The sequence below is a fragment of the Grimontia sp. AD028 genome, from assembly GCF_000973155.1.
Lineage (GTDB): Bacteria > Pseudomonadota > Gammaproteobacteria > Enterobacterales > Vibrionaceae > Enterovibrio > Enterovibrio indicus.
The window spans coordinates 1-57,671 of the sequence record NZ_LASY01000089.1 but is presented as its reverse complement, the minus strand read 5'-3'; the positions used below and the strand labels follow the sequence as shown (position 1 = coordinate 57,671).

Sequence of the window (57,671 nt, the reverse complement as noted above, 5' to 3'; positions counted from 1 at the left end):
AACGTCACCTCGGTCATACCGCCATCGAACGCCAGCTTTGATGGGAAGCTCCAGGTGTGGAATTCACCGCCTGATGGCATCGAGAAGTCATCACCCATCACGAACACTTTCGCCGTTGGATCGGTTTCAATGGTTTCCGTTGCGACATTCCCGCCGTAGATGATGTCATCACCTGAACCACCATGGATCTCATCATCACCCCACTGACCATAAATAGTGTCGTTACCTGCACCGCCATCAATGTAGTCGTTGTCGTTAGACTTCATTGTCTTCTCAATGGCGATATCATCGTAGTTGAGAGAGTTAACATTTTGGTATGAATTGGAAACCAGTGATAAATCGGTCGCATCCGTAATTTCAGGGCCGTCGATTTGCAACAGCAGGTTACCGTTCTCGTTCAGGTTGTAGTAGTGATGGCCATTACCATCCAGATCCACATCAATAATCGCAAAGGTATATACGTTGCCGTCTGAATCGCAGTACTTCAGTGAGTAGTCAAGGTTAACCGGATAAGTCTGACCGTCGATGGTCACGGTCTGCGATTTGTCGTCTGAATACTCATTGCAGTAGTTATCACCATTAAGCACGCCATCATCGTCTTGGAAGGTCACTTTCGTGGTGGTGCCATCAAACGCCAGTTTTGGCGGGAAAGACCAAGTGTGAAAGTTACCACTGTCCATGGTGAAATCTTTACCCATTTGGAACACGGTAACGGTTGGTTCGTCACTGAAGTTTGGAGTCGAAGTGTTACCAAAGATGATGTCGTCACCGTCACCGCCAAACAGTTTGTCGTTACCGTTTTCACCGGAAATGTGGTCGTTACCTTTGAGGCCATAAACGGTGTCATCCCCACCGCCCGCTGTGATGGTGTCATCCAGATCAGCTGGGTTGACAGTTTGCGGCTCAGTGATGTCGTCGTAGTTCAGGCTGCTAACGTTCTGGTAGGAATTAGGTACCAAAGTCAGGTCAGTCGCGCTGGTGATTTCAGGACCGTCGATTTGGATCAGGATTTTGCCGTTTTCACCAATATTGCAGTAGTGATGGCCATTACCATCTGAGTCTACATCAACGATCGCAAAGGTATATATATTGCCGTCGCTGTCGCAGTATTTAAGACTGTAATCAACGTTCGCTGAATATTCCTGACCATCAATAGAAACCGTCTGGGATTTGTCGTCAGAAACTTCGTTACAGTAGTCATCACCATTTAGCTGACCATCGTCATCATTGTAAGTCACGGTTGACGTAGAGCCTGTGAAGCTGAGCGTTGGCGGGAAAGACCAAGTGTGGAAGTTGCCACTGTCCATGTTGAAATCAGCGCCCATCACAAATACTGCACCGGTTTTCTGATCGCTGCTGCCGCTACCAATATCGCCGTAAAGAGTGTCTGCGCCTGAAGTTCCGTTAATGTCTGCCATCACCGATGTCCTCGTCATCCATTTAAGGTTACGCTGACAAATGAAGGTATGAATATTATTGAGCATCCATTTGCTTTTTAGAAGATGCTCATATTCGAGAAAACTAACATAAGTCAGCGACTGCTGTGACAAAAGTTTTATTGATAAGACAGGTTCAAACAATAGATATATTGCAGATTCAGAATATAGTCAGCGAGTGGAATTAGTACGGTTGAAAAGCATAATGAATGAAGTGCCATTGGAAAGATTACAAAAGAATTAGTTTAATACAGCTCCTCGGCATCGTGTCCAGATAGTTAACACAGCCGGTTTAGGATATTGGAAGAACAACAGAGCCTTTCCTAAGATTACTTGCCTGAGAGCAATCGTGACGTGCTTTCGGAATAAGAAAAGCCCGGCAAATGCCGGGCTCAAACACAGAGATGAGTGCTTGTTAAAAGATATTGCCACCATCAAAAAGTGCGTTACCGTCTTGTGTGACCTGCTCGGCGTCAGTCCAAATGGTGATGGTTTCACCAGAGCTGTGCTCAAACACGTACGCATCCAGTTCGCCCACTTGGGTATTCGTCAAACCCATAAAGGCTATCATGTCTGCTGACAGTTCAGCTGTTGGTACTGCATCTGCATCGTAAGTCCAGCCAACTGCTTCCAAGTTAAAGGTGTCATCACCCGCGCCAAGGTAAGCCACGAAACCATCCCAATCACCCGGGTCAGTCAACGACTCAGCCTGGAATGGGTCGGACTGCGCATTGATTGCGAAAGCATTTGCCGTCACAGTCTGGTTGCCTTCATCACCAATAACGGCTTCTACCTGTGCAATTGGCTTAGGACCTGAAGTCAAACCATAAGATTTTCCGGTTAGGTCTACGTTTACATCACCGTCAGCAATCAGCTTATCGAAGCCACGGTCACCAATGTAGATAGTGCCTTTTTCTTTCAGGAAGTTCAGGTCAGAGAAGTCTTCCTGATCGAAGTACATGGTGTCGTTACCTTCACTACCTACGTAGAGGTCAAGACCCGCGCCGCCATCCAGGATGTAATCATCATCATAGCCTGCTTCAAGGTAATCGTTACCTGCACCACCGTACAGCTTGTCGCTACCGCTTGCGCCGCGCAGGATATCATCGCCGTTACCACCATAGATGGTGTCATTACCCTGACCACCCAAAATGGTGTCGTTACCGTCTCCGCCGTAAAGGATGTCATCACCCTTGCCGCCGTTAATGTTGTCGTCGCCTGCATCGCCGTAGACCACGTCGTCGCCACCACCCGAATGGATAAAGTCGTTACCGTTACCGCCGTAAATGGTGTCGTTGTCTGAGTACAGTTTTTGTTGCTCGACAGTGATAGTGAAGGTGGTGTCATTAAAGTCGTTATCACCCAGATTCCAGAGGTCTTCCCACTTGGAAGTATCACCGTCTACTTTTTCATGGTCTTTGCCATCGCCGTTTTCTGCCGCGTTGGAAACATAAACCACTGAGCTTGCTGTACCTTGAGTGATGCTTGAAGCTGTGCCGGACAGATTCAGGTTAACCGAGCCCACATCGAAACCTTTACGGTCGCCATCTGGAATCAGGAACATACCGAAAGAAACACCGCCAGATACGTCGATATCAACGCTCAGGTCTGACACGTTTTTCACGTTGTCCGCAATCACTGCCGCACGAACGATGTTGCCATTTTCGTCGATCACGTAGTAACCGATGCTATTATTGTACGCTGCGCTGTGGGTGAAGTTGCTGACTGAAATAGTCACAGTGTCTTCGCCCTGCAGGTTGTAAACCGTCGCACCGTCAATGTGCTCGAGATCGAAGGTCTTGCTCGCTTCGTTACCGCCGTAGATAGTGTCATCACCATCACCGCCGTGAATCTCGTCGTCACCGTGCTCACCATAAATGGTGTCGTTACCCGCGCCGCCGTAAATGGTGTCGTTGTCGTCTTCCACGTTCACTTTTTGCTTCAGGGAAACATTGTCGATCAACGCGCCATAGCTATCTGAACGGCCTTCTGCTTCGAAGCGGATAGTAACGTAATCAACACCTTGTGGCAGGACAACTTCTGTAGAGAATTGCTCGTAGTGGTCATTCGCCTGAGTGTTATCGAAGTACTTGGAGTACAGCACCTTGCCTGCACTATCAAACACTTTCACTTCAAACTGGCTGGTTGCTGTATCTGTGCCACGGTAGCGGTTCGCGTAATCGAATGACAAATCCAGAACCACATCGCCATCAGCAGACAGACCTGAAACATTCACATCTTGCTGAACCCAGGTGTTGGTGTGGCTGTCGAGCTCCAGCACGGTGTTAGTCACGTCGTTTTGTGGTGTACCGCCAAACGTACCCTGTTGCAGTTCGATTTTATTCGTGCCCGGCGTGTACCAGCCTGTGACTTGATGGTCGTGGAAAAGGCCCCACTGGTTAGAAACGTTGTCGCCGTAAGTCAACTCGAAACCGCCGTTGACCATCAGCTCACGCTCGCCAACACCAAAACCTTTGTTGCCGTAGATGGTGTCGTCACCTTCACCACCTTTGATGGTGTCGTTACCTTCGCCACCGTACAGCGTATCGTTGCCTTGGCCGCCATCAATGTAATCATTGCCTTCAAAGCCGTTGATCTTATCGTTCAGGCTGCCATTGGCATTATTAGTCAAAGATACGTTATCAATCAGCGCGCCGTAGCTATCAGACTGACCTTTACCTTCGAAACGCAGCGTCACACCTGTGGTGCCCGCAGGTACAGAGAAGTCGACTTCAAAGTTGTGGTAGCTTTCGTTTGACTGGGTGTTGTCGAAGTATTTGCTGTAAAGGACATTGCCATCGCTGTCCATAACCTTCACTTCGAACTGGCTGGTCGAGTGATTGTCGCCTTTATAGCGGTTTGCGTAATCGAAAGAGAGTGACAATGACGCATCACCTGAAGAAGTCAGGCTGCTGACGTCTACGTCTTGCTGGACCCAGGTGTTACCCGTTGAATCCAGTTCAAGCACGGTGTTAGATGAGGAATTGGTTGGCGTGCCACCAAAGTCGCCTTGTTGCAGTTCGATTTTCATACTGCCCGGCGTGTACCAGCCTGCAACTTGATGATCTTGGAACAAACCCCACTGATCAGACGAATCGTTACCCCAATCTTCGAAGTCACCATTCATCAACAGATTTTGATTGTTGTCATCACCATACAAAAAATCTGCGTTAGTCGTTCCATTGATCTCTGCCATACCTATGTCCTCATAATCTTGATCTTGGTTTTATATGGCGCGAATGAAACTGCTGGAATATATCTACCGCTTTCCTATAGCAGACCCTCATTTACAAGTGCTTGCTTATATATGAGATTACTAACATTCATTCCGCGCTTGATGTGACAAGAGTTTTAATGACAAGACACTCAAGAACAATAGAGTTGAAGCAAGATCACGCTAATCTCAGTAGCACTTTCTAGCCCTTATTTAAATAGTAATGAGTTAAGTATGAGTTTTAACCTAATAGAGGAACTAGAGCGGGGTTCAGCAGCAGCATCATTGGAACTTTTCTGACGCGTTTTAAACAAAAAGAGAGCAATTGACTCAGGAATTATTCACTCTCCCAGCCAATCACATACGCGACGATGGAAATGGCCGTCAAAAATTGAAAAAGCCCGGCACAACCAAGTACCGGGCTCACATTACTAGGGCTCTGAATTAGATGTTACTACCGTTAGATTTAACGATCTCAGCATCCGTCCAGATAGTGATTTTTTCGTCCGCATAGGTGAAAACGTAAGCGCGGAGCTCTGTCACCTGCGCGAAGCTCAAACCCATGAACTCAATCATCTCATTGGAAATGGCAACAGACGCAGATGCATTTGCATCGTAACTCCAGATACCGGCATCGACATTCAGTGTGTCGTTACCAGCGCCAAGATGGGCAACAAAGCCGTCCCAATCACCTGGATCAACCAGAGAAGCGGACTGGAAACCATCAGACTGAGCATGAATCGCAAAAGCGTTCACTGTCACCGCTTGGTTTCCTTCAGCGCCAATCACCGCTTCAACCTGAGCAATAGGTTTAGGACCAGAAGTGACACCATATGAAACACCAGTAAGGTCGACGTTAGCATCACCAGTAACAATCAGTTGGTCAAAGCCACGATCACCGTTGTAGATGTTTCCGTTCTCAGTAAGGAAGTTCACATCAGAAAAATCTTCCTGATCAAAGAACATGGTGTCGTTACCTTCACTACCGATGTAGATATCAAGGCCCGTTCCGCCATTCATGACGATGTCATCGTCATAGCCCGCGTGCAGGACGTCGTTTCCTTCGTCGCCAAACAATGAATCATTGCCACCCGCACCGTAAAGGGTGTCATTACCCGAGCCGCCGTAAAGTACATCATCGCCAGCACTGCCATTGATAGTGTCGTTACCTGCACCACCGTAAATGGTGTCGTTGCCTTTGAAGCCAGTAATGGTGTCATTGCCTGAACAGCCATGAAGAACATCGTCACCCGACGTACCATTAATTATTTGGTCAGACGCTGTGGTACCTTCCAAAACACGCATTGAACGTGGTGCTGAGAAATCCAGGTTCTGACCGTTTCGCGCACGCACATTTTCCAGTTGGCTGTTCGGCGTCACACAGTTAAAAACGCCTAAACGGTTGTAAGAAAGGTTGTCCCAATCTGACAGCATGACTGCTGTACCTTCTGATGGCTCAACACGCACTTCATGCGCGCGAATCCAGTTTGGCAGTGAGTAGCCTGAACGCTGCCCTACTGGCAGACAGTACCTCTCACCGGTTTCTAGGCTCACGATACAGCCCAGTTTCTCGTTGCTAGCCACAACACGCATCGAGCGTGGTGCTGAGAAATCTAAGTTCTGGCCGTTGTAAGCACGGACATTGGTCAGTTTCTGGTTTTCAACGGTACCTGGGAATACCGCTAAACGGTTATAGGAAAGGTTATCCCAGTCTGACAACATGACAGCCGCCCCTTCAGACGCCTGAACATAAACCTCGTGAGATTTGATCCAGCTCGGGAGTGAGTAGCCAGACCGTTTACCCACAGGCAGACAGTAACGCTCGCCAGTTTGGAGGCTAACAATACAACCCAGTTTGTCATTGCTGGCCACAACGCGCATAGAACGTGGTGCTGAGAAGTCTAGATTCTGGCCATTGTACGCACGAACATTAGTCAGTTCGCTGTTGGTGACAGTACCCGAAAATACCGCCAGACGGTTGTACGAAAGATTATCCCAATCAGACAGCATCACTGCTGCACCTTCTTCCGCCTGAACACGAACCTCATGGGACTTGATCCAGCTTGGCAGGGAGTAGCCTGAACGCTGTCCCACCGGGAGACAATATTCAGCACCTGTTTCCAAGCTGACAATACAACCTTTTGGCGTGTCATCCGAAGACTCGTTTGCGTTTACTGCACTGCTAATAGATACCGCAATAGATAGTCCTACTACCCACGTCAGCATGCTAAATAACTTATTCATAACCTATTGCCTTAATTTGAAAGATGTTATTTGTTTTTCTTTGTGGGGCATGGTTGCTGCTATTTGGCATAAGAACATGGTCAGGAAAGGCCTTTCTCCAACCGAAAAGATGTGCCTCTCAACAATACAAATTTGAGGGAAACATCCTTGTGCGTTGCAAATACAAAATGCAGTTGTTCCAGTCACACACCGTGGGAAGCAATCATCGTTGCCGCTATCAACATCGCCATGCTGCTCTATCAAACAGCCAAGTGTTTCAACTCACTTTAGAGACATCTAAATTACAAGTTAGCCACGGTGTAAATGTTTTATACGCATTCAAATAAGTGAGCAAACAAGGGCTTAAAGGTTAATAAAAATATCAAACCTAAGCATGAGAAATAAATTAGAACAGAATGATTTAAGAAGGATAGTTTGGAGTGAAAAAATACCAAATATTAGTGAATTAGAATAAATCTCGGTAAGGATTTATTTAAAATTCATTATTCATGACATAAATATAAAACACATTATCAATACTTAGAATTATAGAATTCATATTTAAACAATTAAAAAGTACGATCATTTAGATCGTACTTTATTAATAGATATGCCGCTGTTTTTATACGGTTTTTTCAATTGTCAGGTTGTTTACCCATTTGTTTCCAAACACACGCCTGATGGTGGGATACAACTTCACGATTTCTTCAGATGTCATCATCAAAAATACATAAGGTAGCGGTAGTTCCAGCCACATCGCTGCGATGGCGGTCATTGGTACTGCCCACACCCACTGGCAAACCGCATCCATGTTCATGCAGAATTTGGCATCACCACCTGCCCTGAGTACGCCCACAATCAAAGTAATATTGATGTTTCTGACTAAGGCACTGATGGCGAGAACAGGGAAGCAAAGTGACACCAATGCCAGAACATCGTCATTCACCTGGGTATATAGAGACAAAATATAACTTTGCGCCATCAGGATAAGAGCCGATGCTGTCAGCCCAGTTAACACAGCCGTTTTGAGTGCATACCTTGCGTATTTCTCGCTGGTTTCAAGCTTATTTGCACCAAGCGCATTACCCACAATAATCGCCGTTGCGCCCGACAAACCCGAAGCAACACATAAAGTAATGGCTTCAAGGGGAGAAATGATTGCCATTGCTGCCAGTTCATTTTCACCGATACGACCCATGATCAATTGATACGTAAAGATGCCACCACTCCAGATAAGGCTGCCAACAATCACAGGTGCAGTCACATTCACATATTTCTGGAAAGTGGATTTTCTGAATCTGAAATCAGCGGGGCCGAGAATCAACACCTTGTTGTAGAGAATAATGACCAGGAGAGACATGACAACACGGAACAAACGGGCGATCACGGTTCCCCATCCCGCTCCTGCTAACCCCATCGCGGGTAAACCAAAGTAACCGAAGATTAAGATGAAACTCAATACAATGTTGAGCGCGATTTCAATGAAGGACATGTAGAAGGTAGTTTGAGTTTTCCCCAGAGCGCGCAACGCGGCATCCATCGCAATGGAAGGACCTGCGACCAGAAGTGCAATACTGATGATTTGAAGGTATTCGGTTGCGAGCGCGGCTGTTTCACCTTCTACCTTGAACATAGCTGGTACCACTTCCGGTGATGTCCAACAGAACAGGAAAATCAAAAACGAAGCCAAAGACGCCACTAATGCGCCTAGTGCAAAGTTGCGTCTCAATCCTTCTGCATCATTGGCCCCCCAGTATTGGGCAAGTAGCACTCCCATGCCGGTGCCTGTTCCCCAAATAAAGATACCGGTAAACCAAAATACACGAGCGCCAATACCTGACGCTGCAACTTCTTCGGTACCCAACTGGCTGACCATTAGGTTGTCGATGAAACCGCCACTGCTGAATAACAAACTTTGTAGAGCAAGTGGCAACCCCAGAACCAAAGCCCGTTTTAAGAAATAGGTGAAATTATCTTCTGACATCGCATCTCCTTTTGCCGACTGACATGGCCGGAACTTCCCCGGCTTTTTTGCTTCATTTTTTAATAAAGTTTTTTCTTTACTGTACAGAAGTTCGACAGTGGAAGGCGATGTAATCATCATGTAATTTGTGCTGATTAGTTTCGACGAATATCATCAATATCGCGCGCATTAAGCATCAATCAACGCCGAAATTCCGGGATACTCACGATTTCTTCGATTGACGCCCTCTCATTCATCTCCACTCATCAGCGCACCAAAAGTGTCAGACACTATGGAAGGCAGCTCACTATTGAACTATCTGTTTAATAACTGACAAATAACTCAATGCCTTTCATTGACTAGCAAAAAAAGCAGTTTGTCAGTACGTGCCTTTCAAGGAGAGAAAACCGTATCTGTGCGCTTGAGGTTTGTTAGCCTTAGTCGGTAGCGACTGGAGTGATACGCACGTTCAAGCATGCGTCGCTTTGTGCGACTTGTATTAATGCCATTTAGCGGGAGGCTAAGATGTTAGGCAAACTTAAGCTTGCACAGCAACTTACCGTATCTTTTGCAGCTGTCATCGCACTGCTGCTTGTTGTATCTGTCGTGGGTTATGGTGGTCTGTCTGAAGGCTTCAAGAATTTCACCGATTACCGCGGCTTAGCGAGAAGTTCCAATGAAGCAAGCGAGGCACAGTCGGCACTACTCAGCGCCCGACTTGCAGCGTTAAAGTTCCTGAAGACCCAAGACCCAGCCCAAATTGACAAGGTCGAGAATGAGCTTACTCGCATTGACGAAGTCATCGAAAAGATCCTTGTTAATGAAACTGACCAGAACCGCATCAATGAGCTCAGCGAGTCCAAAAAACTGATGGCCACATACGGTGAAACTTTTGCTTTGGTGGTTAAAGACTTTGCAGACCGAAACGCGGTAGTCAGCCAGGAGTTAGATCCTAACGGCCTTAAGATGCGCCAGACGATGACAAAAATCATTGAGGACTCATCATCGGACGGTGAAGTTGATTCACTGTTCTATGCAGCCCAAGCTCAAGAGAAGCTCCTACTGGGAAGACTTTTTGCCGCCAAGTTCCTGATCAGTAACTCTGATGACGATTTGAACCGTTCATTGACTGAACTTAACAATGTCGTCGCTCCCCTCAACAACCTCAAACGCCTGTTGGTTTCTTCCGCAGAGCGGCAAATGGTGAACGAATTTTCTGATGCGCATCTTGGATACATTTCAGCACTTCAGAAAACCGCAGAAATTATCAATGCGAGAAACGAGCGTATCTCGAATACTCTTGATGTGATTGGTCCGCAGGTGACGACCAACTTTAACGACTTTAAATCATCCATTCGCGCCGCTCAGGATACCCTGGGGCCGGAGGCTCAGTCTGACAGCCAGTCTTCAGTTCAAACGGTGATTATCGTTTCTGCCGTTGCCGTCTTGGTGGGGGTTTTCCTGAGCATTATGGTCACGCGTGCAATCCGGAGACCTATTGGCGGTGAGCCAAGACAGATTGAACAGCTTGCCCGTAACATTGCAACCGGCGATCTGACCCAGTCTTTCGATAGCAAAGGTCAGCCGACAGGCATCTTTGCCGCCATGGGCGATATGAACAGCAACCTCAAAGAGATTGTCGGCCAGTTGTCCAGCTCAGTGAATACTCTGAACAATGCCTCCGGCACCTTGGTCAACGTCACTGAGGAAACAGCCAGAAATTCTGAGCTTCAGGCAGACCAACTCGGTCAAACCGCAACCGCGATGCATCAGTTAACCTCTACGGTGGATGACATCGCCCAAAATGCGCAGCGTGCGTCTGATGTGGCCAATGAAGCTGATCGTTACTCACAGGAAGGCCAGAGTGTGTTGGATGATACCCGCCAGAGTATCGAAAACCTTGTGGGTAACATTGGTGAAGTTAGTCAGATTATTGAGAACCTGGAAAACGAAACCAAAAACGTTGGCAGTATTCTGGATACTATCCGTGACATTGCAGAGCAGACTAACCTGCTGGCACTGAATGCCGCGATTGAGGCTGCCCGAGCCGGTGAACAAGGACGGGGCTTTGCGGTGGTTGCTGATGAGGTAAGAAGCCTCGCCAGCCGTACCCAACAGAGCACAGAAGAGATCCAGACGCTGATCACCCGTTTGCAGAGCGAATCCAAACGTTCGGTAGAATCCATGCGTAAAAGCGCATCTGAAGCGGAAGAGACATCGACAAAAGCAAACAAAACCCGCGATGCACTGGTTTCTATCACAGAGTCGGTATCGAACATCCGTGACATGAACCATCAAATCGCGGTCGCAGCAGAAGAGCAGAACACTGTGGTGACCAGCATTAACCAAGCGGTCGAACAGTTGAATGAGCTGGGTAAGAGCACGGCGTCCGGTGCAGACAAACTCTCGAAAGAAGCCCACGGACTTACTTCGATTACCAGCGGCGTAAACCAGATCGTGGGTAAATTCTCGATTGGTTAACCCATCGCACTTCTTCTCCATGTAATGAATTAGCCCCCTCCTCCGGGGGCTAATTCGTTGAGCAATGCAAGCCTCTTCCGGTTATAAACTTCGGAATGTACTCCTCCACATCTCACCGTGACTCCCATAACTGTAAAAAAACCATAACCACGCGACTCGCATGTGAATCACTTATTGATTGATTGTTTCACTTTTGTTGGATTGAAGATTCGCTGCGCGTTATTGGTATTACGACCGAGTGTTAAGTCAGTAAGCCTTTTTTGCATAACCCGGAATCAAGACCTTCTCACAAAAGCGGAAGCTCGCAATTCTTGCAGAGGTGCCAGCCAATTTAGGAGAGACCCATGCTAGGCAAAATTACACTTGCGAAGCAATTGACCCTGTCTTTCTCAGCCGTCCTTGCTTTGCTACTCGTAGTATCAGTCGTTGGCTACAATGGCTTGTCAAATAGTTACACGAATACCCGCCAGTATCATGCATTAGCGATAAACTCTAACCATGCAGCGGAAGCTCAGTCTGCCCTACTCTATGCCCGTGTTGTCGCTCAAAGATTTTTTAAAACGCAAAACCCGGAAGATGCTACCTTGGTCGGGGAAAAGCTGACTAAGGTGGAAAAAAAGATAGCCTTCATCCTAGCAAATGAGACCGATTCAGAGCGCAAGGCTTGGCTAGAAGAGTCACAGACCTTGCTGGAAGAATACGCACAAACTTTTGCGTTAGTGGTACAAGATTTTCAGGACATGAATAATGTCGTCAAGCAACGCCTAGACCCCAATGGCCTGAGTATGTATCAGACCACCAAACAGATCATGACAAATGCCAAAGCCATCGGCGATGTAGAGGTCATTTTCTTCGCTTCTGAAGTTCAGGAAAAACTGCTCTTGGGACGACTTTTCACCGCAAAATACCTCATTAGCTACTCCCCTCAAGACTTGAATACTGCACTGCTCGAGCTCAATGCGGCGCTCCAACCTTTTATTTCGCTAGAAGGCATTTTGGCGGGTCAGGAGGACGAACTTTTAAACGCTTTTGCTGATGCCCATATGGACTATATTGTTGCACTACAAGACATCGCAAAAATCGTAAAAGAAGGCACGAACCGCGTCTTTAAAGTCATCGATGTTGTAGGGCCACAAGTCACAGGAAATCTGACTAACTACAAAATGTCGTCGCTCGAGTCTCAGAATGTTTTAGGCGAACAAACAATAGAAAAAAGTGGTAATGCTTTAACAGCAGTGCTTGTTGTTTCTGGTATCGCCATCTTTGTTGGCATATTACTCAGCGTTTTTGTGACTAAAACCATCCGTAGACCTATTGGTGGCGAGCCCAGAAAAATAGAGGCCATGGCACGGGAAATTGCTGAGGGTATACTCAAGAAAGAGCTCTCACCAGAGAAAAAGGTGACGGGTATTTACGCAGCAATGCGGGAAATGACAGTAAACCTCAGGGATATCATTAAGCAACTCTCTCAATCAATGAAATCCCTGAATGTCGCGTCAACCACACTGGTAGAGGTAACCGATGAAACGGCTCGAAACTCAGAGTCACAGGCTGAACAACTCAATCAGACCGCAACTGCGATAAATGAACTTTCCAGTACGGTGAAGGATATCGCGCAGAATGCGCAGTATGCTTCTGATCTTTCCAATCAAGCTGACAATGCTGCCCATGAAGGCCAATCCACGTTGGAGGCAACGCAAAACAGCATTGAAAATCTCGTGGGTAACATTGGCGAAGTGAGCCAGGTGATCGCCAACCTTGAAGTTGAAACGAATAATGTGGGCTGCATTTTAGATACCATCCGGGGAATCGCAGAGCAAACCAACCTACTCGCTCTTAATGCTGCTATTGAGGCAGCCCGGGCTGGTGAGCAAGGTCGTGGTTTTGCCGTCGTTGCTGACGAAGTGCGAAGCCTTGCCAGTCGCACTCAGCAAAGCACAGAAGAAATTCAGGAGCTGATTTCACGACTACAAAGCGAGTCGAAGCGTTCTGTTGAATCTATGCAAGTGAGTGCTAATGAAGCTAACGCGACGTATGAAAAAGCGAATAAGGCCCGTGACGCCCTCACTACCATCTCCAGCACCGTTACCAGTATCAGAGACATGAACCACCAGATTGCGGTCGCTGCCGAAGAGCAAAATACTGTCGTAACAAACATTAATCTGTCCGTAGAACATTTAAATAACTTGGGTAAGAGCACGGCTTCCGGCGCTGAGAAACTATCAAAAGAAGCGCATGGCCTCACCGCAATCACCGATAACGTCAATCAAATCGTTGGGCGGTTTTCTATCCAATAATTCCATAGATGGCAAAAACGCGCTATTTCAGCGCGTTTTTCTGGCTTTCCATGTGAATCAGATACAAGCGCGCATCAAATTCCAACTGGTGATAATCCGGCTCCATATGGCAACAAAGCTGATAGAAGGCTTTATTGTGGTCTTTCTCTTTCAAGTGAGCCAGTTCGTGAACCACCAGCATTCGAAGGAAAGGCTCTGGCGCGTCCTTGAACATCGACGCTATGCGGATTTCATTCTTGGCTTTTAGCTTTCCGCCATGAGCGCGTGACACAAAGCTGTGAAGCCCAAGCACATTGTTCACCACATGGATTTTGCCATCATAGGCCACTTTACTGATCGGCGAAGACTTCTTCAGGTATTGGTTCTTTATCTCCTGCACGTAATCATAAAGCGCTTTTTCAGACTTGATGTCGTGCTTGTGTGGGTAGCGCTGTTCCAGCCACGCGCCGAGTTTGCCGGTTTCAATCAAACGGGAAACTTGTTCAATAAGGTTTTCAGGGTAACCACCCAAATAACGGAGTGAAGGGTTCATGCTTTTTAAGGTCTATTGACTTTAGGTACTGGGCAGAGTTTACACCGATATCAAGTGCGCGTCTTTTGCGTTGAACCACGTACCACCGCCTCACATGGCAAGGTAATAGATTGTGGCGGTAAATGTGGATCAGCAATATGTTCGAACAAGGCATCAATGGTGCTTTGAATCATCTGCTCGTTCGGTTGACGAATCGTAGAAAGGTTGTAGGAGCGGCTTTTCGCAAGACGAATATCATCGACGCCAACAACGCCAATATCTTCAGGCACACTCAGGCCAAGTTCATAACGTAATGCATCCATACCACCACAGGCCATGATGTCATCGGCATAAAACAACGCGTCTGGCTTTTCTGTGTGCTGGAAAATACGCAAGGTGGCATCGTAGCCAGCGTCGTAGCTGAACTCACCGCCTTCCACGACTTGCCATTGGTTGCAGCCACGCTCCATCAAACGGCTAATAAAACCGCGTTGGCGATCAATCGTCGCTGAAGTACCAATCGGTCCCGCTACAAAAGCCGGTTTGGTATAGCCAGCATCGAGCAGCATATCTGCCGCCATATTACCTGCCAGCACATTGTCACAACTCACTACAGTGACACTGTTTTCACTGGAGTCGCGACCAAAGATAACTGCCGGTGTATTCTGGGAGTGGCACGCATCAACAAGCTCTTGCGGTAGTGATGCCGACGTGATGATTAGGCCATCAACGTTGTATTCCATCACCAGCTCGACGGCTTCCTGAATATCCATCTCACCATCGACGTGGATAAGAAGGCTATGGCAGTTACGCTTTTGGATTTCAGTGGTAAAGCGGGAAAGAATGGGCAGATAAAACGGGTTGTTGAAGTCGGTCATCAGAATGCCGACAAGACTGGAGCGGGATTTAATCCCCCTCGCCAAACGGTTCGGTTTGTAGTTTAACGACGCTGCCGCTTTAAAGACTTTTTCGCGCAGTGGTCTGGAGATACTCGCATCAGGATTAAACGCTCGGGAGACCGCAGAGACAGAAACGCCTGCCGCTTCAGCCACTTCAACGACAGTGACTTTACGTTTTTTCTGAATCTGTGTTGCTGCAACGGCAACATTGGTTTCTTTCGTCATACGCTTTCCTGCTTACAATGTCGTTCCCTCGCCCTCAGGTATATAGCCCCAGGCGCAACACCATAATAATGAAAATGTTTTCAGCTGCACAAGCTGGGCTGACGCCTTTTCATTAGAAATGACTAAAAGTGCTGGTCAGGTTCAGACAATTTCAAGTGAAGAAAGTCTGAAAAGAGCGCGCCCGGCGGAGGGTTGCCGGGCGCTTTTCATGGTTAGCGATATTCGCCAGCCAGTTTTTCTACCAACTCAACGTTCTCTTTAGTCACGAAACCTGGACCAGAGTTGATGTTGTTAGATGGAGAAATACCGTAACGGTTGTACAGAGTCAGCACCATAACAGGCACATAACCTTGCAGGAATGGCTGCTGGTCGATACCCCACTGGATGTGACCGTCTTTGATGCCCTGAGCAATTTCGCCGCTCAAATCAAAGGTACCGAAGTAGATTTTGCCCAGCTGACGGCTTTTATCCAATGCACGGATAGTTGGGTGAGCAGATGTTGGACCCAGTGTCAGCACGGCTTCTGTATCTGGATTCGCGCGCAGGTAAGCAGACACTTTCTTCTCGATGCCTGTTGGATCCTGACCCACATCGATCATCTGGCTGCCGAGCTCCACACCCAATGCATCAGCAAAACCCTGACAACGCTCTACAGAGGCTGGGTTGGTGATGTAGTGGTTAACACAGACAAAGCTTTTCACGCCGTCTTTTTTAGCGCGTTTACCTGCGCCGTAACCCGCATCATATTCTGGTTGTCCAACGTGGAGAATTGCACCCACGTCTTCACTTTGCTGGTGAGTACCCGAGTTGATGGTGACAACAGGAATACCTTTTTTCTTCGCTTTTTCCAGTGGACCTTTCAGCACTTCATAGTCCGCGATGGTGGTGATAATACCGTCAGGATTGGACGCAACGGCCTGCTCGATGATGCGAGCCATGTCAGCCAAGTCGCCGGTAGTAGGGTTACGGTATTCCACTTCTACATTGAGCTGTTCGCCCGCTGTACCAATCGCATTCTTGATGGTGTTCCACCAAGAATCTGAGTCCGGTGCGTGGCTGATCAGGACAAAGCGCTCACCGTCGGCGAGTGCAGTACCTGGCAGCATTGCGGCCAAACTGGCTGCCATTGCTAACACAAGGACGGACGCTCTCTTTGCTACAGATTTAAGTAGGGTATTCATCCGGTGTCTCCAAGTTATATTATTTATTGTATCCATGGGGCGAGCTGTACAGCTGCCCACCCGGTTACAGCTAAGGGTTGGGCAGCGAACTGCCCCGTCACGTTAACTCTTCTTACTAAAAGCCTAATCCGCAGTGGCAGCATCTGCCCGCTGGAATTCAGCCAATTCTGCTTCGAGTGATTCCAGCTCTTGTCCGCCAGCCATCATCTCGAGGATTTCTTCACGGGTAACATCTTTCTTCAACCAAGTACCCAGACTCTTACCGCGGTTAAGCAGCGTGAAACGGTCAGCGATGGGGTAAGCATGGTGAACGTTGTGCGTAATAAGGATGACGGCAAGGCCTTTGCCGCGCGCCCTTGCAACGACTTTGAGCACATTGGCAGACTGCTTTACACCCAGTGCTGCGGTTGGCTCATCGAGGATCAGCACTTTCGCACCGAAGTGAATTGCACGCGCAATCGCCAGACACTGACGCTCACCGCCCGACATTGTGCCAATCGGGTGCTCAGGGTCACGCACGTCGATCCCCATGTCCTTCATACCTGCCTTCGCAATTTCGTTGGCATTTTTGGTATCGAACACTTCAAAGGGGCCAATTTTCTTGGTGAGCTCGCGACCCATGAAGAAGTTACGCGTAACACTCATTAAAGGAACCAGCGCAAGGTCTTGATAAACGGTCGCAATACCCGCATCAAGCGCATCACGTGGCGATTCGAAGGTGGTAGGCTTACCGTTCATCAGGAACTCACCTTCTGACGGTTTATGCACCCCTGCCAAGGTTTTAATCAGGGTAGATTTACCTGCGCCGTTGTCACCCAACAGACAGTGCACCTCACCCATCTTCACCTGCATATCGATATCTTTCAGGGCAATCACCGAACCGAAGTAACGGCTTACTTTTTTCAGTTCGAGGATAAAATTGTCGTTCTCTGCCATTGTCTTTCTCCTGAATTCCGTTTCCTGATCCGCGTTTAGCGGGCGCTCGTGACTTTCTTGCGGATAAAGTTGTTAAACAGCACCGCGATAAGAAGCATCACGCCGAGGAATACGCGGAACCAGTCAGAATCCACGCCTGTAAAGAAGATACCCATCTGCACCACACCGAAAATCAATGCGCCGAAGAAAGCCCCAATGACTGAGCCATAACCGCCAGTCAGCAGTGCACCACCGATAACCGCCGCGATAATGGCTTCGAATTCTTTCAAGAGACCACGGTCAGCCGCTGCGGAGCCAAACTCCAATACCTGACAAGCGGCGAACACCGTTGCGCAGAATGCGGTGAACATGAACAGCAGGATTTTCACGCGGTCAGTCGGTACACCCACATTTTTCGCCGCGTTGGCATCACCACCAGAAGCGAAAATCCAGTTACCGAAACGGGTGCGCAGCAGCACGAAGGAACACACAGCGGTCAGCAAGAACCACCACACCACGACCATTGGGATGCCAGTGACTACTGGCGTACCGTCAGAGTAGGTTTCAATCCACCCCGCGCTACCAAGCCAGTTAAATAGCCCTGTCCCTATCTCGCCGCCAAACATGGCAGCCAGCCAATCACCTTCTGCCAGATTACCTACGCCAGAAATGATAGTTTTATTGGTCAACGCAATAGACAGTGCGATTGTCAGACCACGCAGAATGAAGAGGAAAGCGAGGGAAACAATGAAAGACGGTAGCCCGGTACGAACCACGATGTAGCCATTGATAAAGCCCACGGCCATCGCGCCAACAAAGGCAAATAGGATTGCAGCCCAGACTGGCCAACCCCAATATACGGCAGGGATAGCAATCATCATCCCGGCAAAGCCAATCATTGAGCCGATGGAAAGGTCGAATTCGCCGGCGATCATCAGCAAACATGCACCGACCGCGATAATACCGAGCTGCGCTGACACCACCGTCCAGTTGACGACACCATCAGCGTTGAACATGCCTGAATCCCAGGCGACGAGTGCGAAGAACGCGAATACCAGAATAGCACCGGATACAGAACCCAGTTCCGGGCGGGATAACATACGATTGAGCGTTGAAACTTTACGAACCCGCTCATCTCCCGGTGCGAGCGGTTTTGAATCTGTCCCTGATTCGGCTTCTTTTACCGACATACTTGCCTCCAAATTCCTTGCTGTATTCGGGCTTTCGCCCGATTCCTTGCTGCCGGATGACAGCTTTCTCTCACTTGCGTTTAAGCAACTTTCGCGATCACCGCTTTCTCAATGAAAGCTCTGCTCTTCTCGGCATCAGTTTTCGCATCGCTTTTCGCTGCCGGGTCAGTGTCCTGCTCAACCGTGACCCAACCGTTAAAATCAATATCGATAAGTGTTTGTCTTACCTCGTCGAAATCGACACAACCCTGCCCTAACGGACAAAAAATGTTATTCCCTATTGCAGTATAGAAATCCGTGCCAGCCTTGACGGATACCGCATGCACGTCGGCGTTAATATCTTTGAAATGCAGGTACTTAACGCGATCTTTGTAGGTGCGGAGCACTTCACTCGGGTCCATGCCGGCATAGACGCAGTGACCGGTATCCACACACAACGACATCAGCTCTGCCGGCAAGTCACGCATGGCTTTATCCAGCTCGTCGCGGTATTCAATGTAAGTGCCAGCATGGGCATGAAGCGTTGGCGTGATGCCATATTCCGCGCACACAGTGCCTACACCACGCAGCGTTTCCATCATCTCCGCCCATTGCTCGTCATTCAGACGTGTTGCCGTTTCTACCTGACCCGCTTGATCGGTGCGTGGTGATGAAACGTGGTCAATCACCACCAGAAAATCCGCGCCCTGCTCTTTCAGGATTTGGCAAGTCACGTGGGTTTTCTCCAGAATCGCATCGCGTTCTTCCGGCTTGTGCAAATGCACGAACAAAGTACCCGCAATCAAACCCAATGAACGTACTGACAATGCCTCGTTGAGTGCAGCTTTATCGGTCGGCAGGTAACCTAATGGCCCCAGCTCGGTTGCCCCGTACCCAGCACCAGCAATCTCATCCAATACGGTTTGCCATGTTGGGTTTGCCGGGTTGTCAGCAAACTCAATTCCCCATGAGCATGGTGCGTTGGCTATTTTCAGTTCCAAGGCAATGTCTCCTTGATTCAATGTTCCATCCCTGTTTAACGCTTCGCGGCTAAACCCGTTTCAAACGCCAAACGATTTAATCTTTCGATAATTAAACTTTTCGTTAACACTTTTTAAACATCTATGGTAATGATTTCACTTTGTCAAACCAAACGGCGTCTCAAAAGTGGGCTTTTTGCGGGCGATTGGCGTTATAGAATGAAAAATGAGCGCTAAATCTGATTTTTTAGCTTTCACCATTTGAAAACATTTTCATTACATGACTACTATTTCATCAAACAAGGAAAATTATTGGAGATAGCAAGGATGGGAACCATAAGGCTAACTACTGCTCAGGCGTTGGTGCGCTACCTCGCCGCACAGCAAATCGAGATTGATGGGAAGGTGGAGTCTTTGTTTGGCTGCGCCTTTGCGATATTTGGCCATGGTAACGTGACCTGTCTGGGGCAACAGCTGTATGAGAACCAGTCTGTCTTCCCTACATGGCGGGGACAGAATGAGCAATCCATGGCGCTGGCTGCAGTAGCCTATGCCCGTGCTCACAAGCGCCAGCGCATCGGTATTGCCACCTCGTCGGTAGGTCCTGGCGCAGCAAACATGGTGACAGCGGCAGGCGTTGCACACACTAACCGCCTGCCCTTACTTTTACTTTGCGGCGATACATTCCAGTCCCGCTTACCTGACCCAGTGCTTCAGCAAACGGAACACTTTGCTAATCCTTCACTGACGGTGAATGACGCCTTCAAATCCGTTACCCGCTTCTGGGATCGAATCAATGCGCCGTCGCAACTGACTGTTGCATTGCCTCAAGCGATTGCGACTATGCTAGACCCTGCCGATTGTGGGCCCGCGATGATTGCCCTTCCGCAAGATGTGCAAGGTCAGGCATGGGACTTCCCTGAAAGCTTCTTCGAACCCAAAGTTCACCGTATTCGTCGTCCACAGCCAGAAGAAGTGGATTTAGACGCAGCCGTTGAAGCGCTGAAAACTGCCAAGAAGCCGCTGATCATTGCTGGCGGCGGTGTGTTCTATTCCGGCGCACGTGACGCCTTGATTACCTTTGCCGAGAAACACCAAATCCCGGTAGTGGAAACCATCGCAGGCCGCACTTTGTTGCCAGACGATCATCCACTGAATTGCGGCCCGATTGGCGCAACAGGGTCAGACAGTGCCAACCACATGTGTAACGACGCGGATTTAGTGCTCGCCATTGGCACCCGTTTGCAAGACTTCACAACGGGTTCATGGACTCTGTTCCGAGACCCAGGCATGAAACTTATCAGCATCAACGCTGGCCGTTTTGATGCCAACAAGCACATGGCGCAGTCCATCATTGCTGACGCGAAAGACACTATTGAGCCGCTTGATGCCAAACTCGGTGATTGGATGACGGATGCTGCATGGGTTGAAAAAGGTAAGGCTGAAAAAGCGGCGTGGACAGATATCGTTAACGGCCGCACGGCATTTGCAGAGACAACCTTGCCTTCGTATGCGCAAGTCGTTGGTAAGGTGAATGGTCTTATCAACGAGGGCGACCGCGTTATTACGGCCGCCGGCGGTTTGCCAGCCGAAATCAACATGAACTGGCAGGCGACCTATCCGTATTCGCTGGATGTGGAATTCGGTTTCTCCTGCATGGGCTACGAGGTCGCCGCCGGCTGGGGCAACAAGATTGCCAGACCAGACCATGAATCTATTGTGATGGTCGGTGATGGTTCGTATCTGATGATGAATTCCGACATCTACAGCTCTGTACTGACCGGCCACAAGATGATTGTGGTGGTGTGTGATAACGGCGGTTTCGCAGTGATCCGCAAGTTACAAACCAACACAGGTAACACCGCTTTCAACAACCAGTTGGAAGACTGTACCACAGAGCGTGATTACGACCTCCCGCGCGTAGATTTTGTCAGTCATGCAAAAGGCTTGGGCGCACATGCAGAGAAAGTCTCCAGCTTGGGCGATTTTGATGCTGCTTTCGAACGTGCCAAAGCTGCAGACCGCACCTATGTATTGGTCGTCGACATCGACGATACCAAATGGTCGTCTTGTGATGCCTGGTGGGAAGTCGGTCTGTCGGAAGTCTCTGACGATCCAAATATCATCAAAGCCCGGGATAACTGGGAACAGGGACGCGTTAATCAGCGTCGTGGCGTGTAATAAAAACAAGGAGAACACGCATGTTTAACGAAGAATTCCAGCTAGATGCACCGATCCGTTGGGGAATGGTTGGCGGCGGACGCGGTAGCGAGATTGGTTACTCGCACCGCGCTGCTGCCCAGCGTGACCGTCTGTTTACCTTTGTTGCAGCGGCACTGGATTTGGATGCAGAACGTGGACGTGACTTCGGGACCAAGCTGGGTCTTGCTCCCGAGCGCTGCTATCCCGACTACAAAACCCTGTTTGCAGAAGAAGCCAAGCGCGAAGATGGGATTCAGGCTGTATCTATCGCCACGCCGAACTCTACTCACTATGAAATTGCCAAAGCAGCGCTGGAAGCAGGTTTGCACGTCATTTGTGAAAAGCCAGCAACTATCCACGTTGAAGATGCGCTTGAACTGAAAGCCTTGGCAGAAAAGCAAAACAAGATGCTGGCGGTGATGTACGGTTACACCGGATTCCAGATGGTGCATCAGGCACGAGAAATGGTGCGTCGCGGTGACATCGGCGCCGTGCGTGTTATTCAGATGTCTTTCGCCCACGGTTTCCACAACACCGAGATTGAGAAAAACAGCCCGGGCGCAAAATGGCGCATGAACCCAGAGGTGTCCGGACCAAGTTTCATTATTGGCGATTGCGGCACGCATCCGTTTTACATGGCTGGCATGATCACTGGGCTAAAAGTGAAGTCCCTGATGTGTTCACGCCAGAGCTTTATCGAATCCCGCGCGCCATTGGAAGACAACGCCCATGTGGTGTTCCAATTTGAAGGTGGAGCGGTTGGCACACTTTGGGCGAGCGCCATCAACAGCGGCTCGATGCACCAGCAGAAAGTCCGCATTGTCGGCGAGAAAGCTAGCCTCGAATGGTGGGATGAATATCCAAACCAGCTTCGCTATGAAGTTCAGGGGGAACCTGTCCGTATTCTTGAACGTGGTATGGGCTACCTGCACAACGATGACCCTGGCGTTTCCGCCAATCGTCAAGGTGGTGGTCATGCTGAAGGTTTCTTCGAGTCCTGGGCAAATCTTTATCACCGCTACGCACTTGCGATTGATGCCTACAACCGCAATGACAAAGCCTTCCTTGAAAGCCATTGGTACCCAGATATCGACGGCGGTATCGATGGTGTGAAGATGGTGAATGCCTGTGTGAAGTCGGCCGATAACGGTGCCGTTTGGGTGGACTATGACTGATTCCATTCACCTTTCAGATTGGCAGGCCAACAGCGACCGTCCGATAGACGTGGTTTGTCTGGGCCGCGCTGGGGTCGACTTCTACGGCAATACGGACGGTGCAGACTTCAACGCTGAATCCAGCTTCAAAAAATGCGTCGGCGGATCGCCTGCGAATGTAGCGATTGGTCTTGCGGAACTTGGCGCCAAAGCAGGTTTTATTTCCTGTCTGACGGATGATGCTCAGGGGCGTTATGTCCGTCATTACATGGAAAACAAAGGCGTAAACCTTGACGGTGTCACCACGCTGACCGGCGAATACCGCACCAGCCTTGCGGTGGCAGAACTGCGCCCGGAACCAGAGGTGGTGATTTACCGTAATAACGCGGCTGACCTTGCGCTCTGTGTTGAACACATAGACAGCAGCTACCTCAGCAACGCCCGATGTCTGTTTGTTTCAGGTACCGCCCTCTCTTCAAGTCCTTCTCGAGAGGCCACGTTCTGCGCGATGCAAATGGCACAACTGTCAGGCACCTTAGTCGTACTGGACTTGGATTACCGCCCTTACTCGTGGGCCTTTCCTGAGGATCCTCCTCACTTCTACCGTCTTGCCGCTTCTTTCTGCGACGTGGTGATTGGTAATCGCGAAGAGTTCGAGGTAATGGGCATTCCACATGACGTTGAAGACAGCCATGTCAGTGCGGCATCAGAGCTGTTAAGTGGCAGTGCAGAGCTGGTCATCGTAAAAGGCGGTGCTGAAGGGTGTGATGTCTTTGGGTTGGATAGCGATAACAATCTCGCCAGCCTGTCTCAACCTATATTCAAAGTGGAAGCGCGCAAACCTTACGGTGCTGGTGATGCCTTTGCTGCCGGCCTGCTTTTTGGTCTGCTAAATCAATATTGTTTACAAGACGCCGTGGCAATGGGCGCAGCCAATGCTGCCATTAATGTCACGGGCGATACCTGCGCAGATGCGATGTCTTCTCTCGCACCACTTCAGGCGTTCATGCGCAGCCGGGACTATCACTTCGCTGATGATAAGTGACAGTGCCACTAATTGGGTAAAAGGAGTTAACCATGGGAAAACACATAGCGCCATTTGATAACCGTAACGAGCCAGTTATCGGGATCAATGACGACACCACCCCCCTCTGCTATTTCAACCCGGTCAAACTGGCTTCGGGCGAGCAGTACAGCTACCAACTTAACGAATACGAATCAGCCGTGGTCTTGGCTGGAGGCACCTGCGATATCACCGTGGATGGTGAAACATTCAGCAGCATAGGCAAACGTGCATCAGTTTGGGATGGTGATCCCGCCGCTGTCTATGTGCCTGCAGGTAGCCAAGCCACCATTACCTGTGTTTCAGAGAATGCCGATGTATTGATTGCCGGAGGACGTTATGAGCCGGAAGAAAACAGCGAAAAACTCACCCCATTCGCCATCCAGCCCGAAGACACAGACAAAGTGCAATACGGCAGCGATGACACCAAAACACACAGAAAAATCAAACATATCCTCGGACAGAAAAACGCAGACCAACGCGGAAGATTGCTCGTCAGCGAACTGTTTACTGTCGGCGCAGGAGGTTGGTCAGGATTTCCTCCCCACAAACATGATGAAGAACGGCCGCCGCAAGAAACGCGTTACGAAGAGGTGTACCAGTTCAGATTCAATCCGGGTCACGGGTTTGGGGCACAATTCCTATATGAGCACGAAGACGACTACGGACCTGTCTACCACGTTAGAACCGGAAGTGTCATCGCCATAGACAAGGGCTATCACCCTTCTGTCGCCGCACCGGGTTATGAAATGTACTACTTCACCATCATTGTCGGCGAAAAGAGTAAGTCTCTCGTGCAGTACTTCGACCCTCACCATGAGTATCAGGTACACACGATTCCCGGCATCAAAGACATGGTCGCCAAGTTCAAGTAACGCTTAGGGTTCATTGCCCCTAGTAATCTAGTAATAACGGAGACAAGGATGCTAGTTACCCTGAACGACCTTATGCCGGAAGCCGCGTCGTCCCAAGGCGCGGTGCCTTGTTGTAACGTGTTTGGTATTGAAGAAGCACAGGCGATTATCGCCGCCGCTGAGGAACTGAACCTACCCGTGATACTCGCCGTGAACAAAGACATGGTGGATCTCGCTGGTGTGGAATCTATGGCAGGCATGCTGCTCCCAATGGCACGGGCCAGCTCTGTACCTGTGGTGGTTCACCTCGATCATTGCTATGACGAAGCCATCGTGTACCGCGCCATTCACGCCGGATTCAGTTCGGTGATGTTTGATGGCTCACAATTACCTCTCGAAGAAAATATCCGCCGGACAAGAGCGGTCGCTGACGCCGCCCATGCAGTCGGCGTTTCCGTCGAAGGTGAACTTGGCTCTGTGCCTTATCAGGAAGGTCGCGACCACATCAAATCCGAATTTACCGACCCGGAAGAAGCACGGATTTACGCCGGGCAAAGCGGTATTGATGTGCTTGCGATTTCAGTGGGTAATGTCCATCGCATGACAGAAGCGGGAAGCCCAATTAATTTCCCCCTGCTTGATGAGATCGAAGCGGCCACCAACTTGCCTCTGGTGATCCACGGCACCACAGGTATCACTGAAGCTGATCTTCGCGAACTCAAAACACGTCGAATCGGTAAATTCAACGTAGGAACGACACTTAGAATGGCTTTTGGCAACGCAATTCGTGAAGCCATGGCTGAAGAACCGAATAAATTTGATAAACAATATTTCGCGGGCAAAGCCATGCCTGCACTGAAGCAAGAAGCCATGCGAGTGCTCACGCTCCTGGCAGCAGATAAGGAGTGACGATGAGCAAGGCGTATAAGAAGCTCGGGCGACGTTTGAGACTCGGCGTAATAGGCGGCGGGCCAGATTCCTTTATCGGCTCCATTCACCGCTCATCTGCCACCATGCATGAAGAGTTTGATGTTGTCGCGGGTGTGTTTTCCTCAAACCCAGAGCGCTCAATTGCTGCTGGTAAATCCATGGGTATCGCGCGTCCTTATGGCGACCCAGATGCCTTGTTTGAAGGAGAAGCTGCGGCGGATGAGCCCATAGATGCACTCGCCATCATGACGCCCAACAACAGTCACTATGAGCTTTCATGCCGCGCATTAGATGCTGGTTTTAACGTGTTCTGCGAAAAACCTCTGACCATGACTGAAGATGAATCTGCTGACTTGGTCAAGCGGGTTAATGCATCGGGTAAGCGTTATTGCGTCGCCTACGGCTACAGCGGTTATGCCATGGTCCGTCAAGCGCGTGAAATGGTGTCGCAGGGTGTGATCGGTGACATCACCATGGTGCAAAGCAATTACGTTCAGGGGCATTTAGCAGAGCTGACAGAATCTGAGCTTGCTGGCTCTAACTGGCATATGAAGCCAGAGCTTGCTGGCCCTTCTCTGATCCTTGGTGATATCGCGACACATAGCTATCACCTGACCAGCTATGTCGCTGGTATGGAAGCCAGTTCATTGAGCGCAGACGTAACGGCATTGGTCGATGGACGCACGGCAGATGATTACTGCGGAATATTGCTTCGCTACCCCAATAACGCGCGCGGCATCTTCTGGGTCACACAAGCAGCAGCCGGCGGTGTTCATGGTTTGAGCTTTACCATTTACGGCACCAAAGGCGGCTTGGAATGGCATCAGGAACAGCCTAATGAGCTAACAGTCCGCCCTATCGATAAACCCGCTTACGTGCTGACAAAAGGTGGCAAAGGCTTGTCCGGTGCAGGTGAGCGCGTTTCCCATGTCGCTATCGGTCACCCGGAGGGCTATCGCGAGGCATTTGCCAACCTCTACTACGACTTTGCCTCCAACATCGTTGATGATCTGACAGGCGAAACCCCAGAACCACTGAGCCTGTGGAACCCAACCGTCCAGGACGGCGCATACGGCATGGCATTTGTTTATGCAGCGGTTCGTTCACGTGACAACGACGGTGAATGGGAACCACTTCGAGACCTCACTTAGTTCCATATCAAACACGAGCTGTTTATACCCAAACAACCTTGCGAGCAGGTAGCCAGTCGTCGGTCTGCTCGCTTTTTTTATCGTATTTAGAACAGTGTATGTTCTTCTCCCACGATACATTAGCGAAGAACAATACAAGGAGAGATACGATGGATAACAAGAAAGTGGCACTGTTTGGCTGGCATCCGGATGTGGTGAACTACGATAAATGGCCAGATATGACAGCGGAAAAGCTCCGCGCGGCACTGGAAGGCGATCGCGATAGGCTTCTTACCCTCGGATATGCTGTCGACCTGCACTACATCCGTGACGGTGAAACCGCTTTTGATGCAGCAACTGAAGCACTAACTGGCAAACCTTATGACTGCGTGCTGATTGGCGCAGGCGTCCGTCGCGATGATGACCATTTTCTGGTGTTTGAAAAACTGGTGAATGCAGTACACAAAGCGGCGCCACAAGCAACGATTTGCTTCAATACCAATCCAAGTGACACGGCGGATGCGATTAAACGCTGGACGTAATATGCTGTCAGAGCGGGTCTATTAGCTAGGCCCTTTTTCATCTTGTCATGGAGGACAGTATGTCGATACGCGCTACAGAAACAGGCTTCAATCCCGAATACAGTGAAGATGCCCCCTCTTTTGAAGATGTCACCGACCAGAAGGGTGTATCTATTTTGGAGTTTGGTGCACCCTGGTGTGGGCACTGCCAAGCGGCTGAACCCGCAGTAAAAGCCGTGTTGGGGCCAAAGTCTTTCCCTCACACCAAAGTTTATGACGGTAAGGGCAAGCCTTTAGGTCGAGCCTTTAAGGTGAAGCTCTGGCCAACACTGATCCTTCTTCAGGATGGGTTGGAAGTTGACCGCATTGTTCGCCCGATTCATGAAGACGAAGTGGAAGATTTGATTTCACAGGCGCGCTAACCGAGAAGAAAAATAAACTGCACCAGAACAATCAGGAACAGGATAAGGCTTAGTCCTTTCCAGAAACGCAACGGGTCGCTTTCTAAAAGCGGCCTGTTTTCATTGGAAGATTTAAACGCAGGGTTAGGTTTCATCAAATCCTGTTCAAATTCTGAAAGTGCCTGATAGCGGGCTTTCGGGATAGGATGACAGGCTTTTTTGAGCGCCTCATCAAACCAATCCGGGGCACCGGGACAATAGACCGTTGCTGGCACATAGTTTTGTCGGTTTGCCGCTCTGGGGTTGGAGGCATTCACTGCTTTGTAAGGCAGGTGTCCGGTCAAAAGCTCATAAACTGTCATACCTAATGAAAATAAGTCAGAAGAGAAATTGGCTTTGTTGCCTTTGAGGTATTCCGGTGCCGCGTAGTTTAAGTCACCGACTGGATATCCTTCTTCCTCACTCCCCATTAACTCTTCCAAGCCTGCTGATTGAGCAGTGCCGTAGTCAATCAAAGTCACATTCATGTCTTTGTCGACCATGAGATTATCCGGTTTGATATCGCGATGAACCACCGAAAGGCGTTGAAGCACCCGAACCGCTCGAATAGCCCCTTTTGCCAGCGTACGAACCTGAGTGAGCGTCGGCGTTGGATTATCGATCATCCATTGTCTGAGTGTGACACCTTCGATGTAATCGCAGACATGATAGAGGTATGGCGAATAACTCGATGGCGGATGTATCTTCATCACGCCGGGTGATTTCACCTGCTCACCAATCCACCCTTCCCGGATAAAGCCCGCAAGATAAACCGCATCATCCGCAAAGTTGAGCGATGGCATTTTCAATACATACTGACGGCCATCCAAGTCACTTCGCGTCAGGTAGATATGGCTCCGGCTTCCGCTGTAAAGCACCCTCGCCACGATGTACTGGTCAATCTTCTGCCCTTCTTTCAGAACAGGCGGAATTTTTCTTTCTGATAAATCGCGAAGCGCTTCGCCATAGGTCGCAGCGGGAAGCGAATCGACAGCTAGCAACAGACAAGTGATGTTGTCATCGCTGCCCAGCTTATAAGCATCATCAACAAACGATGCCGCTAAATGCTCTAGATCAGATGTGGTATCGGACGCGTAGAGACGCTGAGCGATTTCCCGCTCTGTCATGGTGTCATGAATGCCATCTGTCGCGAGAAACAGCAGATCACCGCGCTCAAGTGCTACGGGCTGATAATCCACATTCAAGTGGCTATCGATACCCAGCGCGCGGGTTAAGTGGTGCTGGCTTTTACTTTGGTAGTGACGATGATCCTGCGTAATCTGGGTCAGCCTGTGCTGACGCCAAAGGTAAACGCGGCAATCGCCGACATGAAAAACATGGGCGGTATTCGATTTCACAATCACCGAGCAAAAAGCAGCCACCATGGCACTGGCTTGCGTGCCCGCTTGTTGTCCATGATGGTAAAGCCAGTAATTGAGGGATTTCATCACCTTGCCAGCGGCATCTTTCACTGGCCAGGTAATCGGCGTGTCGAGGTAGTTGTTGACGAATTCAGTCACGCCCATTTCACTGGCTTTCTGACTGACTTCACTGGTGCTGACACCATCCGCTATCGCCGCTACTACACCTTTGTGTTTCAGCTCACTTGCCTTTTTGGGCAAGTAAACAGCAAAAGCGTCCTGATTAGGTGGCTTGCGCCCTGCAACCGAGCTGCCACCAGCACGAACGATCAAACGGGAAGCCGCTTCCTGCGTCTCCCCGTTTTCAGTGCCGGCAGCGCCATACGACGCTGCCTGTTCATGAAACTCTGGTTTCATACTTATGCTTTCGCCACATCAATCATGGTGATTGAACCATCATCATTCACTTCAGCAATCTGGCCTGACGGCTCTTCCATAAAGAGTAGCGTCACAAAGCCAAGAACCGCGGTGCCTGCAATGATGTAGAAGAAAGTGCTGTAATCAACGAGCGACAAAATCGTCAGATAAGTTACAGCACCCACGTTACCATAAGCACCTGTCATACCTGCGATTTGACCCGTCATGCGACGTTTGATCAGTGGCACAGCCGCAAATACTGCACCTTCACCGGATTGTACGAAGAACGAACAACCCATTGCCGCTACAACCGCCAGCCAAACTGGCCACGCGCTGTCGACTTGACCCATCACGAAGTAACCCAATGCCAGACCCGCAGTGAGGATAAGCAGTGTTGGTTTACGACCGAATTTATCAGACAACCAGCCGCCACCAGGACGTGACATCAGGTTCATGAAGGCATAAGCGGATGCCACCATACCCGCCACAACTGGCGTCAGCTCAAAGGTTTCAGAGAAGAACAGTGGCAGCATTGAAACCACAGCAAGCTCAGAACCAAAGGTCGCAAAGTACAGCACATTCAGAACAGCAACCTGCTTAAATTGGTAGCGGTGAATTTCTGGCACCTCTTCTTTAAAGACGTGCTTGTTCACTTTCCAAACTTGGGAAGCATCAAACAGGTAAATGCCTGCAAGTACCGCGTAGATGCCATACACGGCCGCATCAGAGAACATGCCGATACCGCTTGGCGAAAGCTTCCAAGCCAGCAGTGCCAGTGCGCCGTACATTGGGGTTTTCATGAATAGCAGCAGGTAGAAATCGCCTTTTGAGGTGACTTCCATGGCACCGCCGTTCTTTGGTTTGTAGTAGGTTGCACCTTTTGGCGTGTCTGTCACGTTGCGATAAAACACGAAAGAGAAAGCCAGGCTCATCAAGCCAGTGATACCCATAGCGTAACGCCAGCCATCTTCACCGCCGAACATCACAGCCACGGTTGGCAGGGTGAATGCAGCGGCTGCTGAGCCGAAGTTACCCCAGCCACCGTAGATACCTTCTGCAGTGCCCAGTTCATTGTGTGGGAACCACTCAGACACCAGACGGATACCGATAACAAAGCCTGCACCGATAAGACCCAGTGCAAAACGGGCAATGGCAGCCTGAACGAAGCTATCTGAAAGTGCGAAAACAAAACAAGGGATGGAACAGATAGCGAGCAGTAAGGAGTAGATTAGCCGCGGGCCATATTTATCCGTGAGCATGCCGATTAAAACACGCGCTGGAATGGTAAAAGCAACGTTGAGAATAAGCAGAGTTTTAATTTCTGCGGTGGTTAGGCCGAGCGATTCTTTTACCGATTGCAGCAATGGCGCAAAGTTAAACCACACCACAAAGGTAATAAAGAACGCGAACCAACTTAAATGGAGAATTTTCATTTTTCCGGTAAAGGAAAATATATTGAACTTGTCACTAGATGACATTATTGACTTCCTCTTCAAACAAACAATCCCTGTGCCATGATGTTTGAATCACAGCAGACTTAATTTGAAAACTTTTAACTTCCCCTGATTGGTTAATCAGGGGAATAAATATTTAAACCAGACTCAGTTGCACAGCACCTTCATGACAACGGACCGGGTAGGTGGCGATCGATACGTTTTCGTCTTCCAGACAAATACCGCTATCCAGGCAGAAATGCTGTTTATAGAGCGGTGAGGCGATCACTGTTTTGTCACCTATCGAGCCGATCATTCCGCGCGAAAGCACATTGGCTTTTCCGATTGGATCATAATTATCAACCGCATATAGCGAGTCTGTTCGGCCACAAAGGAATACCGCCACCTGCTTGTCTTCCAACAACGCGCACACGCCGGTGTTTTTGACCAAGTCAGACTTTTCACAAATGGTTTGCCACTGGTTCATTGCTTTCTCCTTAACTTTCCAGCGTGACGATATCAATACTTTGCGATGCAAGTTCAGCAGGAATGCGCTGACCACGAACAGTTTGATATTTCAAACTCTCATCCTGCGCTTCGCTATTAACGAAGTGTTTGAAGCGCTTGAGTTTCTCAGGCGATTCAATGGTGGTTTTCCACTCGCATTGATAGTTACCCAGGCTTGCCGCCATTTCTGCTTCCAGCTCTTCACCAATGTTGAGCTTGTCTTCGATCACCACTTGACGCAGGTAGTCCAATCCTCCTTCGAGGTTTTCTAGCCAAACTGACGTGCGTTGCAAGCGGTCTGCGGTTCGGATATAGAACATCAACACTCGGTCGATGTATTTAATCAGGGTTTCACTATCCAGGTCTGATGCGAACAGGTCAGCGTGACGCGGGCGCATACCACCATTGCCACAAACATAGAGGTTCCAGCCATTTTCTGTCGCGATAATACCGATGTCTTTTGATTGCGCTTCTGCACACTCGCGGGTACAACCTGATACGGCGAACTTCAGCTTGTGCGGCGATCTCAGGCCTTTGTAGCGGTTCTCGATATCAATCGCGAAGCCAACGCTGTCATCCACGCCGTAACGACACCAGGTAGAACCAACGCAGGATTTCACGGTACGGACAGATTTCCCGTAGGCATGGCCGGTTTCGAAACCTGCATCGACCAGAATTCGCCAGATTTCAGGCAGTTCATGAAGTTGCGCGCCGAAAAGGTCGATACGCTGACCACCGGTCACTTTGGTGTAAAGGTCAAACTGCTTAGCCACCTGACCAAGCACAATCAGTTTATCCGGCGTGATCTCACCACCAGCCACGCGCGGCACGACGGAATACGTCCCGTCTTTTTGCATGTTGCCGAGGTAGATGTCGTTGGTGTCCTGCAATCCCATGTGCTCTTCTTTCAACACATAGTCATTCCAGAAAGACGCCAGAATCGAACCGACAGCAGGCTTGCAGACGTCACAGCCCAGTCCTTCACCATGACTGTCTAACAGTTCGTCGAACGTTTTGATTTTCTTGATACGAACAATGTCAGCCAGTTCCTGGCGGGTGTAATGGAAGTGCTCACAAAGGTTGTTGTTTACCTCGTGGCCTAGTGCTGCCAGCTCTGCGTCCATCACCTGCTTGGCAAGCGCTGAACAACCGCCACATCCGCTTGATGCTTTGGTTTCCGCTTTAAGATCTGCCATGTTGGTGCAACCCGCGACAACGGCTGCTTTAATGTCTGCTTTCGTGACGTCATAACAAGAACAGATTTGTGCTTCATCAGGAAGGTTTGCAACACCAGCCGCGCCAGAGTCAGAAGAAGCCGCGCCGTCAGACAGAAGCAACACTGAGGGATACTCTGGCAATGGCATGTCGTTCAACATGGTTTGTAGCAGAGTTGGGTAACTTTCGGTATCTCCGACCAACACAGCACCCAGCAGTTTGGTGCCGTCTTCAGAAACGATAATGCGTTTGTAGATTTGCTCCACGCTGTCGGCGTAAGTGTATGATTGCGCGCCAGGCGTGTTGCCTTGCGCATCACCAATACTTGCCACATCAACACCCAGCAGCTTGAGCTTGGTGCTCATATCAGCGCCTTTAAAAGCCGCTTCTTCACCGCAAATATTGGCGACAGCCACCTTGGCCATTTGATAGCCCGGTGCCACCAAACCAAAGATCTTGCCCTGCCACAGCGCACATTCACCAATGGCGTAAACATCCTCTTCATTGGTCTGACACTGATCGTTAATCACAATCCCGCCACGCTCACCAATCTCAAGGCCAAACTCCATCGCAAGCTCATCCTGCGGACGGATACCTGCAGAGAAAACAATCATGTCAGTTTCAAGCTCGGAGCCATCCGCAAACATTAGTTTGTAACGTGAAGTGCTGCCTGCCGTAATGCACTTGGTGGCTTTTTCGGTGTGGACTTTAACGCCCAGAGATTCGATTTTTTCTTTGAGTAATTCACCACCGCCCTCATCTAGCTGAACGGCCATCAATCTTGGCGCAAACTCCACGACATGGGTGTCAACGCCCATACATTTCAGGGCGTTTGCGGCTTCAAGCCCAAGTAAACCACCACCGATAACGACGCCTGATTCGCTTTGCTTTCCAGAGGCTTCAATCGCTTCCAAATCTTCTATGGTGCGATAAACATGACAATGTGGCTGATCGTTACCTTCAATAGGCGGAACAAAAGGGTAAGAACCGGTAGCGATCACTAACTTGTCGTAAAAAACTTCTCTGCCTTTGTCTGTCACAACGCAGTGATTTTCAGCGCGAATAGCAGTGACCTTTTCGTTCAGGAAGTAATGAACACCTTTTTCGTCGTAGGCTTCTTCACTGGTTAACATCAAATCATCTGCGGATTTCCCACTGAAATAGCCACTGAGCTGAACCCTGTCATAAGCCAGTCTTGGTTCTTCTGAGAAGGTCGTAATTTCAAAGGTGCCTTCAGCATTTTTGTCGCACAACTCCTCAATAAATCTGTGCCCAACCATGCCATTACCAATGACAACGATGCGTTTCTTTTCCATTGTTATTCCCTATGCAGAAAGCTTCTCTAGCTGTGTTTCAGCCTGAGAGATAAACCAGTTGAGCTCATCAGCAAGTGTGACGACCTCACCCACCACAACAAGCGCAGGGGACTTGACGCCCTCTCCTTGAACGGTGGCTTCAATTGAATGCAAATCGGCGGTAAAAACCCGCTGCTGCGGCGTGCAGCCATTCTCAATAATGGCGACTGGCGTGCTGGTAGAAAGGCCATGCTGGCTCAGTGCCTGAGTAATTTGCCCGACCTTCGACAAGCCCATGTAAAACACCAGCGTGTGATTCAGCGAGGCCAACGCCTGCCAGTTGATGGAGAGCTCTTTTTCCGCATGAGCAGTGACGAAAGTTGCCCCTTGAGAAAGGCCCCGATGTGTCAGAGGTATACCTGCGTAGCTGGTGCATCCAGACGCTGCGGTAATACCCGGCACAACTTCTACAGATATACCCTCGCGGTGCAGCTCCAACATCTCTTCACCACCGCGACCAAACACAAAGGAATCACCGCCTTTTAAACGACAAATTCTTTTGCCGCGGCTGGCGAGTTCGATCAATAGCTGGTTGGTTTCACTCTGAGGAACGCTGTGCTTTCCTTTTGCTTTACCTACATACACCAGCTCGACGCCCTCTGGGATCAGTCCAATGATTTCTTTGCTCACCAGTCTGTCGTAAACCACCACATCACTGTTTTCGATGCAGCGAAGTGCCTTGATAGTCAGCAAGTCCGGATCACCTGGTCCCGCCCCCACCAATGAGACGTGCCCTCGTTTGAAAGATGTAATTTTAACGGTGGACATCCGTGCCCCTCATGTCGCGTGTTATTTATCTCGCTAGAGCAATTTGAATGCCATTCGGCAGATAAAGACTCAAAAACCTGACATAACACCATGTTTTTAATGGTGATATTTTTATCGATTGGCGAAAAAGAGCTGGAGTAATAAACAATTCAGAAATACAGAAATCGCTTCGAAATAGTGCAAGATAACTTTTGAGATGCACTGTTATTGCGCAATTTATTGACAGAATTTATTTGGCACTATTTCAGTGAAAGATGATATTTAAAACTTTTCCCATACTTATTCATTGGTTTTCATTAAATAAAAACTCAAATACACAAAATCATATTTAACAATGAGTAGTTGGCGTGAGAGTTGCTTTATTCCCTTCAATAGAGATAAGAGAATCTCAGAGGAATAAAATGACTAAAAATAATGATTCCAGTTGGATAAAGTCGACGTGTGCATATTGCGGAGTAGGCTGTGGCATTGAGGCCAAAGTACAAGCGAATGGAAAACTGGAAGTTCGTGGCGATGAAGAACACCCGGCAAATTTAGGAAAGCTTTGCTCAAAGGGCTTAAAGCTGGGGGAAACCGTCACAACACAAGGGCGCATGCTTTCCCCTTCCGTACATGGAGAAGATTGTTCATGGGATGACGCGCTCTCCCATGTCGCCTCCACCTTCAGCGATACTATCGCCAAGCACGGTCAGGACTCGGTCGCTTTTTACGTGTCAGGACAGTTGCTGACCGAAGATTACTATGTCGTCAATAAGCTGATGAAAGGCTTTATCGGCAGCGCCAACATCGATACCAATTCCCGACTGTGTATGGCTTCTTCTGTCGTCGGACACAAACGCGCATTCGGTGAAGATGTAGTGCCTGGCAACTATGAAGATCTGGAGCTTGCTAATTTGGTGATTCTCACGGGTTCAAACCTCGCATGGTGTCACCCGGTATTGTATCAACGCCTAAAAGCGGCAAAAGCAAGTCATGGCACTAAGATCGTGGTCATCGACCCACGGGAAACAGCAAGTTGCGAAATTGCCGACCTTCATCTCCCCTTATTCCCGGGCTCTGACATTGCGTTGTTCAACGGCTTACTCGCCTATATGGCCAAGCTAAATCAGATTAACCAAAGATATGTCGATCAACATACCCAAGGTTTTGATGAAGCATTAGAGCTCGCCAAGCGCTTCTCAAACATCACGTCAGTGTCTTTGGCTACTGGCCTCAAGACAGCCGATATTGAAACCTTCTACCAGTGGTTCCACTCAACACCGAAAACCGTGACTGTGTATTCGCAGGGTGTCAATCAATCCACCAGCGGTACAGACAAGGTAAACAGCATTCTCAACTGCCATATAGCAACAGGTCGGGTTGGCCTGCCGGGTTCCACGCCGTTTTCCATCACTGGACAACCTAACGCCATGGGAGGCCGTGAGGTTGGCGGTCTGGCCAATACGCTGGCAGCACATATGGAATTTGGTCATCCAGAACAATCAGAACTACTCAGTGAATTTTGGGATACCTCTAACCTTGCGACTAAGCCCGGCCTCAAAGCCATGGACATGTTCGAAGCGATTGAGACAGGAAAAATTAAGGCTCTTTGGGTGATGGCAACCAACCCAGCAGTCAGCCTCCCGGAAAGTAACCGGATTAATGCGATTCTCGCCAGTTGTCCCTATGTTGTCGTCTCTGATTGTGTTGAAAGCAATGACACCTTAAAGTACGCCCACGTTCGCCTTCCTGCACAAGGTTGGAGCGAGAAATCAGGTACTGTCACCAACTCCGAACGCCGGATTTCGCGCCAGCGTCGTTTGTTGCCTACCCCCGGTATGGGCAAGCCCGACTGGTGGATAGTCAGCGAAGTCGCAAAGAAAATGGGATTCGAACAGCAGTTCAGCTACCGCTCGGAGCTGGACATCTTCAACGAGTACGTAGAACAGACCCGTTTAGGAAATGAAGTCGGCGCATCAACCTCACGTGCCCTCACGCTGGAAAGCCTTTCAGGTATGACACCAGAAAGTTACCAATCTTTTGCACCTAGGCAATGGCCAGCAAAAGACGGTGTTTGCCCAGAACGTCTATTCAGCGACGGAAACTATGCAACGCCGAATGGCAAAGGAAGATTTGTTGCCGTTGATTTCAAGCCACCCGCACTCTCTTTAAGCGAGCGCTACGGGCTTATATTGAATTCTGGTCGAATTAGAGACCAATGGCATACCATGACCCGCTCCGGACTCTCTCCGTCGCTTTCAGAGAACGACAGCGTGCCTCGGCTTGAGATCCATCCCTTTGATGCAGCCGATCGGGGCATCAAGGAAGGAAATTTGGTAAAAGTCGTGAGTGCCATTGGAGAACAGATGTTCATTGCCAATGTCACTAGCAAGGTTTCCGTCGGGCAATGCTATGCCCCTATTCATTGGACACATACCAACTGTTCAGATGGCAAGGTGTGTACCGTCATTCCTTCCAACACGGATCCATTCTCTGGCCAGCCTGAGTTCAAGGCGACGCCTGTTGAGGTGAAATCGGTTAAAACCTATCTTGATGCGCAGATCGTTTCTAAGTATCCATTGGATAAAACCAAGCTCAATGCTATTCCTGCTGCCTTTTGGGTATCACAACAATGTGATAGCGGTGTCTTGTATTCACTCAAGCTAACCGCAAAAACATTGGAGTTGGAAGATTTGTTAGCTGCATTGATGGATGATGAACAGCCTACTCTGGTCACTGCATCCAGTGGCGAGGCACAACGGGTAGTCTCTCTTAAGTCAGGAGAATTCGAACTTGCCGCAGCCATATATCCATCGTCGCTAGCCGGGTCTCAACCCGATATTTCCCAGTTAATTTCAGCGGAAGCAGAGCCTGAAATCATGCATGGTTTTCTTGCCGGCACGCTGAAAGCCAAATCACGAACCATCTGCACCTGTAAAAAGGTCACCAAAGCAGACATTGAGAATGCGATCGATAACAGTGGCGTTTGTTCTGTGAAATCGTTGGGTGAGATAACTGGTGCAGGAACCGGCTGCGGCTCCTGCGTGGCGGAACTGGAACAATTTACTGGGAACGCAAAGCCAATTTCAGTCTCGCCGTATGAGCGTCAGGTTGAAAGCGCATGCGGCAAGTAGTCGGGTTTACTTGGCAAACAGCAGGCCTTCAATATCTTTGAAGGCTTTGAATTCAAGCGCGTTACCGGTTGGATCAAGGAAAAACATCGTGGCCTGCTCACCAGGCTGGCCAACAAAACGGATGTAGGGCTCAATCACAAATTCGACGCCTTTGGATTTCAATCTATCCGCCAGTTGTTGCCAGTCTTCCATTTCCAGCACAACACCAATGTGCGGAACAGGCACTGACTTGGCATCAACAGCATTGTGATGAAGCTTGAGTGTGTTGTTTTCGCCAATGTTTGGATCATGATGAATCACCAGTTGGTGACCATAGAGATTGAAATCAACCCACTCATCGCTACTGCGCCCTTCTCCACAATTGAGGATATCCGCATAGAAACGTCGGGATTCTTCCAAGTGTCGCACTGGAATGGCGACATGAAATGGGGTTAATGCCATGACTTTCTCCTTGTCAAAGTATTGCTAGATAGCATAGGCCAAAGAAAAGATCGCGATTGCCTTAAGGCTCGGAACTGGCACAAAAAAAAGCACCCGAAGGTGCTTTTTCTTTTTAGCTTAAAGAGATTACTTCTTCTTGCGTTTGTCAGTGATTTCCCACTTACCGTCGATAAACAGACCCGTCCAGCCAGAAGGCTTGCCGTCGTCTTCGGTACGCACGTAGTTCTCTTTGCTCTTACGGCTAAAGCGAACCACTGCTTTGCGACCATCTGGATCTTCCGATGGTGCATCTGCCAGATATTTGAACTTCTCAGGCAGGCGTTCTTTGAAACGTGCCAGTTCTTCAACCAATGGTGCACGGGTTTCGCGCGATTTCGGGAAGTTACTTGCCGCCAGAAACAGACCTGATGCACCGTCACGAAGCACAAAGTACGCGTCTGAATTCTCACAAGGCAGTTCAGGGAAGTGAACTGGGTCCTCTTTCGGTGGCGCGACTTCGCCATTCTTCAGGATCTTACGGGTGTTCTTACAGGTTTCACTGGTGCAATCCATGTACTTACCGAAACGACCATTTTTCAGCACCATGTCGGAACCACACTTGTCACACTCGACCACTGGGCCGTCGTAACCTTTCAGCTTGAACTCACCTTTCTCAACCACATAGCCATCACAGCTTGGGTTGTTACCACAAACGTGCAGCTTGCGGTCTTGGTCGATGAGGTAAGCGTCCATCGCCGTTTCACACTTCGGACAACGTTTCTTCGCACGCAGTGCTGCGGTTTCAACGTCTTCTTCAAGAACGTTAACGATGCCTTCTTCATCCATCAGGTTGATGGTGGTTTTACAGCGCTCTTTCGGCGGCAATGCATAACCAGAACAACCCAGGAATACGCCAGTAGATGCAGTACGGATACCCATCTTACGGCCACAGGTTGGACAGTCGATGTCGGTCATCACAATGCTGTTAGGCTTCATGCCACCTTCACCTTCTTCCAGCTCTGCTTTTTCCAGATCGCCGGTGAAGTCTTTGAAGAAGTTGTTCAGAACATTTTTCCAATCTTCTGAACCCATCGCGATTTGGTCGAGGTGCTCTTCCATACGCGCAGTGAAATCGTAGTCCATCAGATCAGCAAAGCTGTCATCCAGACGGTCTGTCACAATCTCACCCATCTTCTCTGCGTAGAAACGACGCTGCTCTACACGCACATAACCACGATCCTGAATCGTAGAAATGATCGCTGCATAAGTCGATGGACGGCCGATGCCACGCTTCTCAAGTTCTTTAACAAGCGCAGCTTCTGTGTAGCGCGCAGGCGGCTTGGTGAAGTGTTGCTTCGGATCCACTTTTTCCAAAGACAGAATCTCGCCCACATCAACATGCGGCAGTGTGGTGTCTTCGTTTTTACCCATTGGACGTTGAACACGTGTCCAACCGTCAAAGCGCAAGGTGCGGCCTTTTGCTTTTAGGGTAAATACGCCTGCTTCCACAGTAATGGTGCTGGAATCGTACTTCGCTGGCACCATCTGACAAGACACAAACTGACGCCAGATCAGGTCGTAAAGACGATGTGCGTCTGGGTCCATGCCCTGAAGATCATCGGCTTTCACATCCACGCTTGAAGGACGGATCGCTTCGTGCGCTTCCTGTGCATTACCCTTTGAACCGTAGACATTTGCTGATGAAGGCAGATAGTTGTCACCATACTCTGAACCAATGAAACTGCGCGCAGCCTCAACCGCTTCTTTACTCAGGTTGGTCGAGTCAGTACGCATGTAGGTGATGTAACCTGCTTCGTACAGACGCTGAGCCAGCATCATGGTCTTCTTAACGCCGAAGCCCATGCGGGTACTCGCCGCTTGTTGCAGCGTCGAGGTAATAAATGGTGCAGACGGCTTACTTGAGGTTGGACGGTCTTCACGGTCAACCACTTTGTAAGTCGCTTTCTGCAGCGCAGCCGTTGCTGCCATTGCCTGCTCTTCGTTCAGCGGTTTAAACGCTTCACGATTTTGTTGAGCGACAACCAGACGCAACGCATTTTGGCTCGCCGTGGTGGTGTCAGTGTGAATGTCCCAATATTCCATTGGAATAAAGGCTTTGATTTCGTGCTCACGCTCAACCAGCAGCTTCACAGCAACTGACTGAACACGGCCCGCAGACAAACCACGCGCGACTTTTTTCCAAAGTAGCGGAGACACCATAAAGCCCACAACACGGTCGAGGAAGCGACGTGCCTGTTGAGCATTCACGCCATCCATGTTCAGCTCGCCGGGAGCTTCGAACGCCTGCTGGATTGCGTTTTTGGTGATTTCGTTAAACACAACGCGCTTGAAGCGGCTTTCGTCACCACCAATGATTTCCCGCAAGTGCCAGGCAATCGCCTCTCCCTCGCGGTCCAAATCCGTTGCGAGATAAACGTGGTCAGCTTTCTCTGCCAACGTTTTCAGTTCCTGCACGACTTTTTCTTTGCCCGGCAGGATTTGATAATTCGCTTTCCAGTTGCGGTATGGGTCAACACCCATCTTGTTAATCAGCGCGTTTTTGTCTTTCTCTTTTTTGATGCGCTCTTTCTCTTCCGCACTCAACCCTTTGGTTGAAACTGGCGTTGCTTTCTTGCCGCCTTGCGCGGCACCGGTAGGCAGATCTCGGACATGACCTACGCTCGATTTAACGATGAAGTCTTTGCCCAGATATTTATTGATCGTTTTTGCCTTTGCCGGGGACTCCACGATAACGAGAGATTTACCCATAGTGACCCAATACGCCCTCGCGTTTCTCATTCATAAAATTCATTCAGATCGCTGGCAATCGATGAGCTTTCCAACTCCAGTGCCATGCTGACGCTTTTTTTAATATTGAGCGACTCGATCCGAATATCAACCAGTTTCTATCTAATTTCCCCTGATTGGTCGCTGCTTCCCCAGTTGTTGTTCATTTGTTAACAACAAGTCTGCACTATCAGGGAAATGTTGCCGTCTCACTTTTATTAGTCGAGGATATCTTAGACCGCTAGCCCTTTAGCGCCGCACTTTTACCCTCTATTCGTCAATGCTAAGAAAGCATGACTGAAAGTGCAGCCTAAAGCAGACAGGCGCGCTAATCATTACCATTGACCGAAGCATCTTTACCATTTCACATCGAATTTTTCTGGCTTGGCTCACAATAAGTAGCGGAAGCCGCAAAATAATGAGGCTTTGTTCAAACCTACTGTTTTTTCCTTTCCCGGCGCTATAATGCCCCTTCATTTCACTACCCGAATCGAGAAGAAAATGGCTGAGAAAACACCTATCAGCGCTGACGATTTATTGAAAATCGCAAACGAAATGATCCGTGAGCACGATGCTTACATCGAAGGCATGAACACTGACTCTGTCGAAGAAAAAGCCGGCGTCATGGTCTTCAAAGGGGAGTATTTTTTAGACGACAACGGACTGCCAACCCCTAAAACCACCGCCGTATTTAATATGTTTAAGTACCTGGCACACCAGTTGTCAAAGCAATATACGATTCAGTAGTTTTATAAACTAAAATGACCTGAAAATGCTGGGTTCAGTGATAAAAATGCCACCTTTCGGTGGCATTTTTATCTTTAACCTTCAAACACTGCTGTGTCTTTTTTCTCGTCCTGATGGACATCATTACCGCCACCAGAACCTGGCTTCTGGCCGCGTCCTTTCGGGTCTGGGCCAAACTGATTTGGACCCGGTGTACCATCAAGAATGCCTAACTCCACCAGCGCGAAGATAGGACCTACCAACGGCAGAAAAGTCACAATAATCCACCAAGGACTCTTGTTTCTGTCTTTCAGCCGTTTGATGTTCAGCGCGATAGAAGCATAAATGGCAAACAGTGAAATCGCCAATGCCAGTGCATCAAGCACTACATTCCCGCCCTGATAGAAGAAAGTTGGCAGCACCATAATCAATACCGGGACGCTGTACAGCCAGTAATCTCGGCGTCGCATCCGGCCTTCAAAGGAGAGCAGTGCCCACTTTTGATTGTTCATTTTTACTCCTAAACGATTGGTCGCTGACCGCGGCTAATCCACTTCAGCAGCACGCGGTCTAGCGCTTCTGCCGACGCACCGGCCAGTTTTTCTGCCAGTTTCTTACGTTGAACATAACGTACGCCCAGCACATCTTTTTCTTTCACTGCGGACACCAGATAATCGTCACTGGTACCAATGCTGTCAATTAATCCCAGTGGCAGTGCCTGATTGCCAAACCAATGCTCACCAGTAGCCACTTTCTCAAGATCCAACGATGGACGGTGGTCGGCAATAAAGTCTTTGAACAGTGTGTGAGTTTCTTCCAGCTCACTAACAAATTTCTCACGCGCCTTGTCGGTGTTTTCGCCAAACATGGTTAACGTGCGTTTGAATTCACCTGCAGTCAATTGCTCAAACTCAATGTCATGCTTTTTAAGCAGTTTGTTGAAGTTTGGCAACTGTGCAATCACACCGATGGAACCTACTACGGCAAAAGGCGCTGCAACGATCTTGTCTGCCACACATGCCATCATATAACCGCCACTTGCAGCCACTTTATCCACCGCAGCTGTCAACGGTATGCCTGCTTGCTTAATGCGATCAAGTTGTGAAGAAGCAAGGCCATATGCGTGAACCATACCGCCACCACTTTCAAGGCGCACCAGCACTTCATCACCCTCTTTGGCAACAGCCAGAATTGCCGTCACTTCTTCTCGCAAAGAAGCCACTTCGCGTGCATCGATACTGCCTTTAAAATCCAAGACGAAAACATGTGGTTTACGGCTTTGTTCCAGCGTTGCCGTATCTGTCATTTTCTTCGCTTCATTCTTGGCTTCTTTAGCCTTCGCTTTCTCCGCTTTTTTATCTGCTTTGTCGCGCGCTTTTAATGCCGCTTCATCGTAGAGATGCGATTCCATCGAATGCACTAAATCTTTATGTTTTTCAGTCAGGTTAGTGATTTCCAACTCACCTTTTTGAGACTGTTTTCCGCCAGCGCTTTTAGCAATAATAAGCACGACGATCACGGCGACTGCAAAGGTCAGCACTTTCGCCAGGAAAAGGCCGTAATCAAGCAAGAATTCCAAACTTAGTTCCTCGTTTATTGTTGTTTCTGTGTACTTTTATTGAGCACAGATTTATGTGAATCCCGTCATTCTACTAGACATGAATACCCAAACAACCCGAAGTTGCAGGTTTCAGCGATTATATCAACCCGTATCGTTGACGACTCAAAACATGCTCAAAACCATTAAGAACCCCTAATTATTCTTCGCCCTTCGGAAAGCCATCGGCAAGCCCACTACTTCAGCAAATTTCAAGACAAATAGAACCACTATTCATCTTAAAATTTGTTTCGTATTGAACATGCCGATGGCCTCTGAAATCCAGCCCCTTCAGGTAGTTTGGGTATAGAACAACCTCGTATGTCGCTTTCTTTACATCACCAGGTTGTTTCTTCTTCCCAAGCAGCCTTAAAATGCCAGCTTACAACAGTGCCTTTCACTCGCATGATGACGAGTGGCAAGTTTAGCAGGCACGCAAGATCAAAATGAAAAGGATATTGTAACGTGGAGTATCAAGTAGCAGCCGACGCATTGAATGGCAAAGTGATTCTGGTGACCGGCGCAGGCGACGGTATTGGCCGCCAGGCTGCCATCAGTTACGCACAACACGGTGCAACAGTGATTTTGCTGGGACGCACAGTGAAGAAACTGGAAAGCGTTTACGACGAAATCGAAGCAGCAGGTTACCCGCAACCAGCGATCATTCCACTCGATATGATGGGTGCAACCCGCCAGCATTATTTGGATATGACCGACACCATCGAGCAGCAGTTCGGTAAGCTGGACGGTGTTTTACACAACGCAGGCATGCTGGGCGTGCTGAGCCCATTCGACCAAATCGAAGAAAAAGCCTACGACGAAGTCATGCAGGTGAACGTGAAAGCGACTTTCCTGATGACTCAGGCACTGATGCCTTTGATTCAAAAGTCTGAAGATGGCCGTATCGTTTTCACTTCATCGACAGTAGGGCATTCAGGACGTGCGTTTTGGGGCACCTATGCTATCTCTAAATTCGCGACTGAAGGTATGATGCAGGTGCTGGCTGATGAGCTCAGCAACACCACGGTGAAGGTCAACGCCATCAATCCAGGTGGTACACGCACTAAAATGCGTGCATCGGCTTTCCCTGCTGAAGATGCCAACAACCTTAAAACACCATTGGATATCATGCCGCTGTACCTTTACCTGATGGCACCTGAAGGCAAAGACGTGAATGGTCAGTGTATTGATGCTCAGCCGAAATAAAGCATCTAGGCTCTAGATGCTAGAAAACGACAAAAGCCAGCATCTCTGCTGGCTTTTTCTTTATATATTCCAAACCATTAACGTGGCTTGCGGTTTCCACCTGTCTTCTTCTGACGGGTAGAAGGCTGACCGGAACGGTTTGCACCAGGTTTACCTGGACGACCACCACCTGTGCGGGTGCGGTTACCAGCTGGTTGACCACCACGACGGTTACGTGGTTTGCGGGTTTCACCAGACTCAACACGCTCTTCATAACGGCGTACTGCACGGCGAATCTTTTGCGCACGCGCTTTACGTTTCTTGGTTTCTGGGTCGATCATGGTTTCTTGTTCTGCACGCAGTTCTACCATCTCACGAAGGTAGTTCACATCGTTCAGTTCAAGCTCCATCCAGCCGCCACGTGGCAATTCTTTGCTCAGGTAGATATCACCGTAGCGAACACGCTTAAGACGGCTCACAGTCACGCCCTGAGTTTCCCACAGACGACGTACTTCGCGGTTACGACCTTCAGTGATCACCACGTAGAAGGTGTGATTTGAACCTTCACCACCTGCGTAAACCACGTCTTCGAAACGTGCTTCACCGTCTTCCAGTTCAACACCGCGAACCAGATTACGAACCATCTCTTCGTTAACTTCGCCGAATACACGAACCATGTATTCGCGCTGCACCTGACGGCTTGGGTGCATCAAACGGTTTGCCAGTTCACCATCTGTGGTGAAAAGCAGAAGACCCGAGGTATTTGCGTCCAGACGGCCTACTGCCACCCAGCGTGCGCCATTCAGGCGTGGCAGGCGGTCAAACACGGTGCGGCGACCTTCTGGATCGCTGCGGGTACACAATTCGCCTTCCGGCTTGTTGTATGCCAGAACACGACAAACTTGTTCAGAAGACGCAGAAATTTGCACATGGTGACCATCAACACGTACGTTAGCATTCAGGTCTTCCAAACGGTCACCCAGTTTTGCTACTACACCATTAACACTCACTCGGCCAGACTGAATCATGCCCTCGATTTCACGACGTGAACCAAGACCTGCACGGGCCAGCACCTTCTGTAATTTTTCGCTCATTGACTAACTACCTTACTGTCGCCTTCACAGGCGTCGATGTCGGAAAGAAAACCTTTGGAGGCGCGACTGAGCGCGGATCTAAGGCAACGGCGTATTATGCCAAAATGCACACAATGACACCACATAATTTCACGGAATCGATAATGGCTGAATCTGGCAATTTTCGTTTGCACTCAGCCATTTTATTTAACTGAGAGTTTTTGCCCAATTGCCCCTCTTCTAGCCTATTCAAAAGGAGAGGTATCGCCTGTACCACGACGGAGAATTTCAGGCTCATCTTCGCTGAGATCGATGACTGTAGTTGGCTGCTCGCCCAGGTAACCACCGTTGAGAATACAGTCGACGGCATGTTCCAACTGGTCACGGATCGCCTCCGGATCAGACTCTGTATGCTCATTCCCCGGTAAGATTAGCGAAGTGGACATCATCGGCTCGCCCAACGCCTCAAGTAAATCCAGCGCAATTTGGTTGTCCGGCACACGGATACCGATGGTTTTACGCTTAGGATTCATCAGTCGGCGAGGTACTTCTTTGGTCGCTTTCAAGATGAAAGTGTAACAACCCGGCGTGTTGTTACGAATCAGGCGGTAAGCACTGTTGTCGACGCGGGCATAGACCGAAAGTTCAGACAAATCACGGCACATCAGCGTGAAGTTATGTCTGTCGTCCAGTCGACGAATGCGACAGATTCGCTCAAGTGCTTGTTTGTTTTCCAACTGGCAACCCAGCGCATAGCCAGAATCCGTTGGATAGATAATCACACCACCGTTACGAACAATCGCAACAGCTTGATTGATAAGACGTGCTTGCGGGTTTTCAGGATGCACGTAAAAGAATTGGCTCACACTTCCTCCTCATGAGACATTTCTGCCTCGGCAATCTCGGGCAAAGACCAGTTTTCCCAGACTTCCTTACAACCTTTCGGTAAGTATAAGTTACGACCCAACTCCAGCCACGGTGAAGGGTAATGAAAATCAGAGCCTTGGGAACCGGCTAACCCGAACTGAATAGCGTAGTCGCCCAGCAGACGACGTTCATTGGGCGATTGTTGTGGCTGTGCAACTTCCATTGCATCACCGCCTGCATCAACAAAAACCTGAAGCAGGCGTTTCAGCCATTTAGCGGTAAGTTTATACCGACCAGGATGAGCCAGCACGGCTTGACCACCCGCTTTGTGAATAACATCAACGGCTTCCTGAATCGTGCACCAGTTTGGTGGCACATAACCCGGGTTACCGCGGGTCAGATATTTTTTGAATACGGCCTGCATGTTTTTCACATGCCCCTGCTCCACCATCCAACGGGCAAAGTGGGCGCGTGTAAGCGCGACATCGCCTGCCAGCGCTTTTGTGCCTTCGAGCGCTCCGGGCATACGCTGCTTTTCCAAGCGTTCTGCAATTTGTTCTGCACGTTCATCGCGGCGCGCTGACTGCTCTAGGATCAGTTTCTGCAATTCAGGAGACTCAGGATCGATATTGAGACCGACGACATGGATGTCTTTGTTTTCCCAAACTGTCGATATTTCAATACCATTGACGATGTGTAACGGCAGATTGTCACGGGCAACGACTGCTTTGGCTTCTTCCAGTCCTGCCACCGTATCGTGATCGGTAATCGCCAGTACATTGACGCGAAAATCAACCGCGCGCTTGACCAAGTCTTCCGGTGTGAAGCGCCCATCCGACGCTGTTGTGTGGCTATGTAGATCAAATAGCATTCATTTTCTTCTATTTGTTGCTTGACTTCGCCAACATATACTAGTTAACTAGTACACGATTACTTATTCAAATGGATTTCGTCTTCATGGTACAGCATAACCTCATCCAACAAACAGCACTGATTAACTGGTGGTGGCACTCCCAATAGCGGGCGGTGTGATGAGTGATATCTCAAGGAAAGACGACACCAAGCCCGCATAACGCGGGTTTTTTTGTACCTATTTTTTCCCGGAAACTGGATTGGGAATGACAAGCTAAGGACTCAGATTATGATCATCGTGCTAAAGCCTCAGGCAACAGAACAAGAAGCAAAACACATCCTGAACAAGATTGAGAACGCAGGCCTGAAGCCGCTTTACATGCCGGGTGTAGAGCGCATTGTTTTGGGTGCATTGGGCGATGAACGCGTATTACAGAAGCTTCATCTGGACAGTGACCCGCTGGTTGAAGAAGTCAAACCTATCCTGACCAAATACAAAATGGTGTCCCGCGAAGTCCAAGCACACAACAGCGTGGTCCGCATCGGTAATGTACCCGTAGGCGGCGACAAATTCGCGGTTATTGCTGGTCCTTGCTCTGTAGAATCCGAACAACAATTAATGTCTGTTGCAGATGTCGTCAAAGGTCATGGCGCAGTTGCCCTTCGTGGCGGCGCTTACAAGCCACGCACTAGTCCTTATGACTTCCAGGGCATGGGCGTTGAAGGCCTGAAACTGCTTAAACAAGCGAGTGAAGCTACCGGCATGCCAACCGTTTCTGAAGTCATGGAAGTCGGCCAGGTTGATTCACTGTGTGAATACATCGACTGCTTGCAAATTGGCGCGCGCAATATGCAGAACTACGGATTGTTAAAGGCCGTGGGCGAAACTGGTAAACCGGTCTTGTTAAAACGCGGACTTTCCGCCACTATCGAGGAACTGTTGCTGGCGGCAGAATATATCTATGATGCTGGCAACCCGAACATTATTCTCTGTGAGCGCGGCATTCGTACATTTGAAACAGCAACGCGTAATACTTTGGATTTAAATGCAGTCGCTTACATCAAACAGCGCAGCCACTTGCCAGTGGTCGTCGACCCAAGTCATGGCACCGGCGTACGTGAGCTTGTCATTCCATTGTCTCGTGCGGCAGCAGCGGTAGGCGCCGACGGTATCATCGTTGAAAGCCACCTCAATCCAGCAGAAGCGCTGTCAGATGGGCATCAAGCACTGACAGGGGAAATGTTCGCGCAGTTAATGCAAGAATTGAAACCATTTGTAGAAGCAGCAGGGAGAACGCTGTGAAAAACCACGCTTTAAATAAAGGCGAACTCGACGTATTGAGCCTGGATGTGCCATACGTCGCTGCACCCACTGAACTGTATGCGGCGATCTGCCAGGATCGCCCACATAGCCTGTTACTTGAATCTGCCGAGATTGATTCCAAACAGGACCTCAAAAGCCTGATGTTGGTCGACGCAGCAGTGCGTATCGTTTGTCGTGGCCGCACGGTTGAACTCGAAGCTAAGAGCCAAAACGGCCACAACGTGCTTGATGCCGTTGAAGCTGAACTCGCCAGCCAACAACTTGCTATTGAAAGTGAGCGTCAACCTGAGCTGCTGACCTTACATTTTGCTGAAGAAAACCGCACGCTGGATGAAGACGCCCGTCTGCGCCAACCATCTCCTTTTGATGCGCTGCGTTTGGTCCAGCATGCTTTCAAACTGGATGGTCTGCCAGACGAAGCATTATTTGTCGGTGGTTTGTTTGCCTACGACTTAGTCGCGCAATTTGAACCGCTGCCAGACGTGGAATCCGGCAACCGTTGTCCTGACTACCTATTTTATGTTGCGGAAACCCTTTTGGTTATCGACCACCAGCGTCGCAAAGCCAAGCTTCAGGCAACCCAGTTTGGTGGCAACGAAAACACCGAAACCTACTTTGATTTGAGCCGTCGCTTACAGGCGATTCGGGAAAGCTGCCTGAATCCAACCGAAATGCCTTCTGCGAAGCAACTGGACAGTGTTGATGTAGCCGTGTCCGTTAGCGATGAAGATTTCTGCAATGCTGTCGATGAGCTCAAAGGCTACGTGGTAAAAGGCGATGTTTTCCAAGTCGTGCCGAGCCGTCGCTTCACTTTGCCATGCCCTTCCCCACTGAACGCGTACCTGAAACTCAAGCAAGGCAATCCGAGCCCCTACATGTTCTATATGCAGGATGAGGAGTTCACCTTGTTTGGCGCGTCTCCGGAAAGTGCGCTGAAATACAGCAAAGACACCAATCAAGTTGAAATCTACCCGATCGCAGGTACTCGCCATCGCGGTAAAAACAGTGATGGTTCCATCAACCTTGATCTGGATGGTCGCATAGAGCTTGAACTTCGCAACGACATCAAGGAAAAAGCCGAGCACATGATGCTGGTTGATTTGGCGCGAAACGATGTGGCTCGCATCAGTGAACCTGGTACCCGCTATGTCGCTGATCTTCTTCAAGTTGACCGGTACAGTCACGTGATGCATTTGGTGTCGCGCGTTGTCGGACAGCTTCGTCATGATTTGGATGCTCTGCATGCTTACCAAGCCTGCATGAACATGGGTACCTTGACGGGTGCTCCGAAAATCCGTGCCATGCAATTGATTCGTGAGTTCGAGCAAAGCCGTCGCGGCAGCTACGGCGGCGCAGTCGGTTACATTACCGGTCACGGTGATATGGATACCTGTATCGTTATCCGCTCTGCATACGTAGAAGATGGCGTTGCTCAGGTACAAGCCGGTGCAGGTGTGGTGTTTGATTCTGTGCCTCAGGCAGAAGCAGACGAAACCCGCGGCAAAGCCGCTGCCGTTCTTACCGCCATTCGCGCAGCACATACAGGAGCATAAGCATGAGCAATCAGGTCAATGCACATATTGTGCTCGTCGATAACTTCGATTCATTTACTTACAACCTGGTCGATCAATTCCGCTCACTCGGTTACCCGGTCACGATTTACCGAAACAGCCTGAGTGCAGACCAAATCGAACAGGCACTGTCTGAGCTCAACAACCCAGTGGTTGTATTGTCGCCAGGCCCTGGTGCACCTTCAGAAGCAGGCTGTATGCCAGAGCTGATTTTAAAACTGAAAGGCAAAGTGCCAATGATTGGTATTTGTCTGGGCCAACAAGCGATTACCGAAGCTTACGGCGGTACTGTTGCCGGCGCAGGTGAAATCGTTCACGGCAAAGCCTCGCTAATGACACACAACGGCCACGATGTATTTGGAAGCATCGAAAGCCCGCTGACGATTGCCCGATACCACTCTTTGGTTGCAACCAAGGTACCAGACTCACTGGATGTGATTGCGGATGTGGATGGGCTGGTGATGGCAGTTGTTAACGACAACGACAAAGTCGTGGGTTTCCAATTCCACCCGGAATCCATTCTCACAACAAAAGGCGCAGACCTTTTAACCAATACCATTAACTGGGCTACACAAGCGCGCTGATCGACAAGGACAAGGAGAGCATTATGGAAGCGATTATTAACAAACTTTACGACCAGACATCTTTGTCGCAGGAAGAAAGCCATCAGCTGTTTGATACCATTATCAAAGGCGAACTTGACCCAATTCTGCTGTCTGCAGCGCTGACCGCATTGAAAATCAAAGGCGAAACGCCAGAAGAAATTGCAGGTGCAGCGTCTGCACTCACTGAAAACGCCAACCCATTTCCAACACCGGATTACGATTTCGCAGACATCGTTGGCACCGGCGGTGATGGCGCAAACACCATCAATATTTCAACCACCGCAGCATTCGTTGCCGCAGCATGTGGCGTGAAAGTCGCCAAGCACGGTAACCGCGGTGTTTCGAGCAAATCGGGTTCTTCTGACCTGTTAGCTGCATTTGGTATCGACTTGGCAATGAGCCCAGACACCGCGCGCGGTGCACTGGATGATTTGGGCGTGTGCTTCCTGTTCGCGCCTCAGTATCACAGCGGTGTTCGCCATGCGATGCCGGTTCGTCAAACCATGAAAACCCGCACCATCTTCAACTTGCTGGGTCCACTGATTAACCCTGCGAAGCCAACGCTGGAATTGATGGGTGTGTACGATAAATCACTGGTTCGCCCTATTGCTGAAACCATGCTGAATCTCAACATGAAGCGCGCAGCCGTTGTTCACGGCAGTGGTTTGGATGAAGTAGCGATTCACGGTGAAACAACGGTCGCGGAAATCAAAGACGGTGTCATAACCGAATATACACTGACGCCGGAAGACTTTGGCGTTCAGACCTACCCGCTTGAATCCATCAAAGGCGGTACGCCGGAAGAAAACCGCGAAATCATTTCGCAAATTCTGCAAGGCAAAGGCACCGACGCACAGCAATCTGCTGTCGCTGTTAACGTGGCATTACTGCTGCGTCTGTTTGGACAAGAAGATCTCAAAGCTAACACGCAAAAAGCGCTGGATGTGATGAATAGTGGTAAGCCATTCGAACTGGTTCAGCAACTGGCATCTCGGAGCAACTAATGGAAACGGTACTGGCAAAAATTGTTGAAGACAAAAAAGAGTGGGTAGCGGCGCGTAAAGAGTCGCAACCACTAGAGAGTTTTATTAACGACGTGGTACCCAGCGATCGTAGCTTCTACGACGCGCTTTCTGGCAACCCAGCGAAGTTCATTCTTGAGTGTAAAAAGGCGTCACCGTCCAAAGGCCTGATTCGTGATGATTTTGACCTGAACTACATTGCAGGTGTTTACGGTAAACATGCTGCCGCGATTTCAGTGTTGACGGATGAAAAGTACTTTCAGGGCAATTTCGATTTTCTGCCGATTGTTCGTTCTCAAGTCCCTTGCCCTGTGCTTTGCAAAGATTTCATGATCGACACCTATCAGGTGTACCTTGCGCGCCATCATCAAGCCGACGCAATCCTGTTGATGCTGTCTGTGCTTAACGATGAAGAATACCGAACACTTGCAGCGGTCGCGCATGAGCTGAACCTTGGTGTATTGACGGAAGTCAGTAACGAAGAAGAACTGGAGCGTGCGATTGCTCTCGAAGCCAAAGTGGTTGGCATCAATAACCGCAATCTGCGTGACCTAAGCATCGACCTGAACCGTACCAAAGAACTGGCACCTCGCCTGCCTGATGATCGCATTGTGATTTCAGAGTCGGGTATTTATACCCACCAGCAAATCCGCGAATTGGCACCGTTTGCGAATGGCTTCTTGATTGGTAGCTCACTGATGGCAGAAACCGATGTCGAGCAGGCGGTTCGCCGTGTGCTTTACGGCGACAACAAGGTGTGTGGTTTAACCCGCGCCGAAGATGCCAAAGCGGCTTATGATTCCTATGCCAACTATGGTGGCCTGATTTTCGTTGAGAAGTCTCCACGTTATGTGGATTTGGAAGCTGCGCGAAAAGTGATGGAAGGCGCGCCGCTGCAATACGTTGGCGTGTTCCAGAACCACGATCTAAACCATGTCGCTGACACCGCAAAAGCGCTAGGTCTGGCTGCGGTTCAACTCCACGGCGATGAGAACAGCGAATACGTGAAACAGCTTCGTATCGAGTTGCCAAAAGGCACCCAGATTTGGAAAGCGCATGGCGTAAGCAACACAGTTCCTCACATTGAAACTGACGCTGACCGCAATCTTCTGGACAGCCGCGTCGGCAACCAAAGTGGCGGAACAGGGACACAGTTCGACTGGTCTTTGGTGCCGGATGAACAAAAAGAAAGCCTGATGCTGGCCGGTGGCCTGTCATCAGAGAACGCGAAAGAAGCCGCGCAAATCGGCTGTGCGGGACTCGATTTTAACTCGGGCGTGGAAAGCGAACCGGGTATCAAAGATAAAGACAAATTGGACGCTGCATTTACGGCGCTGAGAGATTACTAAGGACTGTTATGACTAAGTTGAACGCCTATTTTGGAGAGTTTGGCGGACAGTATGTTCCTCAAATTCTGGTTCCAGCGTTAGACCAACTGGAGCAAGCGTTTATTGACGCACAGAACGATCCAGCTTTTCAGGAAGAATTCATTTCTCTTCTTAAAGAGTATGCAGGTCGTCCTACTGCCCTCACCCTTTGTCGCAACCTGACCAAAGGGACGAAAACCAAACTTTACCTGAAGCGTGAAGATCTGCTTCACGGCGGTGCACACAAAACCAATCAGGTTTTGGGTCAGGCGCTACTGGCTAAGCGTATGGGCAAAAAAGAAATCATTGCCGAAACTGGCGCTGGTCAACACGGCGTTGCTACGGCGCTGGCTTGTGCCCTGCTGGATTTGAAATGCCGCGTATACATGGGCGCGAAGGACGTTGAACGTCAAAGCCCGAACGTATTCCGCATGAAACTGATGGGCGCAGAAGTCATCCCTGTTCATTCTGGCTCTTCAACTCTGAAAGATGCCTGCAACGAAGCGCTGCGTGACTGGTCTGCAAGTTACGAAGAAGCCCACTACCTGCTAGGCACGGCTGCAGGTCCTCACCCATTCCCGACAATTGTTCGCGAATTCCAGAAGATGATTGGTGAAGAGACCAAGCAGCAAATTCTGGAAATCGAAGGCCGCCTACCTGATAACGTTATCGCCTGTGTGGGCGGTGGTTCTAACGCCATTGGTATGTTCGCTGATTTCATCGAAGAAACCGATGTAGGCCTGATTGGCGTTGAGCCTGCAGGTCTGGGTCTGGACACAGACCAGCATGGTGCACCGCTTAAACACGGTAAACTCGGCATCTTCTTTGGCATGAAAGCGCCACTGATGCAGGATCCAAATGGTCAGGTAGAAGAGTCTTACTCTGTGTCTGCAGGTCTCGACTTCCCATCGGTTGGCCCTCAGCATGCGCATCTGAATTCTATTGGCCGCGCCGAATACGTGGCAATTACCGATGACGAAGCGCTGGATGCTTTCCAGGAACTGGCTCGTCACGAAGGCATTATTCCTGCACTGGAATCTGCTCATGCTTTGGCGTATGCGCTGAAGATGGCAAAAGAAAACCCAGAAAAAGAGCAGCTGCTTGTAGTGAACCTGTCAGGCCGCGGTGACAAGGACATCTTTACTGTCCACGACATTTTGAAAGAAAAAGGAGTGATGTAATGGCTGCTACCTTGTCTCACCGCTATGAAGCGATGTTCGAAAAGCTGGATGCTAAAGGTGAAGGCGCATTCGTTCCTTTTGTCACCATTGGCGATCCAAATCCAGAGCAATCACTGCGTATCATTGAAACGCTGATTGAAAATGGTGCTGACGCGCTGGAGCTGGGTATTCCGTTCTCAGATCCACTGGCCGATGGCCCAACCATTCAGGGCGCAACCATTCGTGCATTGGAATCTGGCACTACGCCGGACAATTGCTTCAGCATTCTGAAGGAGGTGCGTGAGCGTCATCCTGATATTCCTGTTGGCCTTCTGATGTATGCAAACCTGGTTTTCGCTAACGGCATCGATAACTTCTATGCAAAATGCGCAGAAGCTGGCGTAGATTCGGTGCTGATTGCTGATGTGCCAGCAGGCGAATCTGCCGAGTTCCGCGAGTCCGCTGCCAAACATGGTGTTCACGCCATCTTTATCGCACCACCGAACGCGAACGAAGAAACCCTGAAAACCATTTCTGAACTTGGCGGTGGCTACACTTACCTGCTTTCCCGTGCTGGCGTTACCGGTGCAGAAACCAAAGCCGGTAAGCCAATTGAGCACCTGCTCGCTCAACTGTCGGCGTTCGATGCACCTCGTCCTTTACTGGGCTTTGGTATTTCAGAGCCAGCTCAAGTTAAAGAAGCGATTACTGCAGGCGCTGCGGGGGCGATTTCAGGTTCAGCTGTGGTGAAAATCATCGAGCGTAATGTTGCTGATGAAGCAAACATGCTGAAAGAGCTTGGCGAGTTCGTTGCAAACATGAAAGCCGCAACAACCAAGTAAAACGAAGCCGTCCCAGATCTCCGATATTTAAGGCCATCGTCCGATGGCCTTTTCTTTTCTCTGGCTCCTTTGCGTTTTAACTGCCAGAAGTTTTCGGTAAACTTTGGGTCTTATTGAGCAAGCCTAAAGCTCTGCCACAAGGATCACTCTCTGAATGAAACAGCTTCTCGACTTTATCCCGCTCATTATCTTCTTCGCGCTCTATAGGATGTACGACATCTACACGGCAACGGGAGCGCTGATTGTCGCGACAATCATTCAAGTCGCCATTACATGGGTGCTCTACAAAAAAGTCGAGAAGATGCAGATAGTCACAGCGGTATTGGTGGCTGTTTTCGGCGGCATGACGCTGTTTTTCCAAGATGACAATTTCATCAAATGGAAAGTAACGATTGTTTACGCCCTGTTTGCCATTGGGTTGATGGTTTCTCAGGTTCTGGGTAAACCACTTATCAAAGGCATGCTTGGCAAAGAAATTACACTGCCAGACAATGTGTGGCGAAACATCAACTCAGCCTGGGTTGGTTTTTTCGCGGCGTTGGCGGTACTCAACGTTTATGTTGCCTATCAAATGCCACTGGATGTTTGGGTGAATTTCAAAGTGTTTGGTTTGTTAGCATTGACGTTGGTATTTACCATGGTGAGCGGTGTTTACATCTACAAGCACATGCCAAAAGAAACCGATTCAGAAGAACAATAACTCGCATATAAATCACTCTAAGGGTGATTAGGCTCACCCTTTTTCAATTTCATTTCCCGGAAGTCGTATCATGTCGGAAACGAATAATTGCCCTCGCGGTCAACTCTTACTGCGAACGCTTGCTATGCCCGCTGACACCAATGCTAATGGTGATATTTTTGGCGGTTGGATTATGTCCCAGCTTGATTTAGCTGGTGCCATTTTGGCGAAGGAGATCTCCCACGGTCGCGTGGTTACCGTCTCTGTTCAGGAAATTGTGTTCAAAACTCCTGTCTCAGTGGGCGATGTCGTTTGTTGTTATGGTGAATGCACCCGTATTGGCCGAACTTCGATGAGTGTAAGCCTGGAAGTATGGGTGAAACCCGTGGCAACAGACGGCATTGGAACCCGCCGCAAAGTCTGTGAAGCAACGTTCAATTATGTTGCTATTGATGGTGACGGGCGCCCAAGACCGATAAATAAGTCATAAATCAGAAAAACTTGCCTGCGCAATCGTGTAGCCTTGCATACAATAGGCCGAAGACACTAGGCGAGAAAAACTCGGAGAAAGCACGGATGTGGTACGTCATTTTTTCACAAGATGTTGAAAACAGTTTGCCGTTAAGAATGCAAGTGAGGGAACAACACCTCGCCCGTTTACGCGATTTGGAAGCTCAAGACCGTCTTCTGGTGGCAGGCCCAAATCCAGCTGTCGACAGTGAAGATCCAGGCGAAGCGGGTTTCACTGGCTCAACCGTGATTGCTAAGTTTGATAGCTTGGAAGATGCCAAAGCATGGGCAGATGCAGACCCTTATATCGAGGCGGGCGTCTACAAAGACGTTATCGTGAAGCCATTTAAAAAAGTTTTGCCCGCGTAATTTCAGCGGCAGATTAAACGCACAGGAATGTTCAATGCGAAAGACTCTTAAAACAGGACGTATCGCGCTGATGAGTGCCGCAGCACTGGTGCTCTCGGCCTGTTCAAGCACTTCAGATCTCGAGATAGCGGAATCCTTTGCTGCGCAGCGTGCAGATATTATTAGCAACTCAACCCCAGAGCAATTTGAACACTATAATCTAGTCCGTGCAAAGTCCAACAGCACCGAAGTAGAGCTGACATTAATTTATTCAGGAGGTGGTGATTTAGCTCCAGCAGCTCTTGTCGATGGATTAGAAGAAACTTATTGTTCTGACAGTGAGATTTATTCTTTGATGGAAAGAGGTGTTAGTTACAAATTTCTTTTCCGCGATGCACGCGGACGCCCGGTTCTGGAGCGAACCATTCGCAGTGAAGATTGCGAAAAACACCAATGAAATAACAAAGCCCGCAAACGCGGGCTTTGTTATTTTTGCAGCTCGAAACCGAGGATAAATGACATCACTTTCTCTCTCGGCATTTCGCAGGGCCTCAACGGCCAGATATCATCAACAAGATACAAATTCCCACTGATAAAATCAGACCCCGCCAGAGACTCTGCGTAAACTTTTACCGCATGTCCGTTGCTGTAGCGCTTCACTGAAAGTCCCCAACGCTCACCTTTGTACCGAACGTCATAATGACCAGAATCTAGGGTCTGTTGACCTTTGGTGATGATTTTTGCAGCAGTTTGTGGCGACTTTATGCAAGGCAGAGGCT

General features: G+C 49.3%; 47 protein-coding genes and 1 other annotated feature (1 of these 48 running past the window's edge). Of the genes, 24 read left to right on the top strand and 23 right to left on the bottom strand.

The window, feature by feature from the left end; genetic code table 11:
• The 4 genes from RN22_RS18580 to RN22_RS18565 all read right to left on the bottom strand — a co-directional run.
• On the bottom strand, nt 1-1,418 hold the 5' portion of the coding sequence (locus tag RN22_RS18580) for a calcium-binding protein (protein WP_046306567.1). It extends 1,216 nt beyond the left edge of the window; 1,418 of the gene's 2,634 nt are visible here — the first part of the coding sequence; it begins with the start codon at nt 1,416-1,418; the stop codon falls past the left edge of the window.
• 433 nt (nt 1,419-1,851) lie between these two features.
• A complete protein-coding gene (locus RN22_RS18575) occupies nt 1,852-4,632 on the bottom strand; it encodes a DUF4114 domain-containing protein (RefSeq protein WP_046306565.1) in 2,781 nt (926 codons plus the stop codon).
• A 462-nt stretch (nt 4,633-5,094) separates the two neighbouring features.
• Nucleotides 5,095-6,894 carry a calcium-binding protein gene (locus tag RN22_RS18570; protein WP_231590927.1) on the bottom strand — a complete coding sequence of 600 codons (1,800 nt, stop codon included), beginning with the start codon at nt 6,892-6,894 and terminating at the stop codon, nt 5,095-5,097.
• 601 nt (nt 6,895-7,495) lie between these two features.
• The gene (locus tag RN22_RS18565) at nt 7,496-8,857 is read right to left on the bottom strand and encodes an MATE family efflux transporter (RefSeq protein WP_046306562.1); all 1,362 of its coding nucleotides are present in this window, start codon (nt 8,855-8,857) and stop codon (nt 7,496-7,498) included.
• Nucleotides 8,858-9,361: 504 nt separating this feature from the next.
• Between RN22_RS18565 and RN22_RS18560 the strand changes: the two genes are divergently transcribed.
• Both RN22_RS18560 and RN22_RS18555 read left to right on the top strand, forming a co-directional pair.
• Nucleotides 9,362-11,317 (top strand): methyl-accepting chemotaxis protein, encoded by a 1,956-nt coding sequence (locus tag RN22_RS18560; protein WP_046306560.1) that lies wholly within the window; start codon nt 9,362-9,364, stop codon nt 11,315-11,317.
• A gap of 344 nt (nt 11,318-11,661) precedes the next feature.
• A complete protein-coding gene (locus tag RN22_RS18555) occupies nt 11,662-13,614 on the top strand; it encodes a methyl-accepting chemotaxis protein (RefSeq protein WP_046306557.1) in 1,953 nt (650 codons plus the stop codon).
• Nucleotides 13,615-13,636: 22 nt separating this feature from the next.
• On the opposite strand, the gene RN22_RS18550 is transcribed toward RN22_RS18555, so the two are convergent.
• The 6 genes from RN22_RS18550 to RN22_RS18525 form a co-directional block, all read right to left on the bottom strand.
• Entirely contained in the window at nt 13,637-14,146 is a 510-nt protein-coding gene (locus tag RN22_RS18550; protein WP_046306555.1) for a M48 family metallopeptidase, read from the bottom strand.
• A 50-nt stretch (nt 14,147-14,196) separates the two neighbouring features.
• Nucleotides 14,197-15,249: a LacI family DNA-binding transcriptional regulator gene (locus RN22_RS18545; protein ID WP_002540165.1), complete on the bottom strand. Its 1,053-nt coding sequence runs from the start codon at nt 15,247-15,249 to the stop codon at nt 14,197-14,199.
• A gap of 212 nt (nt 15,250-15,461) precedes the next feature.
• Nucleotides 15,462-16,430 (bottom strand): sugar ABC transporter substrate-binding protein, encoded by a 969-nt coding sequence (locus RN22_RS18540; protein ID WP_002540166.1) that lies wholly within the window; start codon nt 16,428-16,430, stop codon nt 15,462-15,464.
• Between the two features lie 123 nt (nt 16,431-16,553).
• Nucleotides 16,554-17,366, bottom strand: coding sequence for an ATP-binding cassette domain-containing protein (locus RN22_RS18535; protein ID WP_046306553.1), 813 nt, complete (start codon nt 17,364-17,366; stop codon nt 16,554-16,556).
• Nucleotides 17,367-17,401: 35 nt separating this feature from the next.
• Nucleotides 17,402-18,535 (bottom strand): ABC transporter permease, encoded by a 1,134-nt coding sequence (locus RN22_RS18530; protein WP_002540168.1) that lies wholly within the window; start codon nt 18,533-18,535, stop codon nt 17,402-17,404.
• Between the two features lie 80 nt (nt 18,536-18,615).
• Nucleotides 18,616-19,515: a TIM barrel protein gene (locus RN22_RS18525; protein WP_046306551.1), complete on the bottom strand. Its 900-nt coding sequence runs from the start codon at nt 19,513-19,515 to the stop codon at nt 18,616-18,618.
• Nucleotides 19,516-19,821: 306 nt separating this feature from the next.
• Between RN22_RS18525 and iolD the strand changes: the two genes are divergently transcribed.
• The 8 genes from iolD to RN22_RS18485 all read left to right on the top strand — a co-directional run bounded on the left by iolD (nt 19,822) and on the right by RN22_RS18485 (nt 27,770).
• A complete protein-coding gene (gene iolD / locus RN22_RS18520; RefSeq protein ID WP_046306549.1) occupies nt 19,822-21,675 on the top strand; it encodes a 3D-(3,5/4)-trihydroxycyclohexane-1,2-dione acylhydrolase (decyclizing) in 1,854 nt (617 codons plus the stop codon).
• 20 nt (nt 21,676-21,695) lie between these two features.
• On the top strand, nt 21,696-22,871 hold the full coding sequence (locus RN22_RS18515) for a Gfo/Idh/MocA family protein (protein ID WP_046306547.1): 1,176 nt from the start codon (nt 21,696-21,698) through the stop codon (nt 22,869-22,871).
• Nucleotides 22,864-23,895 carry a 5-dehydro-2-deoxygluconokinase gene (iolC, locus tag RN22_RS18510; RefSeq protein WP_046306545.1) on the top strand — a complete coding sequence of 344 codons (1,032 nt, stop codon included), beginning with the start codon at nt 22,864-22,866 and terminating at the stop codon, nt 23,893-23,895. The genes RN22_RS18515 and iolC overlap by 8 nt, the downstream gene beginning before the upstream one ends.
• 32 nt (nt 23,896-23,927) lie before the next feature.
• The gene (locus RN22_RS18505; RefSeq protein ID WP_002540173.1) at nt 23,928-24,788 is read left to right on the top strand and encodes a 5-deoxy-glucuronate isomerase; all 861 of its coding nucleotides are present in this window, start codon (nt 23,928-23,930) and stop codon (nt 24,786-24,788) included.
• A gap of 48 nt (nt 24,789-24,836) precedes the next feature.
• Entirely contained in the window at nt 24,837-25,676 is an 840-nt protein-coding gene (locus RN22_RS18500; protein ID WP_046306543.1) for a class II fructose-bisphosphate aldolase, read from the top strand.
• Between the two features lie 2 nt (nt 25,677-25,678).
• Nucleotides 25,679-26,848, top strand: a complete 1,170-nt coding sequence (locus RN22_RS18495; RefSeq protein WP_046306541.1) for a Gfo/Idh/MocA family protein — start codon at nt 25,679-25,681, stop codon at nt 26,846-26,848.
• A gap of 149 nt (nt 26,849-26,997) precedes the next feature.
• Entirely contained in the window at nt 26,998-27,369 is a 372-nt protein-coding gene (locus RN22_RS18490) for a hypothetical protein (protein WP_046306539.1), read from the top strand.
• Nucleotides 27,370-27,428: 59 nt separating this feature from the next.
• A complete protein-coding gene (locus RN22_RS18485) occupies nt 27,429-27,770 on the top strand; it encodes a thioredoxin family protein (RefSeq protein WP_082111438.1) in 342 nt (113 codons plus the stop codon).
• Here the strand turns inward: RN22_RS18485 and RN22_RS18480 are convergent.
• The 5 genes from RN22_RS18480 to cobA all read right to left on the bottom strand — a co-directional run bounded on the left by RN22_RS18480 (nt 27,767) and on the right by cobA (nt 34,844).
• Entirely contained in the window at nt 27,767-29,566 is a 1,800-nt protein-coding gene (locus RN22_RS18480) for a bifunctional protein-serine/threonine kinase/phosphatase (RefSeq protein ID WP_046306537.1), read from the bottom strand. The two genes, RN22_RS18485 and RN22_RS18480, sit on opposite strands and share 4 nt — an antisense overlap.
• Nucleotides 29,567-29,568: 2 nt before the next feature.
• Nucleotides 29,569-31,044: a NarK family nitrate/nitrite MFS transporter gene (locus RN22_RS18475; RefSeq protein WP_046306535.1), complete on the bottom strand. Its 1,476-nt coding sequence runs from the start codon at nt 31,042-31,044 to the stop codon at nt 29,569-29,571.
• A 112-nt stretch (nt 31,045-31,156) separates the two neighbouring features.
• Nucleotides 31,157-31,486, bottom strand: a complete 330-nt coding sequence (gene nirD, locus RN22_RS18470) for a nitrite reductase small subunit NirD (RefSeq protein ID WP_046306533.1) — start codon at nt 31,484-31,486, stop codon at nt 31,157-31,159.
• Between the two features lie 10 nt (nt 31,487-31,496).
• Nucleotides 31,497-34,037, bottom strand: a complete 2,541-nt coding sequence (nirB, locus tag RN22_RS18465) for a nitrite reductase large subunit NirB (protein ID WP_046306531.1) — start codon at nt 34,035-34,037, stop codon at nt 31,497-31,499.
• A 9-nt stretch (nt 34,038-34,046) separates the two neighbouring features.
• Nucleotides 34,047-34,844 carry a uroporphyrinogen-III C-methyltransferase gene (cobA, locus tag RN22_RS18460; protein ID WP_082111437.1) on the bottom strand — a complete coding sequence of 266 codons (798 nt, stop codon included), beginning with the start codon at nt 34,842-34,844 and terminating at the stop codon, nt 34,047-34,049.
• A gap of 401 nt (nt 34,845-35,245) precedes the next feature.
• Between cobA and RN22_RS18455 the strand changes: the two genes are divergently transcribed.
• A complete protein-coding gene (locus tag RN22_RS18455; RefSeq protein WP_046306529.1) occupies nt 35,246-37,957 on the top strand; it encodes a nitrate reductase in 2,712 nt (903 codons plus the stop codon).
• A gap of 6 nt (nt 37,958-37,963) precedes the next feature.
• Here the strand turns inward: RN22_RS18455 and RN22_RS18450 are convergent, their stop codons facing one another.
• Nucleotides 37,964-38,398, bottom strand: coding sequence for a VOC family protein (locus tag RN22_RS18450; protein ID WP_046306528.1), 435 nt, complete (start codon nt 38,396-38,398; stop codon nt 37,964-37,966).
• 126 nt (nt 38,399-38,524) lie between these two features.
• Nucleotides 38,525-41,146, bottom strand: coding sequence for a type I DNA topoisomerase (topA, locus tag RN22_RS18445; protein ID WP_046306525.1), 2,622 nt, complete (start codon nt 41,144-41,146; stop codon nt 38,525-38,527).
• Between the two features lie 519 nt (nt 41,147-41,665).
• Between topA and RN22_RS18440 the strand changes: the two genes are divergently transcribed.
• Nucleotides 41,666-41,911: a YciN family protein gene (locus RN22_RS18440; protein ID WP_046306523.1), complete on the top strand. Its 246-nt coding sequence runs from the start codon at nt 41,666-41,668 to the stop codon at nt 41,909-41,911.
• Between the two features lie 74 nt (nt 41,912-41,985).
• On the opposite strand, the gene RN22_RS18435 is transcribed toward RN22_RS18440, so the two are convergent.
• Both RN22_RS18435 and sohB read right to left on the bottom strand, forming a co-directional pair.
• The gene (locus tag RN22_RS18435) at nt 41,986-42,402 is read right to left on the bottom strand and encodes a DUF805 domain-containing protein (protein WP_046306520.1); all 417 of its coding nucleotides are present in this window, start codon (nt 42,400-42,402) and stop codon (nt 41,986-41,988) included.
• A gap of 8 nt (nt 42,403-42,410) precedes the next feature.
• Nucleotides 42,411-43,469, bottom strand: coding sequence for a protease SohB (gene sohB / locus RN22_RS18430; protein WP_046306518.1), 1,059 nt, complete (start codon nt 43,467-43,469; stop codon nt 42,411-42,413).
• Between the two features lie 483 nt (nt 43,470-43,952).
• Between sohB and RN22_RS18425 the strand changes: the two genes are divergently transcribed.
• On the top strand, nt 43,953-44,693 hold the full coding sequence (locus tag RN22_RS18425) for a YciK family oxidoreductase (protein ID WP_046306515.1): 741 nt from the start codon (nt 43,953-43,955) through the stop codon (nt 44,691-44,693).
• Nucleotides 44,694-44,770: 77 nt separating this feature from the next.
• Here RN22_RS18425 and rluB read toward each other — a convergent pair whose 3' ends face one another.
• The 3 genes from rluB to RN22_RS18410 form a co-directional block, all read right to left on the bottom strand.
• A complete protein-coding gene (rluB, locus tag RN22_RS18420; RefSeq protein ID WP_002540190.1) occupies nt 44,771-45,766 on the bottom strand; it encodes a 23S rRNA pseudouridine(2605) synthase RluB in 996 nt (331 codons plus the stop codon).
• Between the two features lie 224 nt (nt 45,767-45,990).
• Nucleotides 45,991-46,611, bottom strand: coding sequence for an L-threonylcarbamoyladenylate synthase (locus tag RN22_RS18415; protein WP_002540191.1), 621 nt, complete (start codon nt 46,609-46,611; stop codon nt 45,991-45,993).
• Nucleotides 46,608-47,483 carry a PHP domain-containing protein gene (locus tag RN22_RS18410; RefSeq protein WP_046306513.1) on the bottom strand — a complete coding sequence of 292 codons (876 nt, stop codon included), beginning with the start codon at nt 47,481-47,483 and terminating at the stop codon, nt 46,608-46,610. The genes RN22_RS18415 and RN22_RS18410 overlap by 4 nt, the downstream gene beginning before the upstream one ends.
• Nucleotides 47,484-47,605: 122 nt before the next feature.
• Nucleotides 47,606-47,700: a sequence feature (Trp leader region), on the top strand.
• A 53-nt stretch (nt 47,701-47,753) separates the two neighbouring features.
• On the opposite strand from RN22_RS18410, the gene aroF reads away from it, so the two are divergent.
• The 11 genes from aroF (at nt 47,754) to gspS2 (ending at nt 57,349) form a co-directional block, all read left to right on the top strand.
• Nucleotides 47,754-48,767, top strand: a complete 1,014-nt coding sequence (gene aroF, locus RN22_RS18405) for a 3-deoxy-7-phosphoheptulonate synthase (protein WP_046306511.1) — start codon at nt 47,754-47,756, stop codon at nt 48,765-48,767.
• Nucleotides 48,764-50,341, top strand: coding sequence for an anthranilate synthase component 1 (locus tag RN22_RS18400; RefSeq protein WP_046306509.1), 1,578 nt, complete (start codon nt 48,764-48,766; stop codon nt 50,339-50,341). Before aroF ends, RN22_RS18400 begins: the two co-directional genes overlap by 4 nt.
• A 2-nt stretch (nt 50,342-50,343) precedes the next feature.
• Nucleotides 50,344-50,943 carry an aminodeoxychorismate/anthranilate synthase component II gene (locus RN22_RS18395; RefSeq protein WP_046306507.1) on the top strand — a complete coding sequence of 200 codons (600 nt, stop codon included), beginning with the start codon at nt 50,344-50,346 and terminating at the stop codon, nt 50,941-50,943.
• A 23-nt stretch (nt 50,944-50,966) separates the two neighbouring features.
• Nucleotides 50,967-51,968 carry an anthranilate phosphoribosyltransferase gene (gene trpD, locus RN22_RS18390; RefSeq protein ID WP_046306505.1) on the top strand — a complete coding sequence of 334 codons (1,002 nt, stop codon included), beginning with the start codon at nt 50,967-50,969 and terminating at the stop codon, nt 51,966-51,968.
• On the top strand, nt 51,968-53,335 hold the full coding sequence (gene trpCF, locus RN22_RS18385) for a bifunctional indole-3-glycerol-phosphate synthase TrpC/phosphoribosylanthranilate isomerase TrpF (protein ID WP_046306503.1): 1,368 nt from the start codon (nt 51,968-51,970) through the stop codon (nt 53,333-53,335). The genes trpD and trpCF overlap by 1 nt, the downstream gene beginning before the upstream one ends.
• A gap of 8 nt (nt 53,336-53,343) precedes the next feature.
• The gene (gene trpB, locus RN22_RS18380; RefSeq protein ID WP_002540198.1) at nt 53,344-54,534 is read left to right on the top strand and encodes a tryptophan synthase subunit beta; all 1,191 of its coding nucleotides are present in this window, start codon (nt 53,344-53,346) and stop codon (nt 54,532-54,534) included.
• Entirely contained in the window at nt 54,534-55,355 is an 822-nt protein-coding gene (gene trpA, locus RN22_RS18375) for a tryptophan synthase subunit alpha (protein ID WP_046306500.1), read from the top strand. The genes trpB and trpA overlap by 1 nt, the downstream gene beginning before the upstream one ends.
• A gap of 154 nt (nt 55,356-55,509) precedes the next feature.
• Nucleotides 55,510-56,055 (top strand): septation protein A, encoded by a 546-nt coding sequence (locus RN22_RS18370; protein WP_046306495.1) that lies wholly within the window; start codon nt 55,510-55,512, stop codon nt 56,053-56,055.
• 70 nt (nt 56,056-56,125) lie between these two features.
• Entirely contained in the window at nt 56,126-56,524 is a 399-nt protein-coding gene (gene yciA / locus RN22_RS18365; protein WP_046306492.1) for an acyl-CoA thioester hydrolase YciA, read from the top strand.
• A gap of 86 nt (nt 56,525-56,610) precedes the next feature.
• Nucleotides 56,611-56,913 (top strand): YciI family protein, encoded by a 303-nt coding sequence (locus RN22_RS18360; RefSeq protein ID WP_002540202.1) that lies wholly within the window; start codon nt 56,611-56,613, stop codon nt 56,911-56,913.
• Between the two features lie 34 nt (nt 56,914-56,947).
• The gene (gene gspS2 / locus RN22_RS18355) at nt 56,948-57,349 is read left to right on the top strand and encodes a type II secretion system pilot lipoprotein GspS-beta (protein ID WP_046306490.1); all 402 of its coding nucleotides are present in this window, start codon (nt 56,948-56,950) and stop codon (nt 57,347-57,349) included.
• 29 nt (nt 57,350-57,378) lie between these two features.
• Here gspS2 and RN22_RS18350 read toward each other — a convergent pair.
• On the bottom strand, nt 57,379-57,671 hold a 293-nt coding region (locus RN22_RS18350), incomplete at its 5' end, for a hypothetical protein (RefSeq protein WP_231590926.1).

Bases quoted from the DNA above. Each gene is read 5' to 3' on its own strand.
- RN22_RS18575 (WP_046306565.1), bottom strand. From the start codon at position 4,632: ATGGCAGAGATCAATGGAACGACTAACGCAGATTTTTTGTATGGTGAT.
- RN22_RS18570 (WP_231590927.1), bottom strand. From the start codon at position 6,894: ATGAATAAGTTATTTAGCATGCTGACGTGGGTAGTAGGACTATCTATT.
- RN22_RS18565 (WP_046306562.1), bottom strand. From the start codon at position 8,857: ATGTCAGAAGATAATTTCACCTATTTCTTAAAACGGGCTTTGGTTCTG.
- RN22_RS18560 (WP_046306560.1), top strand. From the start codon at position 9,362: ATGTTAGGCAAACTTAAGCTTGCACAGCAACTTACCGTATCTTTTGCA.
- RN22_RS18555 (WP_046306557.1), top strand. From the start codon at position 11,662: ATGCTAGGCAAAATTACACTTGCGAAGCAATTGACCCTGTCTTTCTCA.
- RN22_RS18550 (WP_046306555.1), bottom strand. From the start codon at position 14,146: ATGAACCCTTCACTCCGTTATTTGGGTGGTTACCCTGAAAACCTTATT.
- RN22_RS18545 (WP_002540165.1), bottom strand. From the start codon at position 15,249: ATGACGAAAGAAACCAATGTTGCCGTTGCAGCAACACAGATTCAGAAA.
- RN22_RS18540 (WP_002540166.1), bottom strand. From the start codon at position 16,430: ATGAATACCCTACTTAAATCTGTAGCAAAGAGAGCGTCCGTCCTTGTG.
- RN22_RS18535 (WP_046306553.1), bottom strand. From the start codon at position 17,366: ATGGCAGAGAACGACAATTTTATCCTCGAACTGAAAAAAGTAAGCCGT.
- RN22_RS18530 (WP_002540168.1), bottom strand. From the start codon at position 18,535: ATGTCGGTAAAAGAAGCCGAATCAGGGACAGATTCAAAACCGCTCGCA.
- iolD (WP_046306549.1), top strand. From the start codon at position 19,822: ATGGGAACCATAAGGCTAACTACTGCTCAGGCGTTGGTGCGCTACCTC.
- RN22_RS18515 (WP_046306547.1), top strand. From the start codon at position 21,696: ATGTTTAACGAAGAATTCCAGCTAGATGCACCGATCCGTTGGGGAATG.
- iolC (WP_046306545.1), top strand. From the start codon at position 22,864: ATGACTGATTCCATTCACCTTTCAGATTGGCAGGCCAACAGCGACCGT.
- RN22_RS18505 (WP_002540173.1), top strand. From the start codon at position 23,928: ATGGGAAAACACATAGCGCCATTTGATAACCGTAACGAGCCAGTTATC.
- RN22_RS18500 (WP_046306543.1), top strand. From the start codon at position 24,837: ATGCTAGTTACCCTGAACGACCTTATGCCGGAAGCCGCGTCGTCCCAA.
- RN22_RS18495 (WP_046306541.1), top strand. From the start codon at position 25,679: ATGAGCAAGGCGTATAAGAAGCTCGGGCGACGTTTGAGACTCGGCGTA.
- RN22_RS18490 (WP_046306539.1), top strand. From the start codon at position 26,998: ATGGATAACAAGAAAGTGGCACTGTTTGGCTGGCATCCGGATGTGGTG.
- RN22_RS18485 (WP_082111438.1), top strand. From the start codon at position 27,429: ATGTCGATACGCGCTACAGAAACAGGCTTCAATCCCGAATACAGTGAA.
- RN22_RS18480 (WP_046306537.1), bottom strand. From the start codon at position 29,566: ATGAAACCAGAGTTTCATGAACAGGCAGCGTCGTATGGCGCTGCCGGC.
- RN22_RS18475 (WP_046306535.1), bottom strand. From the start codon at position 31,044: ATGTCATCTAGTGACAAGTTCAATATATTTTCCTTTACCGGAAAAATG.
- nirD (WP_046306533.1), bottom strand. From the start codon at position 31,486: ATGAACCAGTGGCAAACCATTTGTGAAAAGTCTGACTTGGTCAAAAAC.
- nirB (WP_046306531.1), bottom strand. From the start codon at position 34,037: ATGGAAAAGAAACGCATCGTTGTCATTGGTAATGGCATGGTTGGGCAC.
- cobA (WP_082111437.1), bottom strand. From the start codon at position 34,844: ATGTCCACCGTTAAAATTACATCTTTCAAACGAGGGCACGTCTCATTG.
- RN22_RS18455 (WP_046306529.1), top strand. From the start codon at position 35,246: ATGACTAAAAATAATGATTCCAGTTGGATAAAGTCGACGTGTGCATAT.
- RN22_RS18450 (WP_046306528.1), bottom strand. From the start codon at position 38,398: ATGGCATTAACCCCATTTCATGTCGCCATTCCAGTGCGACACTTGGAA.
- topA (WP_046306525.1), bottom strand. From the start codon at position 41,146: ATGGGTAAATCTCTCGTTATCGTGGAGTCCCCGGCAAAGGCAAAAACG.
- RN22_RS18440 (WP_046306523.1), top strand. From the start codon at position 41,666: ATGGCTGAGAAAACACCTATCAGCGCTGACGATTTATTGAAAATCGCA.
- RN22_RS18435 (WP_046306520.1), bottom strand. From the start codon at position 42,402: ATGAACAATCAAAAGTGGGCACTGCTCTCCTTTGAAGGCCGGATGCGA.
- rluB (WP_002540190.1), bottom strand. From the start codon at position 45,766: ATGAGCGAAAAATTACAGAAGGTGCTGGCCCGTGCAGGTCTTGGTTCA.
- RN22_RS18410 (WP_046306513.1), bottom strand. From the start codon at position 47,483: ATGCTATTTGATCTACATAGCCACACAACAGCGTCGGATGGGCGCTTC.
- aroF (WP_046306511.1), top strand. From the start codon at position 47,754: ATGATCATCGTGCTAAAGCCTCAGGCAACAGAACAAGAAGCAAAACAC.
- RN22_RS18395 (WP_046306507.1), top strand. From the start codon at position 50,344: ATGAGCAATCAGGTCAATGCACATATTGTGCTCGTCGATAACTTCGAT.
- trpD (WP_046306505.1), top strand. From the start codon at position 50,967: ATGGAAGCGATTATTAACAAACTTTACGACCAGACATCTTTGTCGCAG.
- trpCF (WP_046306503.1), top strand. From the start codon at position 51,968: ATGGAAACGGTACTGGCAAAAATTGTTGAAGACAAAAAAGAGTGGGTA.
- trpB (WP_002540198.1), top strand. From the start codon at position 53,344: ATGACTAAGTTGAACGCCTATTTTGGAGAGTTTGGCGGACAGTATGTT.
- trpA (WP_046306500.1), top strand. From the start codon at position 54,534: ATGGCTGCTACCTTGTCTCACCGCTATGAAGCGATGTTCGAAAAGCTG.
- RN22_RS18370 (WP_046306495.1), top strand. From the start codon at position 55,510: ATGAAACAGCTTCTCGACTTTATCCCGCTCATTATCTTCTTCGCGCTC.
- yciA (WP_046306492.1), top strand. From the start codon at position 56,126: ATGTCGGAAACGAATAATTGCCCTCGCGGTCAACTCTTACTGCGAACG.
- RN22_RS18360 (WP_002540202.1), top strand. From the start codon at position 56,611: ATGTGGTACGTCATTTTTTCACAAGATGTTGAAAACAGTTTGCCGTTA.
- gspS2 (WP_046306490.1), top strand. From the start codon at position 56,948: ATGCGAAAGACTCTTAAAACAGGACGTATCGCGCTGATGAGTGCCGCA.